The sequence below is a fragment of the Parvibaculum indicum genome (assembly GCF_011762095.1).
Lineage (GTDB): Bacteria > Pseudomonadota > Alphaproteobacteria > Parvibaculales > Parvibaculaceae > Parvibaculum > Parvibaculum indicum.
Genome location: NZ_JAASQO010000013.1, coordinates 1 through 57,671 on the forward strand (window position 1 = coordinate 1; position 57,671 = coordinate 57,671).

Annotated in this window: 45 protein-coding genes and 4 pseudogenes (1 of these 49 running past the window's edge); 20 read left to right on the forward strand and 29 right to left on the reverse strand. The window is 64.6% G+C overall.

The genetic code is table 11. The features are described 5' to 3' along the window. Positions 1 to 90: 90 nt before the first annotated feature. The 12 genes and pseudogenes from FHS78_RS15275 to FHS78_RS15330 form a co-directional block, all read right to left on the reverse strand. Positions 91 to 807 (reverse strand): annotated as a pseudogene (locus FHS78_RS15275) (ArdC family protein); the annotation flags it as partial. Between the two features lie 338 nt (positions 808 to 1,145). After that, on the reverse strand, positions 1,146 to 1,733 hold the full coding sequence (locus FHS78_RS15280; RefSeq protein WP_167095252.1) for a hypothetical protein: 588 nt from the start codon (positions 1,731 to 1,733) through the stop codon (positions 1,146 to 1,148). Between the two features lie 386 nt (positions 1,734 to 2,119). Then, a complete protein-coding gene (locus FHS78_RS15285) occupies positions 2,120 to 2,530 on the reverse strand; it encodes a hypothetical protein (RefSeq protein WP_167095253.1) in 411 nt (136 codons plus the stop codon). Next, positions 2,527 to 3,417, reverse strand: coding sequence for a DUF7007 domain-containing protein (locus FHS78_RS15290; protein WP_167095254.1), 891 nt, complete (start codon positions 3,415 to 3,417; stop codon positions 2,527 to 2,529). The genes FHS78_RS15285 and FHS78_RS15290 overlap by 4 nt, the downstream gene beginning before the upstream one ends. Further along, positions 3,414 to 3,890, reverse strand: coding sequence for a hypothetical protein (locus FHS78_RS15295; protein WP_167095255.1), 477 nt, complete (start codon positions 3,888 to 3,890; stop codon positions 3,414 to 3,416). The genes FHS78_RS15290 and FHS78_RS15295 overlap by 4 nt, the downstream gene beginning before the upstream one ends. A gap of 88 nt (positions 3,891 to 3,978) precedes the next feature. After that, positions 3,979 to 5,652: a ParB/RepB/Spo0J family partition protein gene (locus tag FHS78_RS15300; protein ID WP_167095256.1), complete on the reverse strand. Its 1,674-nt coding sequence runs from the start codon at positions 5,650 to 5,652 to the stop codon at positions 3,979 to 3,981. Positions 5,653 to 5,901: 249 nt separating this feature from the next. Continuing rightward, the gene (locus FHS78_RS15305) at positions 5,902 to 11,004 is read right to left on the reverse strand and encodes a DEAD/DEAH box helicase family protein (protein WP_167095257.1); all 5,103 of its coding nucleotides are present in this window, start codon (positions 11,002 to 11,004) and stop codon (positions 5,902 to 5,904) included. Positions 11,005 to 11,174: 170 nt separating this feature from the next. Then, entirely contained in the window at positions 11,175 to 11,780 is a 606-nt protein-coding gene (locus FHS78_RS15310; protein ID WP_167095258.1) for a DUF1419 domain-containing protein, read from the reverse strand. A gap of 59 nt (positions 11,781 to 11,839) precedes the next feature. Further along, positions 11,840 to 12,721: a hypothetical protein gene (locus tag FHS78_RS15315; RefSeq protein ID WP_246220537.1), complete on the reverse strand. Its 882-nt coding sequence runs from the start codon at positions 12,719 to 12,721 to the stop codon at positions 11,840 to 11,842. 60 nt (positions 12,722 to 12,781) lie between these two features. Further along, positions 12,782 to 13,171 carry a hypothetical protein gene (locus FHS78_RS15320; RefSeq protein WP_167095259.1) on the reverse strand — a complete coding sequence of 130 codons (390 nt, stop codon included), beginning with the start codon at positions 13,169 to 13,171 and terminating at the stop codon, positions 12,782 to 12,784. Positions 13,172 to 13,349: 178 nt separating this feature from the next. Next, the gene (locus FHS78_RS15325; protein ID WP_167095260.1) at positions 13,350 to 14,255 is read right to left on the reverse strand and encodes a DUF3991 and toprim domain-containing protein; all 906 of its coding nucleotides are present in this window, start codon (positions 14,253 to 14,255) and stop codon (positions 13,350 to 13,352) included. Between the two features lie 216 nt (positions 14,256 to 14,471). Then, positions 14,472 to 14,648 carry a hypothetical protein gene (locus FHS78_RS15330; RefSeq protein ID WP_167095261.1) on the reverse strand — a complete coding sequence of 59 codons (177 nt, stop codon included), beginning with the start codon at positions 14,646 to 14,648 and terminating at the stop codon, positions 14,472 to 14,474. 430 nt (positions 14,649 to 15,078) lie between these two features. Here FHS78_RS15330 and FHS78_RS15335 point away from each other — a divergent pair. From FHS78_RS15335 to FHS78_RS15355, 5 genes and pseudogenes are all read left to right on the forward strand, one after another. Beyond that, positions 15,079 to 15,404, forward strand: a pseudogene (locus FHS78_RS15335) (DUF736 domain-containing protein). Between the two features lie 168 nt (positions 15,405 to 15,572). Further along, positions 15,573 to 16,163, forward strand: coding sequence for an SOS response-associated peptidase family protein (locus FHS78_RS15340; RefSeq protein ID WP_167095327.1), 591 nt, complete (start codon positions 15,573 to 15,575; stop codon positions 16,161 to 16,163). Positions 16,164 to 16,206: 43 nt separating this feature from the next. Continuing rightward, positions 16,207 to 17,079, forward strand: a complete 873-nt coding sequence (locus FHS78_RS15345) for a hypothetical protein (RefSeq protein ID WP_167095262.1) — start codon at positions 16,207 to 16,209, stop codon at positions 17,077 to 17,079. A 295-nt stretch (positions 17,080 to 17,374) separates the two neighbouring features. Further along, a complete protein-coding gene (locus tag FHS78_RS15350) occupies positions 17,375 to 18,154 on the forward strand; it encodes a hypothetical protein (RefSeq protein WP_167095263.1) in 780 nt (259 codons plus the stop codon). A gap of 228 nt (positions 18,155 to 18,382) precedes the next feature. Further along, positions 18,383 to 20,488 (forward strand): ATP-dependent helicase, encoded by a 2,106-nt coding sequence (locus FHS78_RS15355; protein ID WP_167095264.1) that lies wholly within the window; start codon positions 18,383 to 18,385, stop codon positions 20,486 to 20,488. A gap of 12 nt (positions 20,489 to 20,500) precedes the next feature. Here FHS78_RS15355 and FHS78_RS15360 read toward each other — a convergent pair whose 3' ends face one another. The 6 genes from FHS78_RS15360 to FHS78_RS15385 form a co-directional block, all read right to left on the reverse strand. After that, positions 20,501 to 22,378, reverse strand: a complete 1,878-nt coding sequence (locus FHS78_RS15360) for an AAA family ATPase (RefSeq protein WP_167095265.1) — start codon at positions 22,376 to 22,378, stop codon at positions 20,501 to 20,503. Then, positions 22,375 to 22,884 (reverse strand): ABC-three component system middle component 2, encoded by a 510-nt coding sequence (locus tag FHS78_RS15365; RefSeq protein ID WP_167095266.1) that lies wholly within the window; start codon positions 22,882 to 22,884, stop codon positions 22,375 to 22,377. Before FHS78_RS15365 ends, FHS78_RS15360 begins: the two co-directional genes overlap by 4 nt. Next, positions 22,872 to 23,975: an ABC-three component system protein gene (locus FHS78_RS15370; RefSeq protein ID WP_167095267.1), complete on the reverse strand. Its 1,104-nt coding sequence runs from the start codon at positions 23,973 to 23,975 to the stop codon at positions 22,872 to 22,874. The genes FHS78_RS15365 and FHS78_RS15370 overlap by 13 nt, the downstream gene beginning before the upstream one ends. A 129-nt stretch (positions 23,976 to 24,104) precedes the next feature. Next, positions 24,105 to 27,374, reverse strand: coding sequence for an error-prone DNA polymerase (locus FHS78_RS15375; protein ID WP_167095268.1), 3,270 nt, complete (start codon positions 27,372 to 27,374; stop codon positions 24,105 to 24,107). After that, on the reverse strand, positions 27,371 to 28,894 hold the full coding sequence (locus FHS78_RS15380) for a Y-family DNA polymerase (protein WP_167095269.1): 1,524 nt from the start codon (positions 28,892 to 28,894) through the stop codon (positions 27,371 to 27,373). The genes FHS78_RS15375 and FHS78_RS15380 overlap by 4 nt, the downstream gene beginning before the upstream one ends. Then, positions 28,809 to 29,570 carry an ImuA family protein gene (locus FHS78_RS15385; RefSeq protein ID WP_167095270.1) on the reverse strand — a complete coding sequence of 254 codons (762 nt, stop codon included), beginning with the start codon at positions 29,568 to 29,570 and terminating at the stop codon, positions 28,809 to 28,811. Before FHS78_RS15385 ends, FHS78_RS15380 begins: the two co-directional genes overlap by 86 nt. A 228-nt stretch (positions 29,571 to 29,798) precedes the next feature. Here FHS78_RS15385 and FHS78_RS15390 point away from each other — a divergent pair, with 228 nt between their 5' ends. The 5 genes and pseudogenes from FHS78_RS15390 (at position 29,799) to FHS78_RS15410 (ending at position 34,025) form a co-directional block, all read left to right on the forward strand. After that, on the forward strand, positions 29,799 to 30,539 hold the full coding sequence (locus FHS78_RS15390; RefSeq protein ID WP_167095271.1) for a DUF6088 family protein: 741 nt from the start codon (positions 29,799 to 29,801) through the stop codon (positions 30,537 to 30,539). Then, on the forward strand, positions 30,520 to 31,632 hold the full coding sequence (locus tag FHS78_RS15395) for a nucleotidyl transferase AbiEii/AbiGii toxin family protein (RefSeq protein WP_167095272.1): 1,113 nt from the start codon (positions 30,520 to 30,522) through the stop codon (positions 31,630 to 31,632). Before FHS78_RS15390 ends, FHS78_RS15395 begins: the two co-directional genes overlap by 20 nt. 59 nt (positions 31,633 to 31,691) lie before the next feature. After that, positions 31,692 to 32,783: pseudogene (locus FHS78_RS15400) on the forward strand (hypothetical protein). Between the two features lie 101 nt (positions 32,784 to 32,884). Then, positions 32,885 to 33,283 (forward strand): annotated as a pseudogene (locus tag FHS78_RS15405) (O-methyltransferase); the annotation flags it as partial. A gap of 193 nt (positions 33,284 to 33,476) precedes the next feature. Next, positions 33,477 to 34,025: a siderophore-interacting protein gene (locus tag FHS78_RS15410; protein ID WP_167095273.1), complete on the forward strand. Its 549-nt coding sequence runs from the start codon at positions 33,477 to 33,479 to the stop codon at positions 34,023 to 34,025. A 146-nt stretch (positions 34,026 to 34,171) separates the two neighbouring features. Here the strand turns inward: FHS78_RS15410 and FHS78_RS15415 are convergent. The 4 genes from FHS78_RS15415 to FHS78_RS15430 all read right to left on the reverse strand — a co-directional run bounded on the left by FHS78_RS15415 (position 34,172) and on the right by FHS78_RS15430 (position 37,973). Then, positions 34,172 to 34,929 (reverse strand): IS5 family transposase gene (locus FHS78_RS15415; RefSeq protein ID WP_167095274.1). Its coding sequence is split into 2 segments (ribosomal slippage): positions 34,172 to 34,596 and positions 34,596 to 34,929, totalling 759 coding nucleotides; the frame shifts between segments, so codons are not numbered across the junction. 77 nt (positions 34,930 to 35,006) lie between these two features. Next, positions 35,007 to 36,275: a YiiX/YebB-like N1pC/P60 family cysteine hydrolase gene (locus FHS78_RS15420; protein WP_167095275.1), complete on the reverse strand. Its 1,269-nt coding sequence runs from the start codon at positions 36,273 to 36,275 to the stop codon at positions 35,007 to 35,009. 48 nt (positions 36,276 to 36,323) lie between these two features. After that, positions 36,324 to 37,016, reverse strand: a complete 693-nt coding sequence (gene scpB, locus FHS78_RS15425) for an SMC-Scp complex subunit ScpB (RefSeq protein ID WP_167095276.1) — start codon at positions 37,014 to 37,016, stop codon at positions 36,324 to 36,326. Positions 37,017 to 37,019: 3 nt separating this feature from the next. Continuing rightward, complete coding sequence (locus FHS78_RS15430) at positions 37,020 to 37,973, reverse strand: DUF1403 family protein (protein WP_167095277.1); 954 nt, start codon at positions 37,971 to 37,973, stop codon at positions 37,020 to 37,022. A gap of 169 nt (positions 37,974 to 38,142) precedes the next feature. On the opposite strand from FHS78_RS15430, the gene FHS78_RS15435 reads away from it, so the two are divergent. The 3 genes from FHS78_RS15435 to FHS78_RS15445 all read left to right on the forward strand — a co-directional run bounded on the left by FHS78_RS15435 (position 38,143) and on the right by FHS78_RS15445 (position 39,941). Continuing rightward, positions 38,143 to 38,400 (forward strand): type II toxin-antitoxin system VapB family antitoxin, encoded by a 258-nt coding sequence (locus tag FHS78_RS15435; RefSeq protein WP_011992919.1) that lies wholly within the window; start codon positions 38,143 to 38,145, stop codon positions 38,398 to 38,400. After that, on the forward strand, positions 38,400 to 38,786 hold the full coding sequence (locus FHS78_RS15440) for a type II toxin-antitoxin system VapC family toxin (RefSeq protein ID WP_167095278.1): 387 nt from the start codon (positions 38,400 to 38,402) through the stop codon (positions 38,784 to 38,786). Before FHS78_RS15435 ends, FHS78_RS15440 begins: the two co-directional genes overlap by 1 nt. Positions 38,787 to 39,008: 222 nt before the next feature. Next, a complete protein-coding gene (locus FHS78_RS15445) occupies positions 39,009 to 39,941 on the forward strand; it encodes a recombinase family protein (protein WP_054165313.1) in 933 nt (310 codons plus the stop codon). 44 nt (positions 39,942 to 39,985) lie between these two features. Here FHS78_RS15445 and FHS78_RS15450 read toward each other — a convergent pair whose 3' ends face one another. The 4 genes from FHS78_RS15450 to FHS78_RS15465 form a co-directional block, all read right to left on the reverse strand. Continuing rightward, entirely contained in the window at positions 39,986 to 43,123 is a 3,138-nt protein-coding gene (locus FHS78_RS15450; RefSeq protein ID WP_082364262.1) for a P-loop NTPase, read from the reverse strand. A 69-nt stretch (positions 43,124 to 43,192) separates the two neighbouring features. After that, entirely contained in the window at positions 43,193 to 44,470 is a 1,278-nt protein-coding gene (locus tag FHS78_RS15455) for a TniQ family protein (RefSeq protein WP_082364264.1), read from the reverse strand. Continuing rightward, positions 44,368 to 45,285: a TniB family NTP-binding protein gene (locus tag FHS78_RS15460; RefSeq protein ID WP_197279987.1), complete on the reverse strand. Its 918-nt coding sequence runs from the start codon at positions 45,283 to 45,285 to the stop codon at positions 44,368 to 44,370. The genes FHS78_RS15455 and FHS78_RS15460 overlap by 103 nt, the downstream gene beginning before the upstream one ends. Then, positions 45,282 to 46,925: a Mu transposase C-terminal domain-containing protein gene (locus tag FHS78_RS15465; RefSeq protein WP_054165309.1), complete on the reverse strand. Its 1,644-nt coding sequence runs from the start codon at positions 46,923 to 46,925 to the stop codon at positions 45,282 to 45,284. Before FHS78_RS15465 ends, FHS78_RS15460 begins: the two co-directional genes overlap by 4 nt. A 274-nt stretch (positions 46,926 to 47,199) precedes the next feature. On the opposite strand from FHS78_RS15465, the gene FHS78_RS15470 reads away from it, so the two are divergent. Beyond that, positions 47,200 to 48,267, forward strand: coding sequence for a site-specific integrase (locus tag FHS78_RS15470; protein WP_167095328.1), 1,068 nt, complete (start codon positions 47,200 to 47,202; stop codon positions 48,265 to 48,267). Between the two features lie 28 nt (positions 48,268 to 48,295). Here the strand turns inward: FHS78_RS15470 and repC are convergent, their stop codons facing one another. The 3 genes from repC to repA form a co-directional block, all read right to left on the reverse strand. Beyond that, complete coding sequence (gene repC / locus FHS78_RS15475) at positions 48,296 to 49,633, reverse strand: plasmid replication protein RepC (RefSeq protein ID WP_167095279.1); 1,338 nt, start codon at positions 49,631 to 49,633, stop codon at positions 48,296 to 48,298. Positions 49,634 to 49,795: 162 nt separating this feature from the next. Further along, positions 49,796 to 50,791 carry a plasmid partitioning protein RepB gene (gene repB / locus FHS78_RS15480; protein ID WP_167095280.1) on the reverse strand — a complete coding sequence of 332 codons (996 nt, stop codon included), beginning with the start codon at positions 50,789 to 50,791 and terminating at the stop codon, positions 49,796 to 49,798. 72 nt (positions 50,792 to 50,863) lie between these two features. Continuing rightward, entirely contained in the window at positions 50,864 to 52,051 is a 1,188-nt protein-coding gene (gene repA / locus FHS78_RS15485; RefSeq protein ID WP_167095281.1) for a plasmid partitioning protein RepA, read from the reverse strand. 383 nt (positions 52,052 to 52,434) lie between these two features. Here repA and traI point away from each other — a divergent pair, with 383 nt between their 5' ends. The 6 genes in view from traI to trbJ are tightly spaced (at most 15 nt apart) and all read left to right on the forward strand, a layout consistent with a single transcriptional unit that may run on beyond the window. Beyond that, the gene (traI, locus tag FHS78_RS15490; RefSeq protein ID WP_167095282.1) at positions 52,435 to 53,058 is read left to right on the forward strand and encodes an acyl-homoserine-lactone synthase; all 624 of its coding nucleotides are present in this window, start codon (positions 52,435 to 52,437) and stop codon (positions 53,056 to 53,058) included. Between the two features lie 15 nt (positions 53,059 to 53,073). Further along, entirely contained in the window at positions 53,074 to 54,042 is a 969-nt protein-coding gene (trbB, locus tag FHS78_RS15495) for a P-type conjugative transfer ATPase TrbB (protein WP_167095283.1), read from the forward strand. Then, the gene (locus tag FHS78_RS15500) at positions 54,032 to 54,403 is read left to right on the forward strand and encodes a TrbC/VirB2 family protein (protein ID WP_167095284.1); all 372 of its coding nucleotides are present in this window, start codon (positions 54,032 to 54,034) and stop codon (positions 54,401 to 54,403) included. Before trbB ends, FHS78_RS15500 begins: the two co-directional genes overlap by 11 nt. Then, positions 54,396 to 54,695, forward strand: coding sequence for a conjugal transfer protein TrbD (locus tag FHS78_RS15505; RefSeq protein WP_167095285.1), 300 nt, complete (start codon positions 54,396 to 54,398; stop codon positions 54,693 to 54,695). The genes FHS78_RS15500 and FHS78_RS15505 overlap by 8 nt, the downstream gene beginning before the upstream one ends. A 9-nt stretch (positions 54,696 to 54,704) precedes the next feature. Then, positions 54,705 to 57,161: a conjugal transfer protein TrbE gene (locus tag FHS78_RS15510; protein ID WP_167095286.1), complete on the forward strand. Its 2,457-nt coding sequence runs from the start codon at positions 54,705 to 54,707 to the stop codon at positions 57,159 to 57,161. Further along, positions 57,133 to 57,671, forward strand: the 5' portion of a protein-coding gene (trbJ, locus tag FHS78_RS15515; RefSeq protein WP_167095287.1) for a P-type conjugative transfer protein TrbJ. Its footprint extends 262 nt past the window's final position; 539 of the gene's 801 nt are visible here — the first part of the coding sequence; the start codon lies at positions 57,133 to 57,135; its stop codon lies beyond the right edge, outside the window. Before FHS78_RS15510 ends, trbJ begins: the two co-directional genes overlap by 29 nt.

Here is a 57,671-nt window from a genome sequence, read left to right on the forward strand (position 1 = left end):
CGCTGCGGCCGGCCCGGATAACGCCTCCGTCAGTCCTGTTGCATCGACGTCAAGCAGGACACTGACAATCGGTGCAGACTGTCAAGATAACGCGATCAGCTCCTCGCGGGCGCGTTCGCTGCGATCGCTGTGATAGCGCGAGAGATCGCGGTTCAGCCGGTGCTCCGCGCCGGCCCAATGCACGGTCTCGTGCGCGAGCGTGGCGTAATAGCTCTCCGGGTCGCGGAACGACTCGAAGGGCGGTATCTGGATGAGATCGAGCGACGGCGCGAAGAACGCCTTGTCGCCGCCATGCCGGATGGCGGCGCCGGTGTTGGCAAAGAATGCGTCGGCATGGGCGATGCGCTGCGCCGGCGCGGCGGGCGCCGCCGGCCGGCCGTAGAAGTGCTCCGGCAAGCCGTCCATCTGGTCGACGCAGAAGACCGAATAGGCGCGCAGGAACGGAATCGCGCGCTCGACTTCGTCGCCATGCTCGTCGGTTTCGGTTCTGGTGAACCGATTGGCATAGACGACGGTCGTAGCCGTCTCGCCCTTGCGGACATTGCCGCCGAGTTCGAGGGCCTGCTTGAACGTCATCCAGATCGGCGAGGCAAAGCCGCGCGCCACGGCCTCCGACCAGAGCAGCACGACATTGATGCCCTGATAAGGCAGGCCGTTGTGGCGCATCGGCCGCGTAATGCGTCCGGCGCCGTTCGCGGCGCTCCACGGCTGAACCCACGGGCGAACGCCGCGCTCCAGGTCGGCGACGATGCGATCTGTGATCCGCGCATAGATGGCAGCGCGGGACTTTGTTTCCTTACCAGTCATGATCCGAACCTCCGTTGGAGGCCGCGCCCATCGCGGCCCGTCACGGCGGTCCGCCGCGGAGGCCCGCACGGCCGCGCATCCGGTTGAGGTTCATGAGCGAGATGACTGGCGACGCGCCGGACCGGAACGTCAGTGGAGGACGGCCACGCCGTTGCGCTGCCGCGCAGGCCGGAGCATGGACCGAAAGCCGAGACGGGTCGCGATGGGCAACCGCATCTCTCCTTGTCCTGCCTTCTTTCCGCGGCCGCGCTGCGCGACATGAAAAAGGCCGGTCCCGAAGGACCGGCCAGAATTGGTCGGAGAGGAAGAAAGGCGGGGCCGAAGCCCCGCCGGCCGCATCACTCGAATGCCGCCATCTGGACCTCGGCCGCCTTGCGGCTGACGGTCTCGCCGGGATGCTCGGGCTGACGCTCGAACGGCTTCCAGCTCTCGCCGACGACGTGCTCGTAAGCGGCGATCGCGCCTTCGGCCGCCATGCGCAGGGCGTGCGCCTGCAGGCCGACCTCGGCGGCGAACTCCCGCTTGCGCTGGGCCGCGGAGTCGAAGCCGACGGGTCCGTCGAGGTCCTCGTCGCGGGCGTCGTTGGCCAGTCGCGCCGTCGCCTCGCGGGCGTCGGTCACGGCCCGGCTGTAGAACTGCCCGGCGCCGTGGGCGGAGCCGACATAGGAGCCGACGATGCGCTGCAGGTGGATCTGCATGGCGCGTTCGCTGAGGCCCTCGCCGAGCGCGTCCGCAGTCTCGGTGATGAGCCGCTGATGCAGATCGCGGATGCCGTCGCTGTCGAGGATGGTGAGACCGAAGCTCTCCGCGATGCGGGTGGCTTGCGCGGCGTCGGGGCAGACGAGCCGGATCATTTCGACCGTGGTGCCGCGGCGAAGCTGGACAACGCGGGCGCTGGTGCGGGGTGCGCGAGCGGTCTTGGTCATGGGAGTGTCCTTTCCTGGTTGCACCGTCGGGGTCGATCCGGCCCCTGCCGGACCCCCTTCGGGTGCGGTCGCCCGGCGCCGCCGGCACGAGGGCCGCTTCAAGACCCGGGGGGCCGCCAGGCGAGCGAGGTCCGGTTGGGACAAGCGGGGCTAAAGCCCTGCGCAGGCCGCGGCCGGGCCTTGCTGAGATCGGCGGGCTCCGGCCGCTTCCGGCTTGGTCTTGAAGCGGACCGCCGGGGGCGCAGACCGCAGCAAACCCGAGGGGAGGGCCGACAGGGTGCGGGCCGGTTTGGCGATGCCGGAAAGGACGGACCTGGGCACACCGATCACCACGCTCACGCCACGCTCCGCCGTCCGCATGCGCATGGCGGCGACGCGCGATGCGGCTAGATCAGACCGCCGCGCTGCTCTCCCGGCCGACAAGCGCACCTGCCATCCTCGACAGCGGCGGCGTCTGCCGGCTGTGCCGGCCTTGACCCGCATGGCCCGGCGCCGCAGCGTTCGCGCAACGCCTCGATCGCCGCATCCTGCCGGGCGAGCTTACGCGACAGGGCGTCGATCTCGGGCTGACGCTCGGCCGTGATGGCCGCGAGGTTCGAGCGGTAGCGCTTGAGGAACGCGCTCGGATCGGCGGGCTTGCCGTGGCGATATGCGACACGCTTGCGACCGAGCTGTGGAATCAGCGCCGTCATGCGACGGATGATCTGCCGGTCGATCATGTCGAGCTGGCGCTGCGTCTGGCGGCGCGCCTCCTCCATGCGCGAAAGCTGCGCGATACGTTGCGGAGAGGGTGTCATCGCGCCCTCCCCTGCCAGCCGATGAAGCTCGACGGGCCCGAATAGACCGGATGACGCGCCTCATCGACGACGAAGCCGAAGCGTCCGACCTCGTACTCGCCGGACGGCACGAGGAAGCGCCGTTCCTCAGTGCCCGCGCCGCGGCGGCCGCCGGGCGTGGCGACGACTTCGACAAAGCCCGGCTGCTGATCCGATGTGATCGCCGATACGACGATCCAGTCGCCCGCGTGCCGCTGCTCGAAGGCGCGGCGATCCCTTTCAAGAGACTCGCCGGGCTGAAGGATCGTGCCGAAGATCGCTTCCCAGGCGTCCGGCCAGCTATCCTTGATCGTGCGCTCGGCGCAGCGCCGCTCATAGCTGGTGAAGAGATGCGGGAAGGTGAGCGCGACGATCGCCCAGCCTGCATCTTCCTCGTACCAGCCGCCGCGCGACCGCAGCATGGAATGGACCTTGCGATTACGCTCGGCCGAGAGGTGGAAACCGCCGTGCCCAGCCGTCGAATGACAGACCACGCCCTCGGCATAGACGGTCACGCCCTGCGACCGGCTCCACGGCGTGTTCGCCGTGGAGCCGATCTCGCGGCGGCCGAGCGCGCGCTTCTCGCGCTGATGCTCCGCATTTTCCGCGACCTTGCCGCGGAAGGCCGCCTCGTCGGCGAGCTCGCCGGCATGAGCGTAGAAGTCGGAGCGCTCCCATTCGGCCATCGGCCGGCCGATGCGCCAGCCCGTGGCGAGATAGTGCCGGCCGTCGCGCGCCGGCAGCATCGCGAAGGCCGTGTCGGCGACATGGGCGACGAGGATTCCGTCTGCCGTGCGGCCGAACGCGATCGGCGGAAATGCGGTCGCGGAATCCGCGATCATCGTGGTGGAGGGTGCGGTCGTGCTCATGCAGCCGTCCTCCCCTCCACGACGGCGGCCGCGACCTCGTCGGCCGAAATCTCGCGCAGCACGGCGTTCGGATTGCCGTGCCGCGTCAGCCACTCCTGCGCGTCGGCGCGATGGACGGCGAGATAGACCAGCTCGCCGTCGTCGCCCGGCCGGTCGAGCACCTGGACCGAACCGACCTTCGGTCGCTCGGTCACGACGAACGTCAGGCTGCTGTCGACCGAAAACGTGCGGTGGACGCGAAGCACCACGACGCCGGCGCTGCCATAGTCGCCGGCATGCAAGGTGATGCTCGCGCCGATGACGGTATTGCCGACGCGGCGCTCGGCCTGCTTGCGGATGAGGCGGCCGCCGCTGTTGTTGTTCTCCCAGGCGCTGAGCTTCCTGCGATGGCGTTCCGGCGGGCGCGGCGCGCCGTCGGAGAAACGGATGATCGAGCCGAGCGGCGCGAGGTCGTAGATCAATTGTGCTGACATGATGTCCTCCTGTGCGGATGGTGGAAAAGAAGCCGCCGCCGGCATGGACCGGCGGCGGGTTGTCGTTCGGGAGAGGAGAAGGCCGGCGCTATTCCGCGGCTTCGCGGAAGGCCTCGTCGTCAGCGGCTTCGCCGCCATTCTCGCTGTCGTCGAGCGGCTCGTCGGACTCGTCGTCTTCGGCGACGGCGTTCGACGCGATCCAGCTCAGGAGCGCGGTCTTGTCCGGCGCGAACAACGCGGCCGGATGGACGAAGCGGCCCTCCTTGAAGTGCTCGACGAGGGCGGCCCGCGTGTCCTTCACCTTCTGGCGCGGCAGGACCGGCGTATCCTTGCACGAGCCCTCCAGCGCGTTGCGCGAGAGGCACGACAGGAAGTCGTCGCTGCCCATATTCGGCAGGAAGTTGTCGGCGCCGACGACATCGCCGGCAACGCGCGCGACGATGCCGCTGTCGGTACGGTTCTCCCGGCACGACAGCACCTCGGCGAGGATCGACCGTGCCGCGACGCGGAGCGCGTCGTTGTCGAGCACGAGTTGACCTTCCTGATCGAACAGGTTCACCGCATGGCGGGCGATCCGGCGATTGCCGTAATAAGTCCCGGCGCTGGCGGACGCGACGGAGACGTTCTGACCCGCGAAGGCGAGGATCAGCAGCGCCATCAGCGCATCGTCCTCGATCGGCGCGCGGGCGAGCGCCTCATGCAGCGCGTCGGTGCGGAAGTCGCCGATCATCTCGACGCCCTTGCGCGTCACGTCGGGACGCGGCTTAGAGATCGCGCCGGTCTCATCTGCCGCATCAATGGCGGCGGACGCGCCCTTGCCCTTCGGCTTCTTCGCCGCGGGCATGCGGTAATGCACCGTCTGCACGCGGCCGTCGCGGTCGAGATACATGGCCGTGCAATCGCTCTTCGACGGCTTGCCATAGACGCGCTCGGCCTTCGGCGGCAGCTTCACCTCGCCATAGTTCGTCGCTTCGGCGATGATGCCCTTCCTCGGCAGGTTCGCCGCCATCCACTCCTGCTGCGCGCCGAGGAAGGCCTCGACGTCCGTGGTGTAGCGGCTGTCCTCATCGGCCGGCGCGAACAGGTCCTCGACCCACTGGATGCCGTAGGCCTGGGCGAGGTCGTCGCCGAAGCTCGCATGACGTGCGTACATGCGGGCCTTGGTCAGCGCCTGCGCGACGCTCCACCACGACACCTGCGGATCGGCCTTCGACGGCTTGTGCTTCTTCCAGACCTCCTTCTGCTCGTCGGGCGAGGCCGCCGCGATCGTGCGGAGCTGACGCTCGTCGGGCATGTCGCCCTTGGCCATATGATCGAGCATCGCCGGCAGCACATTTGCGAGCAGGCGGAGCTTCCTGACCTGCCGCACCGGCAGCGTCAGGGCGACGCCGATCGCCTCTTCCGTCCAGCCGAGGGCGACAAGGCGTTCGATGGCGCGCCACTGATCGACCGGGTTCAGCGGCTCGCGCGCGATGTTCTCGACAAAGGAGCGCATGGCGCCGTTGTCGTTCGCCGCATCGTCGACGAGCACGTCGATTTCCTCGAGGCCCGCGGCGATGGCGAGGCGCACGCGGCGCCGGCCGGCGTTGATGAGGAAGCCGTTGCCGCCATCGGCCTGCTGCGACACGACGGGCGGCTGCACGATGCCGACGGCCTTGATGGACGCCAGCAACAGCGCGTCGGCCTGCGGCGTCGACTTGGTCTGGCGCGAATGGTCGGGATTCTCGACGAGCGCGCGCGGATCGACTTTCAAGAGATACATGGGATGCTCCTTTTCGGGGTTGGCGGACCGCGCCTCGCGGCCCTTCCTCGTCTTCTTTCCGAAGACACCCCCCGGCCCGCGGAGCGGTCGGGCCGGCACAACTGCGGCCGAGCAGCCCCTGCCCGGCCGGACGAGCGGGGCCAACAGCCCTGCGAAGGACGACGGGCCGGGCTCGCGCAGGCGGCGGTTGAACTCAAGCGTTGCCGGCCTGGCCGATCTGCGAGCGGGCCTTTCTCATCATCCTTTTCTTCACGCCGCGGCGGCCTGCTCGCCGCCACCCTCGACATCGCTCGCCAGGGCTTCCTCCACCTCCGCCAATTGCCGACGCTTTTCCGCCAGTTCGCCGTCGAAGGAAGAATCGCCGTCATCGCGCGCCTGATAGGAGGCGAGCCTGCGGCGGGCATCGGCCAGGCGCTGGCGGTAGCGCTCGCGCTCGCCTTCGAAATCGTCGATCGCGTGCTCGAGACGCGAGATCGCGCCGAGCGGCGTGACTGTGACGGGCAGCTCGATCTCGTATTCCGATCCGGTGCGGAGCAGCATGGTGCTGTAACGATAGCCGTCACGGCCGAAGCGCTCGCCGGAATATTCGAGATCGAAGCCGCCGATCGACGCGATGATGCTCTCACCCTCCTGCTGAAGCTGGACGAGGGTCAGGATTTCCTTCATCAGCGCACGGCCGGCATCCTTGCGCTCGACATGGCGCGTGCCGGCGATCGTCGCCGCGAAGGCCTCGCCGCTCGTCGGTGTGAGGCGCTCAATATCCTCGCCGATCTCGGCGATGCGCCGGGTGCAGAACTCGATGTCGCGCTCGGCATCGCGGAGCTGGCGGCGCACCGCATGCTGATCGTCGATATGGGCGGCGCGCAGCCGTTCGAGCCGCGCGATGTCGGCCTCGAGCCCGGCCTTGAGCATCAGACGCTGGTCGCCCGATGCGATCGCCTTCGCCATCGCGAACTGGTTGGCCTGGCCTTCGCCGAGATCCTCCAGGCGCCGGATCGAGATGTCGCCGGACAGCGCGGCCGCGATGAAGCGGGCCTTGCGCTCATTGTTCTGCCACATCGTGGCGTCGAGCGAGCCTTCGGTCGCATAGGCGAAGATGTCGATGACGTCATGCTGATTGCCCTGACGCTCGATCCGGCCTTCGCGCTGAGCGATCTGCGACGGGAGCCACGGGACGTCCAGATGATGCAGCGCCTTCAGGCGGAGCTGCGCGTTGACGCCGGTGCCCATCGTATCGGAGGAGCCGATCAGGAAGCGAACCTTGCCGGCGCGCACGTGGCCGAACAGGCGCTGCTTCGCCTCCGACTTCTTGTAGTCCTGCATGAAGGCGATCTCAGACGCCGGCACGCCCATGCGGATCAGCTCGTCCCTGATCCAGCGATAGGCCGAGAAGCCGCGGCTCTTCTCCACGGAAATGGTCCCGAGATCGGAGAAGATCATCTGCGCGGCGCCGGGCAGCTCATAGGGCTTGCCGTCGGTACGCACATAGGCGTTGTCCGCGGTTTCCCGCCAGATGCGCAGCGCGTTGCCGATCATCAGGTTCAGCTTGTTGTCCGCCTCGTTGTCGTTGTCCGCATCGACAAGGCGGAGGTCGATCGCGGCATGGCGGCCGTCGGTGATGACGGAGAGCAGGATGTCGTCGCCGGGCTCCGGCGGCCGGTCGCGCATCTCGATCGCCTTGATGCGCGCATCGAGCTGGATCTGGTAACGCTTGAACGCCGGCGTCGGCTTCGCCGTCATGATCTGGCGCTTGCCGGTCGAGATCGCCGGAATCTTCACGTATCGGCGCAGGTCGTCCGCCGTCACCACGTCGGCGAAGGACCGGAACATGGCGATCAGCTCGGGGACGTTGACGAAGGTCGCGAAGCGTGTGACCGGCTTGTATCGGCCGGACGGCTGAAGCTCGAGCTCGGTCGAGACATCGCCGAAGGTCGAGGCCCAGGCGTCGAACTCGTGCAAGCCGCGCTCGAGGAGAGCGGCGTAGCCGAGATAGCGCTGCACCGAATACATCTCACCGAGCGTGTTGGTGATCGGCGTTCCGGACGCCAAGATGAGCGCGCGGCCGGGATTTTTCGTCTCGATGAAGCGGGACTTCACATAGAGGTCCCAGGCGCGCTGCGAGCCGTTCGGATCGACGCCTTTCAGCGTCGACATATTCGTCGCGAAGGAGAGCTTGCGGAACTCCTGCGCCTCGTCGACGATGATCTGGTCGACGCCGATCTCCGAGATGGTGAGGAGATCGTCCTTGCGGGTGGCGAGCGACTCCAAGCGCTCCTTCAATCCCTCCTTCAAGCGCTCGAGGCGCTTGCGCGAGACGCGGTCGTCGCTCTCGACCTTGGTCAGCAGCGTTTCATAGAGCTCCAGCTCGTCCTGGATCATCTGCTGCTCGAAAGCCGACGGCACGCCGATGAAGCGGAAGGCCGAGTGCGTGATGATGATCGCGTCCCAGGTCGCCGTGGCCGCCCGCGACAAGAATCTGGCGCGCTTGTCCTTGCTGAAATTGGTCTCGTCGGCGACGAGGATGCGGGCGTTCGGATAGAGCGCCAGAAATTCGCGCGCGGCCTGCGCCAGGCAATGGCCGGGCACGACGAGCATCGCCTTGGCGATGAGGCCGAGCCGGCGCTGCTCCATGATGGCGGCCGCCATCGTCATGGTCTTGCCGGCGCCGACGGCATGGGCGAGATAGGTCGCGCCCGCGGCGATGATGCGCCAGATGCCGCGCTTCTGGTGATCGTAGAGCACGAAGGCGCCGGACGCGCCCGGCAGCTTCAGATGCGAGCCGTCAAAGACGCGCGGCACGATGTTGTTGAAGCGGTCGTTGTAGGCGCGCGCCAGCCGATCCGTGCGATCCGGATCGGTCCAGATCCAGGTCTGGAACGCGGTCTTGATCTTTTGCAGCTTCTCCTTCGCCGCCTCGGTGTCGACGACGTTGAGGACGCGGCGCTCGCTGTCGCCGTCTTTGATCGTGTCGAAGATCTGCGGCACGGACGAATTGAGCGCGTCGGAGAGAAGCTGGCCGGCGTGCCGCCGCTCGGTGCCCCATTCCGACGTGCCGGCGGCGATCCAGCCGAGCTGGCGGGCCTCGACCGTCCACGACGCCAGTTCCGGCATGTGGTGGATCTTGATGTCCGCGCCCATCGTCTCCTTGACGAAGGCGACGATGTCGTCCGCCGGAATCCACGGCGCCCCGAGCCGCGCGGTGATGTCGGAAGGCCTGAGATCGGCGGGCTGCACATCGCGCAGCGCCGCGACATTGCGCTCATAGGCGGGATCGAGCGCCGCCGCGGCCTCGGCCGTCACGAGCTTCGACCTGACGGCGCCGGAGAGATAGGCGTCGGCGCTCTGCCACGAGCCGTCCGACGGATCGCGGAAGATGGCGCTGCCGAGCTCGGCGATCACGTCCTCGACATCGCGATGCAGCAGCTCCGCGATGTGGTCGGGATCGACATGGCCGCGCTCGTTGAGCACGACGGCCAGCGCGTCGACCGCGCTGGTGATGACGGGCGGCGCCGGCGGCGCGATCACGCGCTCGGTGAAGATCGGCCCCGGCCGCGCGGTGTCGGATTCGAGGTCGTAATCCTCGATCGACGCTACGAGCCAGCAATCGGGATCGTCGAGGAAGGGCTGGAGATTGGGACGGCGATGCGTCTCGCGGACCTCGCCGGTCTCCTCATCCTCGCTCGTGGAGACGACGGTCGTGTTGATCGGGCCGAAGCTGCGCACGAAATTCGACCAGGCGATCCGCAGCCTGACCTGCGCGTCCTTCCACGGCCGGTCGAGCTCCTGGCATTTCAGGACCTCGCGCACGGCTTCGCGGATCGGGATGAGCTTGCTGATGATGCGGACGTGCTTTTCCGGAATCCCGTCGGCGCTGCGGCCCTTGCGGACGGTGACGGCGACGGGACTGCCGTCGAGGACCTGCATCAGGCCGTGACGGGTATCGAGGAGGTAGCTTCCCTCCCGCGCCGTGAGGCTTCCGGCGCCGGACGCCTGCGCAGAGGGCGCCTCGCCCTCCGCATCGAAGTCGATCGGCTCCGGCTCGCCGTCATAGAGGTCATCCGGAAGAGAAGTGATCGCAGCGGCGAGCGCGGATTCGAGATCCGCGCCGGCATTTGGCAGGCAAGTGTAGGTCTCGCCGAAGGGGCCGGAGGTCAGCGCGTGCGCACCGAGCACCATGTCGGGATGGCGGGCGAACCAGCGATTGACGCGGATGGCGCCGTCGTCCGCGGTCGCGGCGCGCACCTCCTCGAGATCGAGCCAGGATAAGTCGCCTTCCGCTTCGCCATGCTTGCGCCGGCGGAAGAACAGCACGTCGACAACGACGTCGGTGCCGGCGTCGGCGCGAAAGCTGCCCTCGGGCAGGCGGATCGCGCCGATGAGATCGGCGTGCTTCGCGATCTCCTCGCGCGCGCCGCTGTCGGCCTTGTCCATCGTGCCGTGCGAAGTGACGAAGGCCGCGAGCGCGCCCGGCTTCAACAGCCGGATCGCCTTGACGATGAAATAGTCGTGGAGGCGCAGGCCGAGGGAGCGCAGCGCGCGATCCGAGCTCACGGTGCGATCGGAGAACGGCGGGTTGCCAACGACAAGATCGAACCGCGCCGGCAGCTCCGTGCGCGCGAAGTCGCCGGCAACGATGCGAGCACGCGGCTGCAGGAGCCGGGCGATGCGTGCGGTGACGGGATCGAGCTCGACGCCGGTGACGTGGGTGACGTCGCACAGCGCCTCCGGCATGAGCGCCGGAAACAGGCCGGTGCCGATGCCGGGCTCGAGCGCCCGGCCGCCGCGCCAGCCGAGCCGCTGCACGCCCGCCCAGATGGCGCGGACGATGAACTCCGGCGTGAAATGGGCATACTGCGTGCAACGCGCCAGCGAGGCGTAGTCGGCATCGTCGACGGCATCCTGCAGCTCGGCGCCGATCTCGTCCCAGCCTTTCGCAAAGGCCGTCTCGCCCGGGTGGCGGAAGACGCCATTGGCGAGCTCGGAGGCGCCGAAGCCGGTGAAGCGGATCAGCCGCTCCTGCTCATCGCGCGTGGCGGGCCGTTCATCGGCCTCGATCTCAGTCGCGAGCCGCACCGCCGCGATGCTGTCGCGGGCGCGCTGTTTCCAGCCCCTCGCCAGGCCGCGGTCGCCGGCGAGATGAAAATTGGCGCCCCGCTTGCGTGAATCGGATCGAGCGGGCCGCGCCGATGCGGCCGCCGGCGCCGCGGGGGACGGCGTCGACGGCGGCGGATCGTCGTCGGGATCGTCATCGCCGGTGATGTCGGCGGCGAAGGCGGTGGCGCCGAGGCCGAGGCCCGACGAAAGCGCGGTGTTTCCGAAGAGGTCGAGGGTGAAAGGGTCGTCCTGCGCCATTGGGAAAGTCCTTCTGCTGGGCGCGCGCGACCGCGCCGCCGCCGCGGAGGGCGGCGGACGGGGCGGCGTTGCGGGATTGACGGGAGGAGCCGGCGCGACCGGCCGGCTGCGGAAATGCGAAGCCGGGCGCGCGGCCGGGCTGTTCGCAGGTCGAGAGTGACGGCGCGGGGCTAAGCCGCGATCGTCTCGGGCAGATGCCGGAGCTGAATCGGCAGCTTCGCCGCGATCTCGGCGTCGCTGAGCTCGTCGAGCAGCTTCAGCACGGTGCCGTGCCGGCCGGCACAGACGAGCACGGTGCGGCGGCCGCGCATGGCGACGGGCCAGCGTTCGCCGGCATAGCCGCGATAGTCGTCATGCGTGCTCGACCAGATATGCTCGAGCCGTTCCTCGCGCGTCATGGCGCGGACCGGCCGCGACTCGCGCTCGATGATCGCGGCCTTCATCCGGTCGGGCGACGCGCGGTCGGAGAGATCGCAATAGCCGTGAAACCAGCGCTGGCGGCCGTCGATGACGAGCGCGAAGAAGATGCTGGTCACGCTGTCCGTCATGAACTCGCGCATCGCGAACATATCGGCGCGCATGAACAGCGGCGGCAGGATCTCGAGCATGTAGTCATGCTCGGCCTCGGCGATCTCGAACCACTCTCCGGCGAAGAGATGGTCGGCGTCGCCTGCGCCATAGGCGGGATCGGCGCGATGGCGGTTGAACATGCGGTACATCTCATGGCGCGTGGCGACGCCCTGGAAGACCTTGCGGATTGTCGGGACGGCGTGCATGGCGGCTCCTTTCAGCCTTGCGGGCCGAAGCGCGAGCGATCGCCTGATCCCTCATCATTTCAGCCCTTCATCACGCCTTCCCGCGGGCCGCCTCTCCGGTCCGGCGGGTCAAGGGCCGCGGCACGCGGGCGAAGCCTCCCTTGACGCGCCGGCCGGGCATGCGGCATCGCGCCTTCATTCCTCTTCTTTCCTCCCTTCCTTTTCCTCCTCCGCGAGACGCCGCTCGGCATTGCCGATCGCGCCGAGCGCGGCCTTGAACAGCGCCGAGCCTCGTTCTCCGCGAGATCCGTGGCGGCCACGACGGCGAGGCTCGCGGCATGGATGTCGTCGTCGCTCACCGCATCCGGCGACAGGCGCGTCAGCGCGCTGTCATAAACGATGACCTCGCCGATCATCGTGCGCACCTCGGCTTCGTCGAAACGCAGGAGCACATGGCTGCGCGGCGCGGCCGCCGCGGCGGCTTCATCGCGGAACTGCGCGATCATCTCGTCGGTCGCGCAGGATCGGATCGCGTCGGCGGTGATGAGGGTGGCCATGCCGCCGAATCCGTCCGGACGCATCCGCGAGCAGGTGAAGGCCGACGTCACGACGATTTCCCAGAGCGTTGACGATCGCCGCACGATGTCCTGAAAGATCGTCGCCCATGACGTCATGGATAGGTCGAACTCGATATGCGTGTCGGCATCGGCGCTCTCCGCCAGGCGCTCCGCGGCGATGGAGTCGAGTGCGCTGTCGATGCCGGCCGAGTCCCGATGCGCGGCGCGCAGCTCGGCGGCGTCGACCTCGATGCACTCGGCCGGGCTTTCCTCGGCGAAGAAGTAGAGCCCGTCGTCATCAGCCTCGGCGCTGAAGATGTTCGAGAGCACGAGGCGCTCGAGCGGCGTCATGGCGATGTTCGGAATCGTCGTCTGCACGACGGTCGGCACGTAGTAGCTGGCCATGTCGGCCTCCTGAAAATGACAAAGCCCGGCATTGCGGGGATGGTGGATGCCGGCGCCGGATCAGTCCGGATCGCGGGCGCCGGCGAGGATGGCCTCGGCCTTGGCGATCGCGGACACGGCGCGGGCCTGCCAATAGGCGCGATCCGACGCCTCGGCGCCGCTCAGCACCTTCACCAGGCCAAGCAGCACCTCGAAGTGATCGGCATTGCGCTGCACGGTCTCGCGATAGTGCGAAGGGACCGGCACGGACGGGCCGCTATAGGCGCTGTCACGGCCTTCCCAGACGCCGGTGACATAGGTCTCGCCGGCGGTCTCGTAGTCCTGCTTCTCGTTGTCCCAGTCGTCGTCCTCGACGGCGAGCCGGCAGGCCTCGGCGAGGCTGTCCGCCTCGTAGTTGCGCTGCCGATAGACCGGCAGGCGATAGGTGGTTTCGATCGTGAAGATGGGCATAGGAGTCGTCCTTCCCTTCGGGTGTTGAAGGCACCCTCGGGGCGGCCGCCTCTCCGGTCCGGCGGGTCAAGGGCCGCGGCACGCGGGCGAAGCCTCCCTTGACGCGCCGGCCGGGCATGCGGCAGCGAGCACTCTTTCCCTCTCCATCCTTCTTCGGACTTCTCCCCAGCCCGAGCCGTCAGCGCGGCGGGCGCAAGGCCGCCTGCAGGTCCTCGTTCCAGTCGTCGCGCGACGGCCGCAGCCGGTCGTAGCCGCAGCCGGCTTCCCCGGCGATGGCGCGGATGCGATCGCCGAACACGTCACCCTGCAGGTTGCTATCGGTCGCGGCGACGAGCAGCACGCCCGGCCGGGCGGCGAGCGCGCGGATCGCCGCTTCCGTCGCCGGCGACCAGCCGCCGCCGGTGCTGACATAGAGCGAGCCGTGGCGCAGGCCCTCGATGGCGGCGAGGCTGGTGGCGTCGATCGCCGCCTCGGTGATGCAGACGCGCTTCGGATCGGCGGCGCCGATCCGGAACAGCACCTTCGACCCGTCCGTCGCGAAGCCGCGCCATTCCGGGCCGCGCTCCTCCCAGCCGGCGACGGCGCCCGACTCGTCGGTATGCGCCGCCCACATGCTGCCGCGCGGTCCCTCGCGCAGGACGTCCTGATCGACGGCCTCCTGAATGAGGTGATCGGGAATGGCGCGCGTCTCGGCAAGATAGCGCCAGGCCGGCGAGCCGGGGCGCGGTTTCAGGCGCTCGGCCCAGCGGCGGGCCAGCGGCGCGGTCGGCTTCTTCCGGACCGGACGTTTCCAGGCCGGCTCGGTCGGCGTGAAGCCGACGAGATCGGCGACCTGCTTCAGCGCGTCAGGAAAGCCGTCCGCGCCGAGATGCTCGGCAAGCGAGAAGATGTCGCCCTTGGCCTCCGACATCGGGTCGAACCAGCCGCGGCCGTCATGGATGACGATGACGATCTCGCCGTCGCCGCGGCGGTACTTCACCGCTTTGCGGGTGCTCTCCTTCAGATCGACCTTGAATCCGGCCTTCTCCAGAATGGCCGCGCAGGGCACCTTCCTGCGCAGCTCGTCGATGTCCTTCTTATCCATGACCCTATGCCGAACCCGCCATGCCGGCGATGTCCAGCCCTTTCCTCGGTTGGCTTCGCTTTTCCCGCCATGCGCGGGACCACGCCGACCGGCCGCGAAGCCTGCCGGGGGCAAGGGCGCGATGACAAGCCGTCGGAATTGCCGGGGCATCGCCGCGGCGCAGCCTCCCTTGCGCCCGGCAAGGCGCAAGCGGCAGCAGGGGCGCTGACGCCCGGCTCAATGAGCCGGACGCCACGGATCGTATTCGTGGACGATGCTGTCCTCGTCGCCGTCATATTCGCTGGCGACCATGACGCCGAAGGCGTCGTCGGACTGGAAGAGAACGACCGGCACCATCAGGGTGCGGGCGAGATCCCAGGCGTGGTTCTGGGCGAGATCGAGATTGTGCGACATGCGAGGCTCCTGTCTTCGGGAGCGGGACCGTCCCGCTCGACAGGCGTCCGAAGTGTCCGTGAGCGGCCGCGATCACCTCGAAGGCGCAGCCGGAGACGGTCGCACGCTTGCGTAGCGAACCCCTCGTGGGTTGATCGTGGAAGGCCGGTCCCGGATCAAGGGAAAGCCCATTTGAGAGCGGGCATGTCCCCTCGCCGGATGACACCTCAGCCACGCACAGGCGAGCGCCTCGCCTGCCACGGCCCGGCCCCACCCGGCCGACCACCTCTTCCGGCCGACCAGCTCCGAGACCATCGACAGCGGGGTGGCGTCATGACCATCCCGGACCCGGCATATCCGCCGGGGTGCGATCCGCGCGCTTCGACCTCATGCAGGTCGACGCTCGGCGCAAAGGACCGGCGATGCTTTCGCCTTAGAGAGGAGGACGCCCATGCCCGCAATCGGCTACGTCAACAAACTCGACGATGGCTCCTATCGCGGCACGCTGTGGACGCTCTCGATCTCGGCGGCGCTGAAGATTATGCCGAACAAAGAGAAGAAGCCGGACAGCGATCAACCGGATTTTCGGGTCTATGCCAACGGCGCGGAAATCGGCGACGCGTGGATTCGCCAGGGCAAGGAGACCGGCGCCGATTATGTTTCGTCTCGATCTCGGCGCCCGAGTTCGGTCCGCGCAAGCTGTTCGCCAATCTCGGCCGCGCGGCGGGGTCGGAGAGCGACGACGAGTTCGCGGTGATCTGGAACCCGACCGAATAGCACATACCCCGCGATCGTCTCCCGCTCCTTGCCCGCATAGCCGCGTCAGCGACGAAAGCCCGAAGGGTGAAGACCCGCGCAAGAGGGGCTTCAGCACAAGCCGCCGGCGCGGTCCCGCAGGGAGACGCCATCTCGTCTGAACGGCGATGAGCCCCTACATTGGGGCCCATGTGCAACAATTACGAGCAGCATGTCCGCTGGCAGGAATACTGCAAGATGATGCAGAACCTGGAGCTGGGCATCCCGACGCAGCAGACTGAGCTCGATCTCCCGGAAGCCGACGACATCAAGATCAACGATCGCGGCCCGGTGATGCGCATTGCCGACAATCATGTCGAGCTCGCCTCGATGAATTTCAGCTTCCCGCCGTCAGGCCGCGGCGGTCCCGTATTCAATTTCCGGTCGGAGGGACGGCGCTTCGACAACAGCAACCGCTGCATCATCCCGAGCAGCGCCTTCTTCGAGTTCGTCGGCAAGAAATATCCGAAAGCGAAATATCGCTTCGCGCTGAAGGGCTCGCCGATCACGGCGATCGCCGGCCTCTGGCGCGAAGGCCAGGGCAACCATCCGCCGAGTTTCACCATGCTTACGACGTCGCCCGGCGAGGACATCGCGCCCTATCACAATCGGCAGGTCGTAATCCTGGCACCGAGCGATTGGAGTGCTTGGCTCTATCTGACGAAACCTGAAAGCGAGTTGCTGAGGCCGCTACCGAAGGGTTCCCTCGGTGTCGAGTTGGTACGGAGCGGATCGGATTAAGCGCAGAAACATAGGCCTTTGTTACAAAGTCGAATGCAATGTGATGGCAGTGAAGTTCACGGGGTGCGGGATGGGAGATGCGAAGCGAAAGAAGATGCTGGGTGCTTCAGTTGTGCGGCGAAACGAACTGTCGCGCCGTTTCGAGCAGCTCGGCATCGACATATCGACTCCTGGTTTCTACGACGATCCCGGATTCTTGACGGAGGAGCGCCGGGATCGGCGTTTTCTTGAGGCCTATGCCGAGTGGGTCATACATCGCGAGCGGTTGCCCGAATACGACGCGCATGTCCGAGACGTCCTGGGGAAGCTCGCTCCAATCATCTCGGCGCGAATGGATCGCCATCAGTGGTTCGGCTCCTGCATCGCCGTAACCGGGATGCTGACGAGGATGCTGGATCGTCTGGGGGTCTGGAATACCGTGATGCGAGGCTCCGTTGCGATAAAGACGGTCGACGGAGCGTCTCGGCATTTCGCAATCGTCGACGAGGACGAGGGTCGGGGCTTTGAGACGGGACACTACTGGTTGATCGCTCCGCCTTTCGATATCGTTGATCTGACGCTCTATCATCAGCGTTGGCGCGCAGGAGATGAAGCGTTCCAGGCGCTCGCACCGAAGGTCGTGCTTGCAGAGCGAACGGAGGTCGTCAAAGCCCGCGCTGACGATGTTATTGCACCCGCGCTGCTTCGATCGGGAACGGACGCGGAAATGCACCGGGCGTTGTCCGACCAGAAGCGCTTTGGCGCGATTTTCCCGGCTCGCAAGGTTGGCCTGGGTGGGCTGGAGCTGCGATATGTCGCTTCGGGATCGACGGCCCCCGACGTCCCCCTCGAGCGCGTGAATCTCGAAGCGAGAGCCGGCGTCCCCGCGATTCAGATTTGGAATGAGGATGTCGCCCCAGCTTTTGGGATTCGCTAGCGGCGGCGGCGCTGTCAGAAATATTCCTCGACCTTCACGTTGATCTCAATTCGGCCAACAACTTCGCCGCCAACGCGCGTCGATGCTAGTGTCCTGCAAAGATACAAATCTGGGGGTAAACGTGGGGGAAGGGCAATCGAACATTTCGCACTTCTTCGAGACGATGAAAGTCCGCTTCGAGAAATGCTTAGATCCAACACTTTCATGCACCGAAAAGGCGATCAACGCCCATTCCGTGCAGAACGCGACGTCTCTCGGCCTTATTGCCGAAGACAATCACGTCTAAGAGCTCCGCATGCGCGTCAAAAATGGCTCGCCGGAATGCCTTTTCGAGAAAGTCGGGCGCAATCAGGCGTCCACATTTCCAGGCTTTTGCAGCCGGCACGACACGGAGATTTTCAAGCCCCTCGACACAAAGCCGCTGTCGCTTGACGATGCGGAGCAACTGTTTCTGATCGCCTATCGGTCTCTCACACGAGAGCTGCACACCGTAATGGAAGCAGCGATGCGTCTGCAGACCACGCTCGAACGTCAGATAGCGGAAGGCCTCGTACCAAAGGACAAGCCATCGCCGGCTATGACGGAAGCTACGGCGCACATGATTAAGGCCTGGGGCGTGTGGAAGCATCGCTTGGAGTTTTACGACCGGCCATTCGCGAAAAGCCGATTTGGAGACGTGCTCCATTCGACGTTTGTGATTGAGGGCCGCAAGCCCGTGCTGGCGTCGTCCTCATTCTTCTCAGTTGACGACAAGGCGTGGGGCAAACGGTTCGCAGCGGTGACTCTCAATGTCATTCCGACATCAACGACGGAAGCCGCCGTGATCGTGAGCTATCCGAAGGAGCAGTCCGGAAAGGCCCGCCGCTACGTCGCGCCGATTTTCCTGAAGAGCGGGGACGCGCGCCTGTCCGCGCTCTCGCACATGCTGGTGGATCGGGCCGAGAACTTCTTCGTATCTCCGCAGCATGTCGAGGGCTGGACTGCCGAGAAACGCAAGGCGATCGAAGAGGCGTTCGTGGGGACGGTGATCCGGGGCGAACCGGCAACGTCGTCGTCGGATCTGATGCTTTTCTGACCCCGCGGACGAGGTGTCAGGGAATCCGCTCCGACCGCCACTGGCCGTCTCTGCCGTGGACGAGGCGCCAGCTTCGCGACGTCACCTGTGTGCCCTTCGCCGTGCGATAGGCGGGAATGGCGAGATGGATCGCGTCGTCGAAAGCCCACCGCCCGCCTCGCAAATCTGGTCGACTTAAATGCCTGTTCATGATTTGTACTATAGCCTCGAGATTCGGGGCAAGTGGGAATGCTGCAGCAGGTCAGGACGGCAAGCCAAACAGACGCGGGGAGAGACGGCCCTCTGGCCGGGCTGAATCCGAAGCAACGGCGCGCCGTGGAACATGGCTGCGCTGACCTGAACGATGTCCCGCCTCTGCTCATCATCGCCGGCGCCGGCTCGGGCAAGACCAACACGCTGGCGCATCGCGTCGCGCATCTGGTCGTTTCAGGCGCCGACCCGCGCCGCATCATGCTGCTGACATTCTCGCGGCGCGCCGCGGTCGAGATGCAGCGCCGCGTCGAGCGGATCATGGCGAAGGCGCTCGGACCGAACGCCGGCGCGATGGCCGATGCGCTGGCCTGGTCGGGGACATTCCATGCGATGGGCGCCCGGCTCCTGCGTGAATACGCGGCGGACATCGGACTGGATGCGGCGTTCACGATCCACGACAGGGAAGATTCCGCCGACCTGATGAACCTCGCGCGGCACGATCTCGGCTTTTCCAAGATGGAGAAGCGCTTCCCGATGAAGGATACGTGTCTGGCGATCTATTCGCGCGCCGTGAATGCGGAAACGCCGCTCGGCGAAGTGCTCGGCGGCGTCTTCCCCTGGTGCGCCGAATGGGAGGCCGAACTGCAAAGGCTGTTCGGCGCCTATGTCGAGGCCAAGCAGAAACAGAACGTGCTCGATTACGACGATCTGCTGCTCTACTGGGCGCAGATGATGATGGCGCCGGCGCTCGCCGACGATCTCTCAGGCCGCTTCGATCACGTCCTGATCGACGAGTATCAGGACACGAACAGGCTTCAGGCCTCGATCCTGCTGAACTTCAAGCCGACCGGCCGCGGCCTCACCGTCGTCGGCGACGACGCTCAGTCGATCTATTCGTTCCGCGCGGCGACGGTGCGCAACATTCTCGATTTTCCCGGTCACTTCACGCCGAAGGCCGAGCTGATCACGCTCGAGCAGAATTATCGCTCGACGCAGCCGATCCTTGCCGCGGCAAATGCGGTGATTGATCTCGCCTCCGAGCGCTTCACCAAGAACCTCTGGTCTTATCGCGCATCATCCGATCTGCCCGCGCTCGTCAACGTCGCCGATGACAATGCCCAGGCCGGCTACATCGTCGAAAACATTCTCGCCAATCGCGAGGCCGGACAGCGCCTCAAATCGCAGGCGGTCCTGTTCCGGACGTCGAGCCACAGCGCGACGCTCGAAGTCGAGCTGACCCGTCGCAACATTCCATTCGTCAAATTCGGCGGCCTCAAGTTTATCGAGGCGGCGCACATCAAGGATGTGCTCGCCGTGCTGCGCTGGGCGCACAATCTGCGTGATCGCGTCGCCGGGTTTCGTGTGGCGCAGCTCCTGCCCGGCGTCGGCCCGGGCACGGCTGCTAAGCTTCTCGACGGCACCGCCGCTAGCGGCAGCGCGGCCACCGGCCTGCACGGCTTTCGCCCTCCGGTTGCTGCGGTCGCGCATTGGCAGAAGTTCGTCGAGACGATGAGCGCGCTACATCTCGGCGCAGCCGGATGGCCGTCCGAGCTCGATCTCGCCTGCCGCTGGTATCTGCCCTTCATGGAGCAACGCTACGAGGACGCCCTACAAAGGCAGGCCGACCTTACGCAGCTTGCGCAGATCGCAGCCAGTTATCCGACTCGCGAGCGTTTCCTGACCGAACTGACGCTCGACCCGCCCGATGCGACGAGCGACCAGGCCGGTCCGCCACTGCTCGATGAGGATTATCTGATCCTCTCGACCATTCATTCCGCCAAGGGCCAGGAATGGTCGTCAGTCTTCGTCCTCAACGTGGTCGATGGGTGCATTCCGTCCGACCTCGGCGTCGGCTCGACGCCGGAGATCGAGGAGGAACGCCGGCTTCTCTACGTCGCCATGACGCGGGCCAAGGATCAGCTTCATCTGATGGTCCCGCAGCGTTTCTTCACGCATGGCCAGCGCAGCTTCGGTGATCGCCACGTCTATGCGCAGCGCACGCGCTTCATCCCGAACGCCATCACGAAGCATTTCCAGAGCCGCCACTGGCCGCGTGCTCAAGCGGCCAGTGCTGCTGCACGGTCGACGCGGACGCCGATCGACATGAAGGCGCGCATGCGTAGCATGTGGGGAAACACCTAGAAGCGACGCTGCCTATGTCCGCTTCACCGCTGGCCGCGGAAACAGGCCGTATCTTCCGAGTTGCTCGTTCTTGGTAAAGAACGTGGTCTGAGACCTAGTGCGCACAGCGTTCGACGGCGTGTCGTTCTCCAAGATGATGACCTGCCGATCGTCATGCTTTGAGAGATACTCGTAGAAATGGTCGCGAACGTCAGTTTCCGACAGATCGTCCTCGTCGTGTTCAGGCTCGCGATACGCTAGCAGCGGGGTGTCCAGCACGACAAATCCAGGGTGCGGCAAGTCGTTGTCCCGCGTGAACTCAAGAAGCGCGACGTTGAACGCCGAGTGCGTGATGGCACGCATACCTTTGCCGCGACTGCCTCGAGGTTTCCCGGAGATCACAAAGTCTTTCGAAGATCGGTCAAAATGCACTCGCTCCGTCTCCGGAAAATTCCAGGCCTTGAGGAGCAAGCGCAATTGCTCCGAGAACAGATCCAACACTGACTCTGAAAGACCCGACGCTGGCTGTGCAGGCGCTGCTTGCGGCTCGGACACGTCTTCCTCGAGTTCGGCCTTTCGCTCCTCCAGGTCGGAGATCGACTGGAACAGCGAAAGCGCATTAGTCACAGACGTACGCTTCTCCGTGATCTCGGAATAAGTGGCCCGCTGACCTTGCAGGGTCGGGGTGATGCGCAATAGCTCCGCATCGGTAGCCGTAAGCTGTTGCTCCAGGCCCGGCTTCGATGCCTCAATTGACGCAATTTCGTCGTTGAGCTGCTGGACAGTCTCGGCGAGTTCTTTGGCAAGCAATTGAATTTTGGACGCTTCTGCGTCCGCCGCTGCAACGACGACCTCGATGTTGCCGTCGCAACTATCATCGTCTGGATTTTGGTGCTCAGCCAATGCGCCGCAAAGCGGACAGCGCCCCGGTGCTAATGCCCCTAACAGCGACCCCGCCTCCCTGAGGCCGGCGAGCCGGCGCAGGTCCGACTGGTAGCTTTGGGAAAGCAGATCGAAGCGCGCGAGCAACTCTTCAATTTCAGCGCGGCGAATATCTGCATCATCGATTGCGGCACGAAACGAGCGCCTCCGCGCCGCAATTTCTCTGAACTCGAATTCGAGCTGCTGTAGGCCGGTCTTCTCAATCTCAAGAGTATCCTCAAGTCTGCCGAGCTGGTCTTCCAACTCGGCCACGTCGTCTTCCTCACCGACGATGCTGGTCAGCTTATCCTTATAGCTTGAGATCAATTCGTTGATGATCTCGGTCTTTGCCGTCCTGCTCGTAACGCGTGTTCGATCCTCGTCAACAGCCTGCACGGCGCTGTCATCGACCCCCGTTACGAGAAGCTTGAATACAGACATTTCAGGTGTCCGCGTCAGGTAGTCACCGGATTCGATCGGGGAACCGCGCTTCTGGATGTCCCCTTCGGGCACTACACAAAGATGCACAAGATTCCGAAAGCTCAGCGAGTTGGTCTCGCCGCGCGCATTCTTCTGAATGCGTTTGCCGGAGAGCCCGAGAAGGCCAAGCAGAAACATCGAGACGTTGTTATTGCGCTGGGGATTATGCTTGCCGTTGAGAACGATCGGTGTTTGGTCCGCCGGGATCGATTTATGCAGCCCTTCAAAGAGCGAGTACTTGCCGCCCACCACCGCGCGCGCAAGCGTATAGGGCTTTCCTTCTGGTGACTCGAAGCCGAGCCATACCCGATCGTAGCCTACGCGCTCAGGTATATCGCGAAGGTCTTCTCCACCTCCGAGCATGAAGTCGATCGATTCCAGAATGAACGATTTGCCTGTCTCGGACGCGCCATAAATGACATTGAGACCGGCACCAAACTCGATCTCTGCTGTTGACTTATTCGGGCCGGTAAAAGCCAAGTGTCGCAAGGCAAGTGCTGCTGCTGTCAAGACGCACCTCCCGCCGAACTTTTCTCTACGACGTGGAACTGCTCAACCCATTTGTCGAAATTCTCGCGCATTAGGGTCCGGAAGTCATCGTCGCCCATATCGCCAAAAACTTCTGCCACCCATTGAGCGCGAAGCTGCAAGAGGTTCATATACTCGCTGGTTAGAGTGGAGAGGAAAACCTCCGCCATCTCACCCGCGCGATAGACGATGCCAGAGCTATCCACGACGCGCTCGACCAGCTCTCTGGACATCATCAGATGGAGGCCGCGCTCAACAAGTTCCCTCCTAACCAGAAGCTCCGCACTTCGAAGAGGCAGCTCCGGGTGCAGGCTCGCCGGGCCTCCCACGTCGGCGGTGTGTACGACGAGATAGTCGAATGCGACCATGCGCTGGAGGTCGAATGCCTTCGGAAACAGAGCCGCAAGCACTCCAACGGATCGGATGCCCGTCTCAAGCGGGCTATTGAAAGGCAGGCCCCTCCGCCTGATAGCGGTCACTTCTTCCATTTGAGGCGATCCACATTGGCGAGCTGGTGACAGATCCCGCGTCGATCGTGAATCTTCACAACGCTGATGAGGCCGTTCTCGGTCAGGGGCAACATGGTCGCAGCATGGGTAACGGCCGTCAGGCAGGCGAGGCCGTCCGCATGAACCGCTTCGGCAATGTCCACGATACCGGCATGCACCTCGTCTTGCAGCGATTCGAAGGTGCCCGGGGGCACTGTATCGCGAGCAAAGTTCCGCAGCGATTCGGCTTGGTAAAAGTTTTCGCGTTGCCGGTGATAGTGGCTTGTCAACTCGGGCCATGAGCTGAGGTCGTCGAGCTTTGTAAGCATCATCTTCTTGTTGTCGCCATAGGCTTCGAAGAGGTGATGCAAATAGCGACTCTCGTCATCTGCGGGAACGACGGGTGGCTTTCCTGGTACGGGCCGCGCTGCGAGCCCACCGCCAAACCTCGCGGAAAAGTAGGGGGTGTGTCTATGCTCGTCGATGACCTCGAGCGGATTCTTGTAGCTGAACGAGCTGTAGTCGTACTGCTCGCAATAGGTCAGGAAGGCGCCTTGGAGCTGGATGGTTTGGGTTGATGTTATTTTCCCTGCGCACCATTCACCCCATTTCTCGAATAGCTTCTCCTTGAGCGCGGTCGGCTTCAGAAGCAGCTTTTGCAGGCTGATACCGCACCCTTTCGGCGCCATGAAAAAGTATGCGCGTGGGGGTGAAAACTCCTTATTAAATGAGTGCCAGAGCATCTTCCCGATTTCTGGCAAGACGTCGCTTGGTGTCAGCGCGGAATCGTAGTGCTTGCATTGGAAGTTATCCCAGATGCCAAAAAAACCCGACGCATCCTCCAGCCCGGCAACATCGATACCCATATCCGTTGCGCCGGCGAGACGGACGACCTTAGCGTAACCAGTCTTCTTGCCGGTCGCCCATTCCTGTATGAACGTCTCCCATTCTTCCGGCGAGTAGATCAGAATCTGTTGCTGCGGCGGGATGACTTTTCCGTACTGGATTTTGGCGGAGTTGGCGGGCGGCTGTTCTGGGTCCGCCAGCTCATCCGCCGGCAACGTCTTTGAGATGTCAGCTTGGTCTTCCACACGCGCCTCCCCCAGCGGCTAGATTACACAGTACGGATATTGGAATAAAGTCGCTGCGCTTTGTTATCGCACGCTTGGCCGGCCTTGGCCGGAAGCGGACCGATTGTCCGTCCACGACGCTGTCACCGCTTATCTGAAATCCCGCGGCTTCACCTTGATCTGGTCGATGTGTCCGTACGGGTCGACGATGTTGCGCGGCCGCGGGCCTTTCGGCAGGCCGCGCGGATCAGGCGTGGGGCTGCCGTGATGCAGTTCGTCGCCGCGGCCATGCGGCAGCGGAAATGCGTCGTCGCGCTCGCCGACGCTGGCAAGCTCACCCGATAGATCGGACAGATGGCGCGCCACGAGATGCACCACCTCCCCTTCCCGCTGAATTCGCCCGCGCACCAAAAGCATACCCGCCGACAGCACGACGCGCCGGTATTGCTCGAAGACCTGCGGCCAGATGACAAGATTGGCGATGCCGGTCTCGTCCTCGATCGTGATAAACATTACGCCTTTGGCGCTGCCGGGCATTTGCCGCACCAGGACGAGCCCGGCAGCCTCGAGCCAGCGGCCGTCGCGCCCCGCCATCGCCTCCGTGCAAGTGACAATGCGCCGGCGCGCGAGATCGGCGCGCAGGAACGACAACGGATGGGCGCGTAGCGTCAGGCCGACATGGCCGTAATCCTCGACCACCTCGCCGCCGGCCTTCATGGGGCGTAACGCGACGGCCGGCTCGTGGATCTCCGGCACGGTCCGCGCTTCGCGCGCCGCGGCGGCCGCGAAGAGCGGCAGCGGTTCGTCGCGCAACGCCTTGATGGCCCACATGGCATCGCGCCGCGGCAGACCGAAGGCCGGCCGAAACGCATCGGCGTCGGCGAGGTGAACGAGCGCCGCAGCCGGCACGGCGGCGCGGCGCCATAGATCGTCGACCGACGAGAATGGCCGATCGGCACGGGCGGCGATGATCTGCGCGGCGTCGCCATTGGCCAGGCTGCGCACCATGCGCATGCCGAGTCTGACTGCGAAGCGGTCCTCATGCTCGGTCGGCTCCAGCGTGCAATCCCATCGGGATCGGTTGACGTCGACGGGGCGTACCTCGACGCCGTGATCGCGCGCATCGCGAACGATTTGCGCCGGCGCATAGAATCCCATCGGCTGGGCATTGAGCAGGGCCGCGCAGAAGACATCCGCATGATGGCATTTCATCCAGGACGACGCGTAAGCCAGCAAGGCGAACGAAGCGGCATGGCTTTCAGGAAAGCCGTAACTCCCAAAGCCCTCGAGCTGCGAGAACGTCTTCTCGGCGAAATCGCGGGCGTAGCCATTGTCGATCATGCCGTTGACCAATTTGTCCTTGAAGGCCGAGACGCCGCCCGTGTGTTTGAACGTGGCCATGCTGCGGCGAAGCTGATCGGCTTCGCCGGGCGTGAAGCCGGCCGCCGTGATCGCGATCCGCATCGCCTGTTCCTGAAACAGCGGCACTCCCAAGGTCTTGCCGAGAACCGCTTCGAGCTCCGGCGTCGGATAGACGACGTCCTCCTTGCCCTCGCGCCGGCGCAGGTACGGATGGACCATGTCGCCCTGGATCGGTCCCGGCCGCACGATCGCGACCTCGATGACGAGATCGTAGAAGGTGCGCGGCTTCAGCCTCGGCAACATGCTCATCTGCGCCCGGCTCTCGATCTGGAAGACGCCGAGCGTGTCGGCGCGGCGGATCATCGCGTAGGTGCGCGGGTCCTCGGCGGGAATGGTCGCGAGATCGAGCGTGACGCCCTTGTGCTCCGCCAGAAGATCGAAGGCGCGCTTCATGCAGGACAGCATGCCGAGCGCGAGACAATCCATCTTCATCATGCGCAAGGCGTCGACGTCATCCTTATCCCACTCAACGACTTGCCTATCCGGCATCGCCGCGGGCTCGATCGGCACGAGATCGTCGAGCCTGTCGCGCGTTAGGACGAAGCCGCCTGGGTGCTGGCTGAGATGGCGCGGCGTGCCGATCAGCGCGCGCGCCAGCTCGAGCGCGAGGCGAAGGCGCCGGTCGCCGAGATTCATGTTGAGGTCGGCCGCGTGCTTGTCCTCGATGCCGGTCCTCGACCAGCCCCAGACCTGGCCGGACAGCATCTTGATGGTGTCCTCAGTCAGGCCCAGCGCCTTGCCGACGTCGCGCAGCGCGCCTTTCGATCTGTAGCGGATCACTGTCGAGCACAAAGCCGCGCGGTCGCGGCCGTAGGTCTCATAGACCCATTGAATCACCACTTCGCGTCGTTCGTGCTCGAAATCGACGTCGATGTCGGGCGGCTCCTTGCGCTCGACGCTGACGAACCGCTCGAACAGCAGGTCGTTACGATCCGGGTCGATAGATGTGATGCCGAGCACGTAGCACACGGCGGAATTGGCGGCCGAGCCGCGGCCCTGGCACAGGATGCCCTTCGATCTGGCGAAGCGGACGATTGCGTTGACGGTGAGAAAATACGGGGCGTAATCGAGCGTGCGGATCAGCGCCAGCTCATGCGCGAGGATCTTGCGCACCCTGTCGGGCACGCCTTCGGGATAACGCTCCGCGGCGCTCTCCCATGTAAACTTCTCCAGCGCCTCCTGCGGCGTGAGGTCCGGCATCGTCCGCTCTTCCGGATATTGATATTCGAGCTCGGACATTGAGAAGGTGCAGCGCTTCGCGATCGCAAGCGTACGCGCGAGCGCCTCGGGATAGCGCGCAAACAGCCGGTGCATCTCTTCAGGCAGTTTGAGGAAGCGATCGGCATGGCGTTCACGCCTGAAGCCGAGTGCGTCAATCGTGACGTTATTGCGGATCGCGGTGACGACATCCTGCATGATGCGACGCCGAGGTTCGTGAAACAGCACGTCATTGGTCACGACGGTATCGACGCGCAGCGACGCCGCGAGGTTCGCCAGCTCGTGCAGCCGGAGCTGGTCGTTGGGCCTGCGGCGCAGCGTCAAGGCGAGGTAACCGCGATCGCCGAACGCCTCGCGCAGGCGGCGCAGCCGTTCGGCGCAGGGCGCGTCGGCGTCATCCGGGAGAAGGATGGCGATCAGGCCCTCGCCATAGGCGACGACATCGCGCCATTCGAGGTGGCATTTCGCTTTGCCGGCGCGGCGCTTGCCTTCCGACAGCAGACGGCAGAGCCGCGCATAGGCCGCGCGGTCGGTCGGATAAACGAGCAGCGAGAAGCCGTCGGCGAGGTCGAGGCGGCAGCCGACGATCAGGCGCACGCCCGTCACCTTGGCGGCCTCATGGGCGCGGACGATGCCGGCCAAGGAATTGCGGTCGACGATGCCGAGCGCCTCGATGCCGAGCATGGCCGCCTGCGCGAACAATTCTTCGGCGCTGCTCGCGCCTCGTAGAAACGAGAAGTGCGAGGTCGCCTGCAGCTCGACATAGCGCGGGCCGCTCATCCGAAGATTCCGTGCAGATACCAGCGCTGCGAGCCGGTCTCGCCATGCTCGCCGTCGCCGGCGCGATAAATCCAGAACCGCTCGCCCTGCTCGTCCTCGACGCGGAAGTAATCACGCACGGCGTCGAGCTCGGCGTCGCTGCGCCACCATTCCTCGAAGATCCGCTCGGGCCCATCGGCGCGCCGCACGCGCCGGCGCATGCCGCGCCAAACGAATGTCACGGGCGGATGATCGGGCAGAAGCGCCACGGTCTCGATCGGCTCGGGCGAGGCAAGGAGCCGCACCGGGCGCGGCCACGATCCTGACCAGGATGCGCCGGCGTCCGGCGACGCCGGCGACGCGCGCGCGACCGATCGTTCCGGCACGTCGCTTTGAAGGGGCACGATGCGATAGAGCCGTTCGCCGCCGATGCGATTGGACAGCGTGTCGATCAGGTCGCTGATGTCCGCCTCCGGCGGCGCGGCGAGATCGGAGATGATCTGCTTCGCGTCCAAGGGCTCGGCGATCGTCGCGGCAAGCCGCATCAGCTCGATGCCGAAGCCGGGATCAATGGTCTCGATCTTGTCGGTGAGGAGCCGCGTCAGGCGCCTGGCGTCGCGCACCGGCAAGGCCGTGCCGACGCGGACCGCCACCATCCGCGCATCGACGCGGTGACAGAGAAGGTCGAGGCGCCGGGCGCCCTGCCCGCGCGCCTCGAGCAGGATGCAAAGCTCGCTCACCAGCTTGGCGATGTAGCGGGCGATCGTCTCGGCCGCTGAGATCGGCTCGGGAAATTGACGCCGCACCTCGGCGATCTCGGCGGGACGGATCGGGTCGATCGGCTCGCTGAGACGGCGCATCGCCTGGTCGAGGCGGCGGCCGATGTCGGACCCGAAGCGCAGCGCGAGCGGCGCGCGCGGGGTGCGCTCGAGATCGCCGATATGGTCGAGGCCAAGCCGGCGCAGGCTGTCGACGGTCGTGGCCGGCAGCCGCAATGCCGCGATCGGCAGGGACATGATCGCTGCGGCGCTCTCCCCGGCGGGAACGACGAGCGTCGGCTGTGCGGCGAAGCGCGCGAGCGCATGCGCCGCGCCCCAGGTGTCGGCCATCGCCGCGCGCGCGGACAGGCCGGCAGCTTTCAGCCGCGCCACCATGTCGGCGAGCATGGCGGTCTCGCCGCCGTGAAGATGGGTGGCGCCGGTCGCTTCGATCACGAGGCCGTCGGGCGGGTTTGCCGCGACAATCGGCGAATAGCGGCGCAGCGCCCAGAGCGCGAGCCGGTCGAGCGCGGCGAGGTCCGCGTCCGGCTCGGCGTCGCGCATGACGAGATCCCGCACCAGCGCCTGCGCCTTGCTGGCGGCCATGCCGATGCGCAGGCCCGCGCGCTGCGCGGCCGCATCGGCGGCCAGGATCTCACGTCGGCGACCCTCACGGCCGACAAGGACGAGCGGCGTCTCAGGCGGAGGCGCGGCGTCGCCCAACATCCTTCGCACCCTGTCCGTCGGCCAGGTTGGAAGGAAGAGCGAGACGACCCTGGTCATCACACGCCTCCACAACGAAATCCGCGCGTTCTCCGGCGCGCGATCGGATGAGCTCGAGCAGCCAGCGCGGTCGCCCGACGCCGGGGACCGGGAGCGGCGCCGACGGCAGGGCCGACACGCGCCATCGCGTGGTGGCCGCGGTCGGCATGCCGAAATCCGCCGCCTCGGTCTGTCGGCGCCAGCGCCGGACCGCGAGGCCGAGCGTGCCGGAGGCCTCGGCCGCGAGCTGGAGCCGGCGCGAGGCGGTCATGGAGAGGCGCGACACCTCGGCGACGACGGCGCCCAATCCGGGATGCCGTAGCCCTTCCTCGAAACAGGCGAGCAGGGCCTTCTCGTCGCCGCACTCGACATAGACGACGCGGCCAGGCGCGAGACCGGCCTGGGCGAGCGCCGGCGCGAACAGATCCATGCGCGTCACGCACCACAGCACCTTGCCGCCGCTGCGCGCCGCGACGCCGGCGGCGAACAGGGCGGCGGCCGCGCCGTCCACTGCGCCGTTGCCGCCTCCGGCGACCTCATGCAGCGCACCGCGCAGCAACCCTCCTTCCGGAAGAACCCGGTCGATCGCCGCCACGCCGAAGGGCAGGACCGCGCGCTGCTGCGCGGTCCTGCCCTCGAGCCGGGCGATGCGTGCCTGGAGCTCGGACACGACTGATCGGGGGGCGGACGTACTCATGTCCTTTGCAACGCTCTCTGCATCTGATATGTTCTATGTTTGTTCTTGTCGTCCTAGAGAGTCAATCAGACTCGTCTGAATCGTCCTGCGAGGGGTCGTCCGGAAGGAGAAGGAGGGGCAAGCGGCCTTCTACTGACCAAAGTTTGAATACAAATTCTGGACAGAGCGAGTTCCAGATTGCTACTGACCAAAGTTTAGATATAATCTTCGGACAGAACTGAGGGGCCAATGCCCGACCCGACGTCCGACACCCTCGACCGCATCCATGCCCGGATCGCCCAGGCGGCGCCGGCCGGGGTGTGGTCGCGCGCCGATTTCCTCGACATCGGGACGCCGAACGCCGTCGAGAAGGCGCTGCAGCGGCTGACTCTGCGCGGCGACATCCGCCGGCCCTATCGCGGCCTTTACGACAAGCCCGGCGTCAGCAAGCTGACCGGCAAGATGGTGTTTCCGCCTCGCGCCTCCTTCATCGACGCCATTGCCCGGCGCGACAAGCTGCGCGTCCTCATCGACGGCATGACCGCGGCGAACGATCTCGGCCTGACGACGGCCGTACCGGCGCGCTCGACGATCTATGCCGACACCTATCCCCGGACGATCGAGATCGAGGCGAGCGCCGGCGATGCGAAGGTGACGAAGCCGGTCATCTACAAGCTCGACTTCAAACGCGTCGCGGCGAAGACGGCGTTCTGGGCCGGGCGGCCAGCCATGCGCGTCGTCCAGGCGCTGACATGGTTTCGGGATGAGAAGGCGAGCCTCGACGCCGCCGTGAACGGCATCGTTCGGCATCTGTCGCGCGATCCGAACCGCGAGAAGGTCGCGGATGATCTGCGCGAGAACTTCCGCGCGGTCCCGGCATGGATGTATCCACTGATCGAGACGATCACGCGCCGGCTCGCCGAGGATCACAGCGAGAATGCGCCGGACATCGAACGCACGAAGGGCGATCATGCTGAAGACGTTCATTGAAGTCCTGCGATCGAGCGTCGACGACCGCCGTGCTCTCTTCGAGACGGTCGCCGCGCATCTCGAAACGCAGGCGCAGAACGTCGAGAAGGACCTCTATGTCTGCTGGGTGCTCGACTTCCTGTTCAACCGGCGCGGCGATGATCCGATCGGCCTGTATTTCAAAGGCGGCACGAGCCTCAGCAAGGCGTATGGACTGATCCGGCGTTTTTCCGAGGACATCGACATCGGCATCTACAAGGCCGATCTGCATGTCCCGCTCGAAGCCGACATCGCCGCCATGCCCTCGATCAACCAGCAGCAGCGCGCGCTGGCCCAGAAGGTCGACGAGGCGGCACGCCAATACATCTCCGGTCCGCTGAAGGAGCGGCTGGCGAACGAGATCGCCACAGTCGAGGAAGCGATCGAGCAGCCGGGACATTTCACGCTCGGCTTCGGCTTCGACAATTATCGCAACAGAGACGCGCTCGACATTCTGGTGATCGGATACAAGAGCGCCTTCGATTCCGCGCAGAACTATGTGCAGGCCGCGGTCCGCATCGAGGGCGGCGCGCGTCCCGATCCGGAGCCGGCCGAGCCGCGCGAGATCGTCCCCTACATCGCTGACGAAATGCCGGAAGGGATGGACCTCACCGTTCGCAACGTGACGACGGTCAAGCCGGAGCGGACCTTCTGGGAGAAGGTGCTGATCCTGCATGCGATGACGGAGATGACGGAGAAACGGCGTGAGGATGCCAATCCCGAACGGCCTGTGCCCGATCTCAATCGTTACTCACGTCACTACTACGACGTCCATCAGATCTGGACGCATGCGGACTATGGCGTCGCGACGGCGTCGTTGCGCGATCTGGCCGAAGCCTGCCGGCAGCACAAGCGCCTGATGTTTCGCGCGCCGGATCACCGATACGACCGCGCCGTGCCGGGGAGCTATCGACTCGTCCCGACGCCGGACATGCGTGCGGAGCTCGCGGCCGACTACGGGCGCATGACGGCGATGATCTTCGGCAGACCGCCGACCTTCGACGACGTGATCGCCAGCATCGAAGCGCTCGAGCAGCATCTCAACGCGGCAGAGGCCGGGGCTGGTGACACATGACGACCGCACCGGCGGAGTCGGGCAAAGACCCGGCCGGGCCGAAATGATAGGGTGGCCACATGGCTGAGATTTCGGAGAACGCACCTGCCAAACTGCCTGACCACGGCTCGGTCGAGGCCGTCCTGGCGCGTCTGCCGGCGGGCGTCGACGAGACCGCCTTGGCAAGCGCATTGGGCGAGGCGTTCCCTGGGTTCGCATTCTTGGCGACGAGCGTCGACGACCAGTATTGGCGGGACACGCGCTCGGTGCTGGCCGCGGATGGAACACGGATTGCCGAGTATCGACCTTGGATGAAGACCGAGCTCGCGAAGGATAATGGAGACATCGCGACCCTCTGGCGACGGTTGCAGGACACTGATCTCCAGATCTCGGAATGGCACGGAAACAGCGTCTATGCTTTCGCGCCGACAGGATCCGGTGTGGCTCACTATGTCCAGATTTCGCTCGGTCGCGAGACCGAATGGTGCGCAGGGCCGATCGTCAACCCATCACGCCGGCCGTGGGGTGAAGACGAACTGCTCGATCCGTCATGGATCACGCACGACGATATGTCGGACGACAAGGTGCTTGCGGGTCCGCTCTACCGATTGCTCGGCAGGCCGGGAAGCAACATCGTGCATATCCGTAGCTTTCTCGCGCGCTGCGCGCGTCTCGAGCGCGACAAGCGCGAGGCGCGACGGCCGGAGTTGGAGCGACGCGTCTGGGTTGGCTCCGATGGCACGCGGACGCCGTTTCTCGATTTGCAGCCCAACTACTTCGATTTTACGCCGCGTGAGGTGCGCTTCTTTCAGGATTGGGAGGAATCGAGCGCGCGAGCGAGCCGCGTGTACGAGCATTGGGCGCTCGACATCAGGGACTACGAGCACAAAGGTGAGCGTGAGGTCGCGTTCATCCCACGTCCGCTGCATCTGCCGGAAGAGCGCCTGGAGGTGGGCGATTCTTCCGTCCATATCCTCATGGATCGCATCGAGGCAATCGACCGGGAGATGGGCCTTCCGTTTGCCTGGTTTTTCCTGATGACCCACGGCAATAAAGTCTCTCCCGAGGTCGGCGATGCGATCGCGCAAGGCCTCCGCGAGGCGTGAGTGCGTCTTCGCGAGCACGACGCAAAGGTGCTGCTGCGCTGGGCCGACGAGCGCTATGGGTTCTGACTGGCATAGTGGTGTGGTGCCCGATCGCGGAAGCACAGCCTTGCGTGCCGTGTCGGAAGCGTCTGTTCGCCGCAGTACGAAGCGGTTGCCCGACCGAGGATATCTCGACCATCTATCTCGCCGCGGCGCTCCGCGACAATGGTGGCGGGCAGCTCATCGGATCCGAGTTGGAGCCCGCCAAGGTGGCGCGGGCGCGGGCGCATATCGACGCGGCTGGCCTCGGCGACCTGGTGGAAATTCGCGAGGGTGACGCGCTCGAGACGCTCAAGGATGTCGGCGGAGAGGTCGACCTTGCACTGATCGGCGGTGCCTGGTCGCTCTACCTGCCGGTGCTCAAGCTAATTGAGCCCCGGCTGCGGCCCGGCGCCGTGATCTTGGCCGAGAACGCATTTGCGGAGGACTATCTGGGATATGTCCGCAATCCCGCGAACGGCTACATCGCGCAGACGCTGCCGATCGACGAGGGCCGCGGCAACGAATTCGCCGTGAGAATCCTGTAATGCCGGCGTCAGGAGCGGATGGCAGCGCCGCGAAGGCGCCTGGCCGGCTCAGCAAGGCGCTTCTGGGCCTCTTCGTGAAGCGCGCGACCGTCGCGTCGATCGCCGATATCGGCGATCGCTTTCGGCTCGTCACGCTGGATGGAGCTCCCTGCGGGGCGTCGCATGGACCCCCGGGCACAAGGTCCAGATTGCGATGGGCTCGGCCTTCGTAAGTCGCACCTATACGCCGATGGATTGGAATGCGGCCGAGGGGCGCACCCGTATCCTCGGTTACATGCATGGCGAAGGGCCGGGAAGCGCATGGCTGCGCGGCCTCAGGGCAGGCCACGAATATCATCTCTTCGGACCGCGCAGCCCGCTCGATGCAGGGCGTGCGACGGCGGCGCTGGCTGTCTTCGGCGATGAAACCTCGATCGGGCTCGCCCATGCGCTGGCATCGACGGACCGGGCTGGCGCCGTGAGTTGCTGCTTCGAGATCGGCGACATCGAGAGCTGCGGCCAGGCCTTGGCACGACTTGGTCTCGAAGGGGCGACGCCGGTCACGAAGCGCGAGGATTACGGGCATGTCAATGATATGGGGGCAGCGCTTGGCGCGCCGATCGCTGCTGGAGCCTCGTTCGTGTTGACGGGCAAGGCCGGCACCATCCAGCGGCTTCGGCAAGATCTAAAGCGGCGGCGTGTGCCGGCAGCCCGTATCCTCACCAAGGCGTATTGGGCGCCCGGGAAACAAGGACTCGATTAAATCGGAACACAATGAGCGGCCACCGGATCGGGGCACAGCCGCAATTTCCAGTTGGCGAAGGGCAGAATGGTATCCATCGCTGCCCCGGCGCGGCACGCCGACATACGCAAAGCCTATCATGGTCCGCGCAAGGCTAGGTAGGGGACTCATTTGAGCCATTGCGTCGCAAGAGCGACGAGGGCGATGGCTGCGAGGAAGTTTACGGCGAGCCTGTCGTATCGTGTGGCGATGCGCTTCCAGTTTTTGAGCTTCCCGAACATGCGCTCGATGATGTTGCGGCGCCGGTATGCGGGGCGGTTGAGGGCATAGGCAGCGTTTCGGGTTGCGCGACCCGGTATGATGGCTTCGATCTGCCTGTCGCCGAGCCAGTTTCGCAGTCGATCGGCGTCATAGGCCTTGTCTGCAAGGAGACGTTTGGCCGGCGCGATGGCCTCCAGCAAGGGCATGGCCATGCTGATGTCGGCGATGTTGCCCGGTGTCAGCGCGATGGCGACGATCCTGCCGCAAGCATCGGCCAGACAATGGATTTTGGTCGTTCGGCCGCCCCGCGATACGCCGACCGCCTGCGTCCACTCCCCCCTTTTCCGCCGGAAGCTGACCGATGCGCCTTTACATGGGAGCTGTCGAGCATCAGTTCATCAGGGATCGCTCCCCCTGCGGCGACCTTGGCGAAAATCCGCTGCCAGACGCCGCGATGCGCCCAACGGGTGTAGCGATTGTAGATCGTCTTTGCCGGGCCGTATTCGGGCGGTACGTCGCGCCAGCGCGCCCCTGTCTTGAGGATGTGAAGGATGCCGCTGATCACACGCCGGTCGTCGACGCGCGGTCGACCCGGCTGGTTGTGAGGCAGATGGGGTTCAAGACGCGCCCACGCATCGTCCGATAGCCAGTAGAGATCAAGCATGGTGTCCTCCATGCCCCCGCGACCCATACCCGCAGAGAATCTCCCAATCTTGACAATTGTTTGGTTGGGTCCCCTACCTAGTCATCCAGCGGCTCAAGGACTTCGCCATGCCGCGTCCGCCGAATCGCGACGCAATCCGGGCACAGTCGCAGCGACGGAACGCCGGGCATCGTCTCGGCGCTATTGACCAGACGATAGTCGTCGCCGGGATCGCCGCACGAGGAGCAAACTTCCGAAGCTCCCTCCTTCGCGATCGACATCCGTGCGATAGCTCCCAACCGAGGCTCCAAGCGATCGATGATGGAGAACCAGAGTTCGGAATGCGGCACGATGCGCTCGAGCTCGTTGGAAGCATCCGACGGAAAGTGGCGACGCAGCCAGGCGAGCGCCGTCTCGCGGCGCATTTGATCGTTCAAGGCCAGCTGCTCGTAGAGCACAACCAACTGCCCGGTTGTCTCGCGGCCGGCCGCCCCATACGACGCCTGATATTGAACGAGATTCACCGCGTAGCGAAGCCCGCCAGTGTATGCCTCTCGCACAGTGCTCACACAGTATGATCGCAGGTCAATGATCGTGCTCTGATCCGTCCTTTTTTCCATGGCATCGAGGTCATAGTGCCAAGGATTGACCTCGAAATCGGTCTTCCAGAGTTCCAGATAGCCGGAGTCGCGATAGGCGCGCGCGATGTCGGCATCCCATTCCGGATGGGCCTGCACCAAGCGATCCAAGTCGGTGAAGTTCTCAATGGATGGATCGAGCCGGCGTGCGGCGGCAAGGACGGCATTCTGAGCATCATGCGTGTCGGCGATCGGATTTGGCCGATCACGCCAAGCCGCAATCTCCTCCTTCGAGACAGGTTCGACGATGTCGCTGACCGCAACGAGCAGCGGGCTGATCCGCACTTCTTCCGGGGTGCAATAGTCCGGATCCGGAGCGAGCTGCAGGCCAGCGCTCGCATACGCTCGCGCGACAAGGCGCGAGCAAAACATCTGACGGCTTCGGGGCTTCGATCCGGGAATAACCGATCGCGCCGCCTCAATCTTCGAATAGCGTGTACCAATCTCAAAGCGGGCGAAATCGAGAACGAGGTTGAGATGGATCCGGCTTAGCGGAGCCCGGAGACGGAACACAAGGAGCTCGGCGTCGTCCTCGTATAGTTCGCGCTGGATGTTGCGCGCCTGGACGCCGTAGTCGGTCGAGTCAATGACCGAGCCATGCTGGACGCAGATCATCGCGTGGGAAACGGAGCCTCTGGTCGACAAGCGCACGAACTTGCTGGTTTTGCCACCATCCGCAGTGAGCACGATGTCGCCTGGCTCGAGGCTCTCGACCTTAATTCGCTTCATACGAAAACCAGCTCCAACTCAAATCGTCGCCTAAAATCATCGCTGCTCCTACGGCTCCGCGAGCAGATTGCCCTCGTCCTCGCCGCCTTCTTCGCCGCCATCGTGCTCGCGGCCACCTATCGGAATTTCTCCCGCCAGCAGCTTCTCCTTGCTCAGCAGGCCGGCGTCCTCCAGCGCTTCCATATCCGGCAGGTCGCGCAGCGTGTCGAAACCGAAGTGAGAAAGGAATTCATTCGTCGTCACGTAGGTGTAGGGCGCTCCCGGTTGCGGGGACCGCGGTCCGGCAGCGATGAAGCCCAGGGCGCGCAGATGGCCGATCACGTCCCGACTGACTTCCTTGCCGAAGAACTGGCCGAGTTCGCCACGGGTGATCGGCTGAAAATACGCGATGCACATCAGGATCAGAGCGTCCGACTGCGACAGCGGCTTCGTCCCGGTCCCAAGGCCAGTGGCGGCACGGATCGCATTGGCGAAACCGCTCTTCGTGCGATGCTGCCAGCCGCCAGCGACGGCCACGAGCTCATAAGGGCGGCCGCGCAGCTCCTCGCGGATGTCATCGATGATCAGGTCGAGATTGCACTCGCGCCCGACAACGCGGGCCAACACCTCCCGGCCGACCGGCTCCGGCGAGGCGAAGATCACCGCCTCGACCCTGCCCATCCATTCGCGCCAGCGCAGCTCGGCCGGCAATTCCGCGAGCTCGATATCGAGTCCTTCCTCGCGCCGCGCCCGCTTTGCCATGGTCTACAGCCCGTAGAGCCGGAAGGCCGGCCGGCCGGAGAGCTCGCGCACCGCGCCCAGTGTCTCGAGGCGTTCGAACAGACGTCGGGCACCCCAGCGCGACAGGTGCGCGGTTTGCAGCGTGCCTGGAACGGCATCGTCGTCGAGCAACAGCCGGATCGCCTCCCCTGCTCCTTTCGCGCGCAACTTCGGCGCCACGGCCTCGAGTCGGGCCGCACGGTCAGCGACATCGCCGGCCAGCCGACAGGCCTCCACCGCTGCCTGTGCGAGCGCGACGCAGACCGCGCGCTGGAACCCTTCTCCTCCCGGGCGAATCCGGCCACGACTGCCCTCGCCCCGGAAGGCGCTGCTGCGCGCCTGCGCGATGAGGATCGGCACCGGCAGCGGCCAGCGCAGCCGCAGTGCCAGCACCTGGTCGGCGAGCCACCAGCCGAGCAGGTCGGCGTCGGCCCGCAGCGCCTGCACGTCGCCGGCGATCGCGGCGGCGGCGAAGGGCGCGGGAGCTCCAGTGCGGGCAAGATCGCCGACCCGATCCACCAGCGGCGCCAGCTCGTCGCTCCAGCGTAGGCCGAGCAGCGCTACGGTCGACCGCAGGGTCTCCAGATCAACTCCGGGCGAGCGGCCTGCGAGGCGCTTCCAGGCGGCGAGAATATTGCCGGCAGGGCCTGGATCGTCACCCGGCTGGCGCAGATGCCAGGCATCACGCAACGCGCCCTCGTCCTCAGCGCGGCCGACGACGGACACGGCCGCGGCGGCGCATTTCAAAGCGAGACGCTGGCGCCAGGCGCCGGCCCAAGCTGGATCGGAACGAACCAGATTGTCGAGCGAATTCAAAGCGGAACCGGCGAAGAAGGCCGCCTCCGCATCGCTCGTCACCGCCCCACGCGGCACCGCCCAGCCCGGCACGGTCGGTGGCGAACGGTCAGGCGCGCAGGGATGGACGACGGCCGGAATCATGGGCACAGCATAGCCGAGGCGTGCGCTTCATGCCACTATATTGACGCCAAAGCGCACGCCGTGTCATGAATCAAAAACGTCCGATAATGTTGCATTATCGGACATATTGACAGAGGGCGCCAAACAGGGTAGAAATGACCTGAAAGGTAGAATATTCGGAACCCTTCCCATGTCTCTGAACATCAAAAATCCGGCGACCGTCGCCCTTGCCGACGAGCTCGCCCGCCGCCAGGGCGTCACCAAGACTGCCGCCATTCACCAGGCCCTGAGCGAACGCCTGCACCGCATGGGCTATGGAGATACCGCTCAAGCACGTCTTCTCGGCGAGCTGCGTGCAATCCGCGAGCGGGTGGCGCGGTTACCTGAGCTCGACACCAGGAGTGACGAGGAGATCGTTGGCTTCGACGAGCACGGAATCCCAAACTGATGGTGATCGATACCTCTGCCATTGTTGCGATCCTGCGCAATGAGCCTGAAGCCGATGCGCTCGAGCGATTGATCGTCGGCGCCCCTGTTCGCCTCGTCCCCGCTACATGCGTGTTTGAGGCCCGAATGGTTCTGGTCAGCCGGCGCGGCGAGCACGCGCTCGCCGAGATCGACCTGTGGCTCACCAAAATTGGGGCCGACATCATTCCGGTCGACGCGGAGCTGGCGGACCTGGCAACGCAGGCCTGGCTTGCTTATGGTAAGGGGCGCCACCCGGCCGCACTGAATTTCGCCGATTGCTTTTCCTATGCCCTGTCGAAGCGCTCCAACGAGCGCCTACTCTTTATCGGCAACGATTTTTCCAAAACCGACATCCTTGCGGCCTAACCATCCCACCTCACGCGCCTCCAAGGTCCCTGAAAGCGCCCCTTTTCCGCACAGAAGGCCGTAGGCGAGCGTTTTGACGTTAGATGACCCTTGGGTCCATCTGAAACCCACCGGCCGCCTTCACGGTCCTCTGACGCGATCGATAAAACACGCCTGCAAAGGTTCGTTTGCTCAAATCTGTATTGATTGTACAAAGGCCCTATAATCGCCCCTGGAAGCACCATGGCCCGCCCCGCCTTCTCCCCTCCCCGGCCGGCTCGCCGCCTGATCGGCTATGCCCGGGTCTCGACCGACGAGCAGGCGACCGATGCCCAGGTCGACGAGCTGCGCGCGGCCGGCTGCCAGATCATCCACCAGGAGCACGGCTCCGGGGCCTCGCGGGCCCGGCCGGTGCTGGCCAAGCTGATGCGCGAGATCCGCGCCGGCGACGTCCTGGTGGTGGTGCGGCTCGACCGCCTCGCCCGCTCGGTCAGCCACCTACTCGTGGTGATCGAGGAGCTGGAGGAACGTCAGGCCCACTTCCGCTCGCTGCGCGACCCGATCGACACCTCGACGCCGCAGGGCATGTTCTCGCTGCAGGTGCTCGGGGCCGTCGCCCAGCTTGAGCGTGCTCTGATCGCCGAACGCACCAAGGCCGGCATGCGAGCGGCCAAGGCGCGGGGCAAGATCGCCGGCAATCCCGGCCTGCGCGAGCGTCGGCCGGAAGCCATCCGCGCCGCCTCGGCGGCACGTCAGCGTGTCTATGTGGGCGATCTGATCGCCTCGGCCTCGGTCTGGCTGCCGATCGTGCGGCGCCTGCGTCCGCAGCACAGCTGGGACGACGTGGTGCGGGTACTAAACAATCGCGGCCAGAGCTGGACCATCGAAAAGCTGCGGCGCGCCGTGCATCGACTCGTGCAGGAGAGGATGGCGGAGGCGGAGCTGCTTCGGCGCTCACCGCGGCGCCCGCCCGAGGATCGGCTGATGACGCTCGTCGCCGGCATCGCCATCGCCGACCCGGATCTCAGCTTGCGCGACATCGCCGCCCAGCTTGAGCGGATGCGCGAGCGGACGCCGCGTGGCGGGCGGCAATGGGCGGCCTCCTCGGTCAAGTCCCTGTTGGACCAAGCGCTCCGGCTGGGGCTCGTGGTGCCACAGCCGCGCGATGATGCCTGAGATTGTGCGGGGTCCGCTACGCAGCAACGAGGAAACGAAAATCGTTAGGCGCCGGCGCTCATGGCAACGCGGCCCGGTTTCATGTCGGTGGCAATAGGACCCGATCTGGTGAACTGAATCAGGAAGTTCATCTCTGACCCGACCGTGAGATTGAGCCAATCATCGGGAGACGCCTGGTCCTGCCGACCATAGATGTCCTTCGGGTAGGCTGATGATCTCACGAAGAGATAATTCAACTCCTGCTTTCTCACGATACCGCTATATCGGCCGAGGAGTTTCGAAATGGGAGAGTCCCGCCGGGGAATTGCCGACCTCCAATCGGCTGGCGCCCGTTTATCCACCTCGGCAAAAATCTCCGCAGCCTCGGCGGCCGATCCTATCAGGAACAGAAACTGTGCATGGAGGTGCCGGGAGTCGAAATTGTGATCACCCTTGCTGTAGCTGCGGGCCAGATGCCCCCCGATTAGATTGCGATCGCCCCCGCCGGCGAGAAGAAATTTGGCCATTTCGAGGTGCAGTTGCTTATCGTCCGGGAGCCGCTCCAAAGCTGTCGTGTAGATACTTTCTGCCTTATCCTTCTTCCCTCGTGCGACATAGGCATTCGCGAGTCTAATGGCCACACCGGAACCCCTGGCGCCGAGCGCAAAGGCACGTTCTAATGCCCTAAGAGCCTTCTCCGGTCGTTCGAGCACCTCATGGAGTCGTGCCTCGACTTGCTCAACGTCGGAGCTGTCGGGAGCGAGCTGATGTGCCCGTGCTAGTAGATCCTCGGCAGATTTCACTTGGGTGGCAAAGTAAGCAACATCGTGCTCTTTGCTGTCCTCAGCGAGACCGTCACCTAACGTCTCGATTTCGTCGATGATAAGCTTACAGCGACTGGTTACTGCCAGTGGGTCTTTCGAGGAACTCATCTCGTCGAGACGCTCGCGCGCCTGCCGCCGAAACTGCTCCTTGAGCACGATCGAGCGCTCTGCATTGGCGCGGTGTCGGGCGACCTCAGCCTGTGTGTGAATGATGGAGCCCGATCTCGGGGAAAGCTCACGAGCACGGCGGGCAAGATCTTCAGCTTCTATAAGCGATCCATGCTTGTGGTGCATTTCAAAGATCGCCCAGTGCTGAAGAATATGCGCATTCTCCGGGACAGCGGTGACCGCAGCCCGATAAAGCGCCCGGCCAGCCTCGACGCTCGACAGGTCCTCGCTCAGCTTGCGCCCGCGTACGATGTCTTGGAGCACTTGGCTGTCGGTTGAATAGCCAGGATCCAGACCGTTAATGATGCGGGTGAGTTGAGCGACCTTCTCCTCGTCCGTTGGGCAAGCTCCCCTGAACACGAACTGCGCAACGCGCGAGTGGCGCGCGCGATACTGGAAATCGCCGGTGTAAGGGTCACGCAACGTCATCACGACATTCTGCAAAGGGTCGAAGAAATCACGCTGGTAGTCTTCGAATCGGATACCGGAGATGCGCGAGATCGTTCCAGCACGGACTGGCACGGCGAACTGATTCATGGTTGCAATGTCTAAGTAGAGGCGCTGCGCCTGCCCTGGAACGATGCGCTGATATTCCTCTAAAACGATCTCCTCGAACCGCTTGCCTTGGGTCGCCTCATGCAGGGCCACAAGCAGTTGGCGCTCGGCTCGCTGTTGGAAGGCCTCAACCTGCTCGGCTCTCGTCATCGTGGCCAAGAGCCCAAGAGACTGATGGCGGGTGAGAAGATCCAGGAGGCGCTCGATCTCCCCCATGGACAAGTTTGCGACGCGCAGCTCAATCGGTGCAAAGGGCTTCAGGGGGTCAGCATAGACATTCCAGTCGGTATCGCGCTCGGCAGCGATCACGGTCAGCGGCATCTTGCGAGATTTCGCGAGTCGGAGGACGGCGGCAACACGATCAGCATGGAGGGCGACACGATCGACGAAAAGGAAAATCCGGCGTCCAGTTAGTTCGTGCAACTCGACCAGACGCTCGCCTATAAGCGCCCCGCCCGGCTCGAACCAAAGCGCCAGCGCGCCACAAATGGTGGCCGCATCCCATGCCGCACGCTTAAGGGCGATGGTCTTTCCAGCTCCACCCGGCCCGCGTAGCAGAAAAAAGCGCAGGTCCGTGGAATCGGGCTTTTCGTCCGTAACGGCCTTAAGCACGAGATCGCCAGTCAGACGTCGCTCGACATCGAGCCGCTGCACGATCGCGCCCCAGCCAGTGTCAAAGCCTTCGTAGAACTTCCTGGCATCCTGGGGCGGGTGCGGCAGATCCTGGTGCAGAAAGGTGAAGTCCCGCTCCAGTGCAGCCTTAAGCTGCGGTGTCTCAAAGGAATTGATCCGATAGAGCTTGCGGATCGGCAGCTCCTTCACATCGGCCGTTACCGCAAGCGAGCGAAACAGTGGGTCAACCGCTCTATCAAGCGCTTCCATGAATTCACCGAAGCGGGCGTTGATGACGGTGACGTTCATGCTCGACCAGTAGGTGATCTCGGGCTCCGGGAGGTTTGGAACGACGAGATAGTATCGAGGTCGAGTACCTAGTCCGACGAAGCGATGAACGAGCTTGCGAATGTGTCCATCCGCCATCCTGTAACCACAGAAAACGATTGGGCTCTCTCGAGCACGGTCTTCCAGACGACCGAAGAGGCGGGTGCGTCCATTGGCGTAGCGGTCATAATGCTCGTGGGAGAGAATTGGCGGCAGCGCCGGATCGTGTAGCTGATCGAGGCATCCGTGAAGCTTCAGAAATTCCACACCGCGAGTCGCGGCCTGCATCCGCTCCTCGACCGGCTCGGTATCCCGAACGAATGTGACAAGGTTCTGCACACGATTAGGCGTCGCCGCATAACCCCGCTCAACGAGCAGGTCGTAGTTGGTGGTAGCGATCGTCCGCCAGCGAAACGTTGGTAGGAGCTTGTGGGCGTCCGATGGCTCGTAGCTCGCCAAAAGGGTACGCAGATATTCGAAGACGACGCCGTTCCCATGTGCTTGCAAAGCCATTTCCGCAACGGACATCAGGTCGTAGCCGCCCATCTCGGTGCCGAAGAACTGCTTTGCTAAGGATGCCCGGAGAGAGTCGCCGGAGGGAGCTCCTGCCTCCATAGACGCGCCAGCCCCCAAAAACATGATCACCCGCTGCTGCTGCATCGAAGCAACCAGGGCGTCGGGAATACCGACGGAATTGCGCGAACGTCTTGCAGCCATTGTCGCAGGCCTCAGCACTTTGAATGTTGCCAGCCGTCGCCTTTTCTCGGCATGAGTCGGCCCTTTCGATTAGGGGACCATGCAGAGCGCATCTTTTGCAAGGCAAGGTTGCCGGTATCCCGACCCTCTTGGTAATAGTGCACGTTCGGCCAACACCTGCTCAATAAGGGAGTTGAGCGTCCGACGCTGCGTGCGCGAATCCTGCCCCTGTACGGCACGCCATTCCGCACTGGCCAGGATAGATTGGGCGAGCGTCAGATAGTCCGAATCCGATCGGCCGAGGGTCTTCGCGCGCGAAGAAACCGCCATCGGCACGGACCGCTCTTTGACCTGCCGGGGCGGCTCCTCGGTCCAAGCCACCATCTGGTCGAGAGAGAAGGACAGGTGACCCAGCCTCATCGAGGAGCTGCCAAGGTCCAGCAACGCTGCGACGCCCAGCAGCGTCACCATGCGCCAGCCGATCGGCGCCGTTGCCAGCGGCTCGGCGGGATCGACCCGCGCCTGTGCCGTCGGTGTCAGACGAAGATCCGGCACAACATCTGCCACGAACGGTGTGCGACGGCCGGTGCGCGGGCGCGGCGGATTCCATAGCAGCCGGGCGACATGGAGCATCCGATCCCGAACCGCAGACTGATCGTTGATCGCTGCCGCCACCAGCGTCGATACGGCGGCAAATAGGTCCGCGGAACCGCCGCGCCGCTCCTGGGGCATCGTTCGGGCGATGCTACCGCATCGGACACAGGCCAGCCGAGCTGCCGCCTCATGAACAACGAAGCGAGAACCGGAGCTGTCGAGACAGTGAGGACAGGCTTCGTCGAGAACGCGATGATGGCGCTCGCAGACCACAGTCTCGACCAGGGCCCAAGTCCGGCGGATATGATGGTCACGGCAAGCGGCGGCATCATCATCAAGACAGGCCAAGCAGACCGGCCGCCGGAAAGCGCCGGCCACTCTCCCCTCCCCCCAGACATACCAGCTGCGCGACCGTGGCCGCGAGGAGAGCGCGAGGGCCCGCACGCGCTCTTCCGGAAGACGGCACGACGCCGCCCACGCCTGCACCATCGCGGCCGAGGGTGCGAAGTCCCGCTCGGTGAATCCGGCACAGCGGTCGTCCCGGAGGACGCCAAGCCACCTGGAAAGGTCGTCGGGGATGAAGTTATAGCGGCATGCGACGCGACCTTGCCAAGACGACAGCAGCTCATCGCCTTCCGGGCGGGGCGCAAGCGGGAGCTCGCGCCGTATGGTCATCTGCCGGCCCGCGGCTGAAGGCGCGCCTCGACCTTGCGCGTCATCGCGACGAGCGGCAGCACCAATTCCTCGGTCTGGAAGCTGTCCATGGTGATGCATTCGGCGCCGGAGCGGATCGCCTCGACCGCAACCGTCTCGATCAGGCGGAAGATCCGCACCGTGACGCCATCGGTGAGATCGAGCACGCGCGAACGGATCGCCGGCGCCGCCAGGTTCGAGGGCCGGCGCAGCGGCAGTATCGTCGCCAGGCTCGCCAACAACTGCGCGAGGCGGGCGTCATTCTTCCAGTGCCGCAGGTGGAGGGCCTCGAATCGCTCTGCCAGCTGCGGATCGGTCAACAGCGCCTGGCGCGCGAGGTCCGTCCCCGCGCAAACCAGAGGAATCCTGAGATCGTTAGCCAGAAACCGGATGGCGTTCAGAAAAATCCGCTGTTGCCGGAAGCTTCCGGCGAGCATGGCGTGGATCTCATCGATGATCAGCATGCGGGCGCCCATGCTGCGCAGCAGCCGGCGGCAGACCTCCTTCTGCCGGTGGGTCGCCCCGTCTGCAGGCCCGGGCGCCCCGAGCGCCGTGAGCAGCTCGCTGTAGATGTCCCGTTCGATCGGCTCGGCCGGCATCTGCATAGCGACGACCGGCATGGAGGTCACGCCCGTGCCCTGGTCGAAACTGGCGGGATGGTCGCGCAGGAACTTGCGGATGATCTTGGTCTTGCCCATGCCGGTGTCGCCATAGATCAGCAGGCACGGCATGCGGTCGCGTGGCGGATATACCAGAAGGTCCTCGAGACGTCCGAGCGCGGCCCGTGCCTGATCGAGGTCGAGCCACCGATCCGCTCGGATCCAGGCGATCCGCTCCGCATCCGTCAGAGTGGCCTGGTGGCGGTATGCCGGCAGAAGATGGGCGTAGTCGGTCATGACCATTCCTCGACCGCAAGAACGGACAGCGTCTCCGGCTCTTCCTTCGGGCCAGGCGTGACGCCCTCCGCCGCGGCGCCCTGATCTGCGGCGCTGAGCGATCTCGTCCGCCGCGCGACCTGACGGCGTGCGGATTTCGTGATCGATGCAGAGGTCTCCAGAAGCTCGCGCTGGGCCTCGACCGTGTCGAAGATCAGTTGCTCGTCGGTGAGCCGCACACCGCGCTGCCGCAAGGCCGCCTGGGCCAGCCGATGCTCGCCGAGCGTGATGCGGGGGCGACGCAGATCGGCATACCGGATCGGCCAATGGGCGCCGTCGGGGCCCTCGACGAACACGCAGGACAGGTCGCGGGGATCGTATTTGACCCGCAGCTGTCGGTCGAGCCGGCCTGCCCAGGGGCTCAGAACGTCATCCCAGTAGCGCAGGCCGAAGATGTGCACGCCATCCCGACGGATGCTGCGCTCCTCGAACGGCAGGAAGTCGTAGAAGAACTGCTGATCATCATGCGGGTGCCGGAACGGCGCGCGGCGACGATCGAGAGCCTCCCGCCAGGCGGCATTCGGAGGCATATGCAGGCTGCTGTGGACCTCGTTGTGGTAGCGGCCAACGATTTCGAGCGTCAGCCAGCGTTCGAGCTCCTCGATCGTCATGACGGCGTGACGCTCGGGATCGTAGTCGCCGCGCTCTGCAGTTGAACTGAACGTGGTACCGGGGAGCATATGGACCGCTCCCATCATGGTGCCGATCAGCCGCTCGATGTGGCCGCCATAGTGCGGAGTTGCCACCGGCCGGTGGACCAGCGAGATGCCGTACTCGGCAGCTCCACGGGCCAGCGCCCGGGCGCGGAACTCGCGCGCATTGTCAACGTGGATGATGTCCGGCAGGCCCGACACAGGCCAATCGAGCTCGATGCCGCGCGCCAGGAGCCACTCCGCCTTCGGCATCACCGCATGATGTATGGCTAGGGCGACCGATGCCGACGAGGGCGCCTCGAGGCTCAGATAAAAGCCCACCACGATGCGGCTTGCCACGTCGATCGCGAGCGTCAGCCATGGCCGCTGGATCGGCAGGCGGTAGATCGTGTCCACCACGAAGAGATCGACGCGCGTGTGATCGATCTGGACGATCTGCAGCGCGTGATCGGCACGGTATTCCTCCGGAACCGGTCTGAGCCGATCTCTGGCGGCCTTGTTGCCTTCACGCTGGCGAACAAGCTTGAAGCGATCGATCTGCTCGACACGGGCTCGAACGGCTTTCCAGGACGGAATGTCCAGCCCGCGTTCACGACAAAGATGCCGGATGTGGTCATGAAGCGTGCTGACGGACGCCTTTTGCCGGGTGAGATACTTGTCGCGGATCGCCTCCTCGATGGCCGCCTCGACCTCGACGGCGAGGCGCCGGGCTCCTTTCTTTGGGCCAGGCCGCGCCGCAGCGAGCGAACTCGTCACCGGCGTGTTGCGGTATTGTTCGATCAGCGCGTAAAGCCGGCTCCGGCGCAATCCGAGGATACGGCACGCCGTCGCCACGTCGACAGGCGACAATTGTCCTGCGTTGATCAGTGGCTGGATGACCGCCTCTCGGGCGACCGCGACCTGCCATCTGGCGTCATCGATCGCGTGCTTGTCTTGGTCGCGCGGCACGTGTCGACCTCCGCACTCGCCTTGATCCAGTGATCAGGGCTAAGATTCCAACGAACAAGGCTGAATCCACCGAATTAGGGTGAGCCGAACATGTTAAAAATCAATCAAATGGAATCCGGGGAAAAAAGCAGTGCGACAGGCCCGAATCGTCGATCAAAATACCGAAAATCGTACTCAGCTCGGCTCTGCTCGATCACAGGAAACACCACCGGGTGTCGACCAGACCGCGCCGATCGCCGACGACCTGCCCGACATCATCGATGTCGTCCTGGAGATGGGCCGTGTGCCGGAAGAGCCACCGGCGGAAGCCGCAGCCCCTTCCCCTCCCCTTCCGGTCGTTTCGACCCCGCGCTTGCCGGCGCATCTCGACGCGCTCGCCGACCGCGCGCGCGATTATGTCGAGGCGGCGAGCTCTGCCAATACCCGCCGCGCCTACACCTCGGACTGGAAGCAGTTCGCGAGCTGGTGCCGTCGGCAGGGCGTCGAGATGTTTCCGCCCGATCCTCAGGTGGTCGGCCTCTACATCACGGCCTGCGCCTCGGGGAAGGCGACCGGCGACAAGAAGCCCAATTCCGTGTCGACGATCGAGCGTCGGCTCTCCGCGCTGACGTGGAACTATACGCAGCGTGGCCAGCCACTCGATAGGAAGGACCGTCATATCGCCACCGTCATGGCCGGCATCCGCAACAAGCACGCCGCCCCACCCCGGCATAAGGAAGCGGTTTTGCCCGAGGACCTGATCGGCATGCTGGAAACGCTCGACCGCGGCTCTCTACGCGGCTTGCGCGACCGCGCCATGCTTTTGCTTGGCTTTGCCGGCGGCCTGCGCCGCTCGGAGGTTGTCGGCCTCGACTGCGGCCGCGACCAGACCGAGGACTCTTCCGGCTGGGTGGAGATCCTCGAAAAGGGCATGCTGTTGCGCCTGCGCGGCAAGACCGGCTGGCGCGAGGTAGAAGTCGGGCGCGGCTCAGCTGACGCCACCTGCCCGGTCGTAACCCTCGAGCTTTGGCTGAAAATGGCGAAGATTGCCCGCGGTCCCCTATTTCGGCGCGTGACGAGCGAAGGCAAGAATGTCGGCCCCGACCGCCTGAACGACAAGCAGGTCGCCCGATTGGTCAAACGGGCCGCTCTGGCCGCCGGCGTCAGGGGCGATCTGACGGAGGGCGAGCGTGAGGAGAAATTCGCCGGGCATTCGCTGCGCGCCGGCCTCGCGTCCTCGGCCGAGGTCGACGAACGCTATGTCCAGAAGCAGCTTGGGCACGCCTCCGCCGAAATGACTCGAAGATACCAACGCCGCCGCGACCGGTTCCGGGTCAACCTGACCAAGGCTGCCGGGCTGTAACAGCGAATCCTGCGCTCCGGCGATCATTCTAACGCCGCCATTTCGGATCGCGCAGAGACCTGATGAGCTCAGGCGATGCTCCGGCCTGTTTGCGCTCCCCTCCCCCGGCCGGGAACAAATCGGACCCGTCCAGGCGCGCGGCATCGCCAGCTCCGGGCTTTTTCCCATCGAGTTTGGCGCGCAGCAGCGCCATAATCATCGGCCAGGTCGAGAATTTGCCTTCCCGGGCCCGGTCCGTCAGGCTGCGCAGGTAGCCGCCGGCGCTATTGATCTGGTCTGCGCGCTGATAAATCGCTGCCAGGGTAATCCCGGCCTGCCGCTCTCCAAGGACATCGCGGGCCTCGCGCCAGGCGCTAGGGCTGATCCCCAGCATCGGCCGGGCAAGTTCCGCCGCGGCCAAGAAGTCCCGCCAGTGGCGGATATCACCGCCCTGGACGAGCTCGCGCAGGTTCGAGCAAGCGTCCAACACGATTCCCAATGGCAAATCCCGCCTCGGCATGCTCCGTAGCTTGTCGTTTTCCGCAGCGTTGCCACCCGCTTCTACCTCTTCTCGATTGCCATTTTCAGATTCAGAATAGGAGTCTGGATTTGAATTCTGTATGTGGCGACCGGAATGGGACTCATTGGCGTCCATATTCTGGGAATCTGCAAATGATTCCAGCACGTCACGGATATCCCTCCAGAGCGCCTCAAGCTCCTCGCAGATGCTTTCGACCAGCTGGCGAGGCGCAGAACGTGGTAAACGACTCATTACCTCCTGATAGCTCTGCTGCACCCTTCCCCAATTGCCCGGCACCCCTTCCTCGATGCCCGTGTCGATCAGCTTGACGATATCCCGGCGCAGGAGTGTCAGACGCTCCTTGGCAACGCGGAAAGCGCGCTTCTCGGCCTGCACGGCTTCCGCCAGGTCCTTGAACTCCGCCGCGCGTGCGACGATCGGTGAGAGATCGAAGCCGAAGGCCTGCTCGATCTGGCCTCCCCGCCCCTTCCTAGCGTATCGCTTACCGTTCGGACTATCCCGCCGAATGATTAGCCCGCACTCGACGAGCACGCCAAGATGCCGGCGAAGGGTTGTTGGCGGCATGCCGTTGGCGCGGGCCATCAGCTGCTCGTTCGACGGCCATACGACGATGTCGGCGTCGCCGGTAAGCGCCGTCTCCTGATGGAACGACAGAAGGGCATTCAGGATCGCAAGGGCGCGATCCGTCGCTCCGACGAGATCCCGGGCCTCGCGGATGTGTTGAAAGGTCTGCCATTTATGGACGACGGCGTCTTTCGGCGCCGTGCGTGCCTTCACTTGGCTTGCAATTTGGCCAAGTGTCATCGTTCGCCGCCCAAAGGGCGTCGTCGCGACATACGTCTCCATTTTCCTTCACCTATCGCTAGGCAAAAGAAGCCAGCTCGCCGAAAACGGCGTTCGATCCCGCAAGGGACTCTTGACGGCGATTCGCGGAAGTGCGATTCTCTAGGTGCTCAATCTAGGAGAAGGGCTTCCGGAACTCGTTTCGGGGGCCTTTTTCTTTTGCGGTTACGGTTCCTCTCTCGCTTGCGTCAAATCCCGCCGAAACGCCTCGTAGAGGCGGTCGAGGTTCTCCGACAAATAATCTCCGAACGCCCGCGCTTCCGAGCTCTTGGCCTTGATGGCCAGAGTGAAGCGCTTCGCGTCCGCGGTTATGTCAGCCGACACGGAGCCTCCGGTCGGCGCCCAACGGCGCTTTTCCGGTCCGGCCTGCGTGCGCGTTCGTGAGCGCGCGGTCTTGAGACGGTGGACAAGGCGATCAAATCGGGCATCGCTCGAAAGAGCAGCGAAGCCATCCTCTTCGATGACCTGCAACGCGGCTTCCTGGTTGGACGGCTTGTCCATCAGCAGCTTAAGGTCGTACCAGCGATCGCGGCCGACGCCCTTTGCCTCGCCAATCGCCTCGAGAACCTTCGCCGGCAGCGCTGCCACCGACAGCATTTTCGACAAGGTTGTGCGGTCAATCGAGAGTGCCTTGAGGATAATGGCATTGTCCTCGTCGTAGCGGAGACGAGCGAGGTCGGCCGCAAAGAGCGCCCGCTCAATGAACGGCGCGTTCGATCGAGCCGAATTCTCCTGCCCGAGTGTCACGACGTGTTCTTGATCCACCATCTCCTTGACGACAGCCCGAACCTTTCGACCCAGCGTCTTCGCGACCAGGAGGCGCCTATGACCGAACACGGCCATATAGCGTCCGCTCGCCTTGGGATGGGGGCGGACGAGAATAGGGGAGTTCTGGCCGTTTTCGCGGATCGCCTCGAGGAGCTCATTGAACTCCTGCTCGTTGTGCGCTCGTCTGTCGCGCACGAATGATGCATCGATCGTGTCGGGGTCGAGCTCGACGATCGCCTCGCCCGTGGCGAGCTTGTCGGCGCGCGCCGCCATTTCGTCCAGCGTGCCGAGAATGGATCGCGACGCCCCCCTCGCCGCGTACTCCATGACGGATCGCTCGGCGGGCTTCTCCTTGTCGTTCAGGATGTTGGCAAAAGGATTTTTACGAGCCATCGCTTGACCTCATAATATCGCCTAGGCAGTTGAAAACACCGGACTTTTTGGATGTCTTGACGGCAGTCAACATCACAGCCGCCCCCACGCCCGGTGAATCAGCCCCTGGATTTCAAAGTTCACGGCGTCCAAGGCCTCAATCGCGCGGTCGTAGGTGTCGCGAGTGAAGCTCTTTCGCTCGACCTCGTAGAGCGTCTGCTTGGTCAGCCCGGCGTCCGAAATCGCGGTCGATTTAAGCATCGGATTCTTGAGCAGCTCCTCAGCCAGGACAGTCTGCATGAAGCCCAGCATTCGGGTCTGGGGCACGTCGATCGGCTCAAACCTCGTAATCAAATAGCGGAGCCAATCGATCTTCACCGGCGCGCCTTTTTCGCGGATGGATCTGACGAAGTTGCCCAGCATGAGAAGAAACTGGCTCATCGACATCAGATCGAGCATCTGCGGATGCACGGTGACCAGCACCGAGGTCGATGCTGTCAACGCAGTGAGGGTGAGGAAACCCAGTTGGGGCGGACAGTCGATGACAACGATGTCGAAGCGGTCGTCGACCTCTTCGAGCGCCCGCCCAAGGCGAGTGTAAAACCGCTTGCCCTCGTTCGAGGACTGCATCGAGAGGGGAGTATCGAACTCAAACTCCTGCAGCTCGAGATTGGCCGGAATGATCTCCAGCAGCGGGAAATTCGTCGGCAGGATCACGTCCGATATCGGACGCCGCTTCTCGTCATACCGGATTGCGTCATAGAGCGACGGATTGCCGTCGAGCTCGGGCTGGAAGCCATGCAAGGCAGAGAGCGACGCCTGTGGGTCGAGGTCGATCACCAGGACGCGGTGTCCGGTCAACGCAAGATGCTGCGCGAGGTGCGCCGCCGTCGTTGTCTTGCCCGAGCCGCCCTTGAAATTGACGACGGCGACGACCTGAAGCTTCTCGCCCGCCTTCCGGAAGGGGACATACTTCTTGGCGTCCGAGCGGCCGTTCTTGTCGAGATAATGGCGGAGCTCGACCATCTGCTCAGCCGTATAGTAGCGGCGGCCTGCAGTAGCGATCAGCGGCTCGGGGCCCTTGCCTTCGAGATGGAGCCGCTTGAGATTGTTCGGGCTGATCCCGAGGTAGTGGGCGACTTCGGACATGGGGAATCGACGCAAAGTCTTCTTCGCGTCCGGAGGAAAGTTCTCGAGACGCAACTGGTCGAGCCTGCGCGAGATCTCGGCGCCTTGGCCAAGGATCTTCTCATCAAATTCGAATGGTGGAAGCGCACTCATTCCAACCGGCCTCGCGAGGAAAATAGCGCCAGAAAGAGGTTATCTGGCCAATTTAGCGCCAGTATCTCCGATTCTCCCCCCTTGGCAAGGAGAATAGAGTTAACGGGTCGTTAACACGAGACTGCGCAAGACGCGCGGTCCCGGCCGGTTTATGCCATTGAATCAGGTGTTTAGGCGACCACCCGGCCCGCGGGGCGCGAGCGCCGACTAGCAAATCTATTAGTGCACAGCGTTCGATTTCGGACCGTCCTCGGCCTCCATTTGCTCGCTTTGAGAGCGACTCAGCGCAGCTTCCGCCGAGTCGCACTCATAATTTCGCTAGTCGCGGTCGCCCGCGCAAACGTGCCCCCTGTCTCCGACGCACTCGAATCGGAGCAATACTGATGCGGGCACTGGCTATTCCTGCCGATACGCATGATGACTTTGCTGATCTTGTCGATTCCATGCATCGACTTCGCGCCCGCGTGTTCAAGGATCGATTGGGTTGGGCGGTCGACGTGAAGGATGGCCGCGAGAGCGACCAGTTCGACGGATTCTCGCCGACCTACATCGTCGCGCTCTCGTCGGCGTCACAGGTTGTTGGCTGCGCGCGGCTGCTGCCGGCGAGCGGGCCGACGATGCTCGACGTACTCTTCCCGGACCTTGAGGCCTCAGGCCTGTACAGGCCGAACCCCTTCATGGTCGAGAGCTCCCGCTTTTGCGTCGACACGGGGCTGGACGAGGGCAGGGCAGGGGGGTCACTCCACGACGCGACGCTCACCATGTTCGCCGCCATCATCGAATGGGCGATGGTGAACGGCTATCGCGAGATCGTCACCGGCACCGACCTACGAGTCGAACGGATCCTCAACCGCGCCGGATGGCCGATGAAACGCCTGGGGGAACCGCGGCGGATCGGCAAGACGACCGCCGTCGCCGGCGTCCTGCCGGCCGACCGGCGCAGCTTCGAGCGCGTCAGGCCGGCCTCGTATTACTCGACCTTCTGCCCGCAACTGCGCGCGGCCTGAGCAAGGAGGGCGGACATGGCCCAGCTTCGTTCCCATCCGCGCCTGGTCCGCAAGCTGCAAGAAGCGCTCGGCGACCAGCTTTGCATCGCCCTCGATGACGCGACTGTAGTCGAGATCATGCTCAATCCCGATGGTCGCCTCTTTATCGAGCGCCTTGGTCACGGCGTCGCGCCGGCCGGGGAGATGAACGCCGCGACCGCCGAGATCGTCATCGGCAGCGTGGCGCATGCGCTCCATTCCGAGGCCGACGAGGATCGCCCGATCGTGTCGGGCGAGCTCCCGATCGGCGGCCACCGCTTCGAAGGCCTCCTGCCGCCGGTGGTCGCGGCGCCTGCGTTCACCATCCGGCGGCGGGCATCGCGGCTTATTCCGCTCGACGACTATGTCGCGGCGAAGATCATGACGGATCATCAGGCCTGTGTGATCAGGAACGCGATCACCTCTCGAATGAACATCGTCATCTCGGGGGGAACGGGCTCGGGTAAGACCACGCTCGCCAACGCGGTGATCGCCGAGATAGTCGAGTCCGCTCCGGACGACCGCATCCTGATCCTGGAGGACACGGCCGAGATCCAGTGCGGAGCGGAGAATGTGGTCGCCCTGCATACGAGCGACTCGATCGACATGGGCCGGCTGCTGAAGAGCACGATGCGGCTGCGTCCCGACCGCATCGTCGTCGGCGAGGTCCGCGACGGTGCTGCGCTCACATTGCTCAAAGCGTGGAATACAGGCCACCCGGGCGGCGTGACAACAATCCATTCCAACACAGCGGAATCCGCGCTGCGCCGCCTCGAACAGCTCACGGCCGAAGCCAGTCAACAGCCGATGCGCGAAGTGATCGGCGAGGCCGTCGACCTCATCGTCTCGATCGAGCGCACGCCGAAGGGCCGCATCGTCCGCGATGTCCTGCACGTCGAGGGCTTGGTCAACGGCCACTACCGCACGGAATCCTATTCGCCCAAGGAGGAACGCCATGTCGCATGAACGTCTGTGCAGGCTCGCGGTCGCGACACTGGCGCTTGCGCTGCTGTTCGCCGAGCCCGCCTTCGCTTCGGGAGGCGGCAGCCTGCCATGGGAAGGTCCCCTGCAGCAGATCCAGCAATCGATCACCGGGCCGGTCGCCGGCTTTATCGCACTGGCCGCTGTCGCCGTGGCCGGCGGCATGCTGATCTTCGGCGGTGAGCTCAACGATTTCGCGCGGCGCCTCATGTATGTCGTGCTCGTCGCCGGCATCCTGCTCGGAGCCACCCAGATCGTTGCGCTGTTCGGCGCGAGCGGCGCCTCGATCGGGAATGTCGCGACCTCGCCCTCGGCCGAACCGGCAGGGGAGGGCAGTCGTGGCTGAACCGGGATCGAATCTCGATCGTTCGCGTATCCACCGGGCGCTGTCGCGGCCGAACCTGCTGCTTGGCGCGGACCGCGAGCTGGTGCTGCTGACCGGTCTCGCGGCAGCGATCCTGATCTTCGTCGTGCTGACACCCTATTCTGCGCTGTTCGGGATCGCGGTCTGGATCGTCGTCGTAGCGGCGCTGCGGATGATGGCCAAGGCCGACCCGATGATGCGGCGCGTCTATGCCCGCCATGTCGGCTATCGGCCCTACTACCGGCCGACCTCGACGCCCTGGCGGCGATTCTGAGGCCCGGTCATGGTGGCGTTGCGGTCCTTCCGCCATTCGGGCCCGTCCTTCTCCGATCTGGTGCCGTATGCCGCGCTCGTGGCGAACGGCGTCATCCTGCTCAAGGATGGGTCGCTCATGGCAGGCTGGTACTTTGCCGGGCCGGATTCCGAGAGCTCGACGGATGCAGAGCGCAACGAGGTATCCCGGCAGATCAACGCGATCCTGTCGCGGCTCGGCACCGGCTGGATGATCCAGGTCGAGGCGGTGCGGGTTGCCACGTCGGACTATCCGGCGCGCGAGGAGTGCCATTTTCCGGATGCGGTCACGCGCGCGATCGACGACGAGCGGCGCGCCCATTTTCAGGAGGGCAGGGGTCACTTCGAGAGCCGCCACGCGCTCATCCTCACTTGGCGGCCGCCGGAGCGGCGGCGTTCCGGGCTTGCCCGTTATGTCTATTCCGATAGCGAAAGCCGCGCCGCGCGTTATGCCGACACCGTCCTCGACAGCTTCCTGACCTCGATCCGCGAGGTGGAGCAGTATCTCGGCAACGTCCTGTCGATCCGCCGCATGGTGACGCGCTCGGTGGAGGAGCGCGGCGGCTTCCAAACCGCGCGCTATGACGAGCTGTTTCAATTCATCCGCTTCTGCATCACCGGCGAGAACCACCCCGTCCGCCTACCCGAGATCCCGATGTATCTGGATTGGCTGGCTACAGCCGAGTTTAGCCACGGGCTTACGCCGATGGTCGACAGCCGGTATCTCGCGGTCGTAGGTATTGACGGTCTTCCCGCGGAGAGCTGGCCGGGCATCCTCAACTCCCTTGACCTGATGCCGCTCACCTATCGCTGGTCGTCGCGCTTCATCTTCCTGGATGACCAGGAGGCTCGCGCGAGGCTCGAGCGCACCCGCAAGAAATGGCAGCAGAAGGTCAGGCCCTTCTTCGACCAGCTTTTTCAGACGCAGTCGCGCTCCGTCGACCAGGACGCCATGGCGATGGTCGCAGAGACCGAGGACGCGATCGCCCAGGCCTCGTCGCAGCTTGTCGCCTATGGCTACTACACGCCGGTGGTCGTGTTGTTCGACGACAACGAGACCCGGCTGCGCGAGAAGGCCGAGGCAGTGCGTCGCCTGGTCCAGGCTGAAGGCTTCGGCGCGCGGATCGAGACCATCAACGCCACGGAAGCCTTCCTCGGCAGCCTGCCGGGCAACTGGTACGCGAATATCCGCGAGCCGTTGATCAACACCCGCAACCTCGCCGATCTCATACCGCTCAATTCTGTCTGGTCGGGCGCGCCGACTGCACCTTGCCCGTACTATCCGCCGGGCTCCCCGCCGCTGATGCTGGTGGCGAGCGGCTCGACGCCTTTTCGCCTGAACCTGCACGTCGACGATGTCGGCCATACGCTGATATTCGGACCAACCGGCTCCGGCAAGTCGACGCTGCTGGCGCTGATCGCCGCGCAGTTCCGGCGCTACGCACAGGCGCAGATCTTCGCCTTCGACAAGGGCCGTTCGATGTTGCCGCTTACGTTGGCCGCCGCCGGCGACCACTACGAGATCGGCGAGAGCGATGGCGATGGCGCTCCGACGCTCGCCTTCTGCCCGCTCTCCGAGCTCGCCACGGACGGCGACCGCGCCTGGGCATCGGAATGGATCGAGACGCTGGTGGCGCTGCAGGGCGTGATTATCACGCCCGACCATCGCAATGCCATCTCGCGCCAGGTTGGCCTGATGGCGTCGGCGAACGGACGCTCCCTCTCCGATTTCGTGTCGGGGGTGCAGATGCGCGAGATCAAGGAAGCGCTGCATCACTACACGGTCGACGGGCCGATGGGTCAATTGCTCGATGCGGAGAGCGACGGGCTGTCACTGCGCTCGTTCCAGACCTTCGAGATCGAGCAGTTGATGAATATGGGCGAGCGCAGCCTCGTGCCTGTGCTGCTCTATCTGTTTCGGCGGATCGAGAAGCGATTGACGGGGGCGCCGAGCCTGATCGTGCTCGACGAGGCGTGGCTGATGCTCGGCCACCCGACCTTCCGGGACAAGATCCGCGAGTGGCTGAAGGTGCTGCGCAAGGCCAATTGCGCGGTGATCCTGGCGACGCAATCGATCTCGGACGCCGAGCGCTCCGGCATCATCGACGTGCTGAAGGAGAGCTGCCCGACGAAGATCTGCCTGCCGAACGGCGCGGCGCGCGAGTCGGGCACACGCGAGTTCTACGAGCGCATCGGCTTCAACGAGCGGCAGATCGAGATCGTCGCGACCGCGCTCCCGAAACGGGAATATTACGTCGCCTCTCCCGAAGGCCGGCGGCTGTTCGACATGGCGCTCGGCCCGGTCGCGCTCTCCTTCGCCGGCGCCTCCGGCAAGGAAGACCTCAAACAGATTGCCGCGCTGAAGTCCGAACATGGCGACCGCTGGCCGGAACGCTGGCTCCAACAGAGAGGAATTGGCAATGCCGAAGCACTCCTTCTCATCCGTTAGGCTCGCCGCCGGCGCTGCGTTCATCGCGGTGATGGCTCATGTCTCGCCGGCTGTCTCCGGAGCTGCAACGGGCGGGGCGACGGAATGGACGCAGCTCCTTAACAACGGCGAGCTCGTGACGCTCGTGACCAAGTCGGCGGAGCAGATCAACAACCAGGTCACTCAGATCACACAACTGGCGCAGCAAATCCAGAATCAGCTGCGCATCTACGAGAACATGCTGCAGAATACGGCGCAGCTGCCGAACCAGATCTGGGGACAGGTCGAGAACGATCTCAACCGGCTGCGCAATCTCGCTGTACAGGGGCAGGGCATTGCTTTCTCGATGAGCAATGCCGATGACGTGCTGAAACAGCGCTTCAAGAGCTATTCCGACTTCAAGACCAACCTGCCGAACGGCGAGAGCTTTTCCTCGACCTATCAGAGCTGGTCTACGACCAATCGCGACACGATCGCCGGCACGCTGAAGGCGGCCGGTCTCACCGCCGAGCAGTTCTCGTCGGAAGAGTC

Coding starts and splice junctions, on each gene's coding strand:
- FHS78_RS15390 (WP_167095271.1), top strand. CDS start 29,799: ATGCCCGACCCGACGTCCGACACCCTCGACCGCATCCATGCCCGGATC.
- FHS78_RS15420 (WP_167095275.1), bottom strand. CDS start 36,275: ATGAAGCGAATTAAGGTCGAGAGCCTCGAGCCAGGCGACATCGTGCTC.
- FHS78_RS15295 (WP_167095255.1), bottom strand. CDS start 3,890: ATGTCAGCACAATTGATCTACGACCTCGCGCCGCTCGGCTCGATCATC.
- FHS78_RS15300 (WP_167095256.1), bottom strand. CDS start 5,652: ATGTATCTCTTGAAAGTCGATCCGCGCGCGCTCGTCGAGAATCCCGAC.
- FHS78_RS15460 (WP_197279987.1), bottom strand. CDS start 45,285: ATGACCGACTACGCCCATCTTCTGCCGGCATACCGCCACCAGGCCACT.
- FHS78_RS15375 (WP_167095268.1), bottom strand. CDS start 27,374: ATGAGCGGCCCGCGCTATGTCGAGCTGCAGGCGACCTCGCACTTCTCG.
- FHS78_RS15380 (WP_167095269.1), bottom strand. CDS start 28,894: ATGACCAGGGTCGTCTCGCTCTTCCTTCCAACCTGGCCGACGGACAGG.
- FHS78_RS15445 (WP_054165313.1), top strand. CDS start 39,009: ATGGCCCGCCCCGCCTTCTCCCCTCCCCGGCCGGCTCGCCGCCTGATC.
- FHS78_RS15500 (WP_167095284.1), top strand. CDS start 54,032: ATGTCGCATGAACGTCTGTGCAGGCTCGCGGTCGCGACACTGGCGCTT.
- FHS78_RS15350 (WP_167095263.1), top strand. CDS start 17,375: ATGCGCGTCAAAAATGGCTCGCCGGAATGCCTTTTCGAGAAAGTCGGG.
- FHS78_RS15470 (WP_167095328.1), top strand. CDS start 47,200: ATGGGCCGTGTGCCGGAAGAGCCACCGGCGGAAGCCGCAGCCCCTTCC.
- FHS78_RS15340 (WP_167095327.1), top strand. CDS start 15,573: ATGTGCAACAATTACGAGCAGCATGTCCGCTGGCAGGAATACTGCAAG.
- repA (WP_167095281.1), bottom strand. CDS start 52,051: ATGAGTGCGCTTCCACCATTCGAATTTGATGAGAAGATCCTTGGCCAA.
- trbB (WP_167095283.1), top strand. CDS start 53,074: ATGGCCCAGCTTCGTTCCCATCCGCGCCTGGTCCGCAAGCTGCAAGAA.
- FHS78_RS15455 (WP_082364264.1), bottom strand. CDS start 44,470: ATGCATCACCATGGACAGCTTCCAGACCGAGGAATTGGTGCTGCCGCT.
- FHS78_RS15385 (WP_167095270.1), bottom strand. CDS start 29,570: ATGAGTACGTCCGCCCCCCGATCAGTCGTGTCCGAGCTCCAGGCACGC.
- FHS78_RS15310 (WP_167095258.1), bottom strand. CDS start 11,780: ATGCACGCCGTCCCGACAATCCGCAAGGTCTTCCAGGGCGTCGCCACG.
- FHS78_RS15315 (WP_246220537.1), bottom strand. CDS start 12,721: ATGGCCAGCTACTACGTGCCGACCGTCGTGCAGACGACGATTCCGAAC.
- FHS78_RS15320 (WP_167095259.1), bottom strand. CDS start 13,171: ATGCCCATCTTCACGATCGAAACCACCTATCGCCTGCCGGTCTATCGG.
- FHS78_RS15395 (WP_167095272.1), top strand. CDS start 30,520: ATGCTGAAGACGTTCATTGAAGTCCTGCGATCGAGCGTCGACGACCGC.
- FHS78_RS15280 (WP_167095252.1), bottom strand. CDS start 1,733: ATGACCAAGACCGCTCGCGCACCCCGCACCAGCGCCCGCGTTGTCCAG.
- FHS78_RS15355 (WP_167095264.1), top strand. CDS start 18,383: ATGCTGCAGCAGGTCAGGACGGCAAGCCAAACAGACGCGGGGAGAGAC.
- FHS78_RS15330 (WP_167095261.1), bottom strand. CDS start 14,648: ATGTCGCACAATCTCGATCTCGCCCAGAACCACGCCTGGGATCTCGCC.
- FHS78_RS15290 (WP_167095254.1), bottom strand. CDS start 3,417: ATGAGCACGACCGCACCCTCCACCACGATGATCGCGGATTCCGCGACC.
- FHS78_RS15435 (WP_011992919.1), top strand. CDS start 38,143: ATGTCTCTGAACATCAAAAATCCGGCGACCGTCGCCCTTGCCGACGAG.
- FHS78_RS15510 (WP_167095286.1), top strand. CDS start 54,705: ATGGTGGCGTTGCGGTCCTTCCGCCATTCGGGCCCGTCCTTCTCCGAT.
- FHS78_RS15410 (WP_167095273.1), top strand. CDS start 33,477: ATGGGCTCGGCCTTCGTAAGTCGCACCTATACGCCGATGGATTGGAAT.
- FHS78_RS15345 (WP_167095262.1), top strand. CDS start 16,207: ATGGCAGTGAAGTTCACGGGGTGCGGGATGGGAGATGCGAAGCGAAAG.
- repB (WP_167095280.1), bottom strand. CDS start 50,791: ATGGCTCGTAAAAATCCTTTTGCCAACATCCTGAACGACAAGGAGAAG.
- FHS78_RS15450 (WP_082364262.1), bottom strand. CDS start 43,123: ATGGCTGCAAGACGTTCGCGCAATTCCGTCGGTATTCCCGACGCCCTG.
- FHS78_RS15305 (WP_167095257.1), bottom strand. CDS start 11,004: ATGGCGCAGGACGACCCTTTCACCCTCGACCTCTTCGGAAACACCGCG.
- repC (WP_167095279.1), bottom strand. CDS start 49,633: ATGGAGACGTATGTCGCGACGACGCCCTTTGGGCGGCGAACGATGACA.
- FHS78_RS15430 (WP_167095277.1), bottom strand. CDS start 37,973: ATGATTCCGGCCGTCGTCCATCCCTGCGCGCCTGACCGTTCGCCACCG.
- FHS78_RS15285 (WP_167095253.1), bottom strand. CDS start 2,530: ATGACACCCTCTCCGCAACGTATCGCGCAGCTTTCGCGCATGGAGGAG.
- FHS78_RS15325 (WP_167095260.1), bottom strand. CDS start 14,255: ATGGATAAGAAGGACATCGACGAGCTGCGCAGGAAGGTGCCCTGCGCG.
- FHS78_RS15365 (WP_167095266.1), bottom strand. CDS start 22,884: ATGGAAGAAGTGACCGCTATCAGGCGGAGGGGCCTGCCTTTCAATAGC.
- traI (WP_167095282.1), top strand. CDS start 52,435: ATGCGGGCACTGGCTATTCCTGCCGATACGCATGATGACTTTGCTGAT.
- scpB (WP_167095276.1), bottom strand. CDS start 37,016: ATGGCAAAGCGGGCGCGGCGCGAGGAAGGACTCGATATCGAGCTCGCG.
- FHS78_RS15440 (WP_167095278.1), top strand. CDS start 38,400: ATGGTGATCGATACCTCTGCCATTGTTGCGATCCTGCGCAATGAGCCT.